The organism is Salinimicrobium sediminilitoris (genome assembly GCF_020866905.1).
In the GTDB taxonomy this organism is placed as follows: domain Bacteria; phylum Bacteroidota; class Bacteroidia; order Flavobacteriales; family Flavobacteriaceae; genus Salinimicrobium; species Salinimicrobium sediminilitoris.
The window spans coordinates 403,700-461,370 of record NZ_JAIVCC010000002.1 but is presented as its reverse complement, the minus strand read 5'-3'; the positions used below and the strand labels follow the sequence as shown (position 1 = coordinate 461,370).

Here is a 57,671-nt window from a genome sequence, read left to right as displayed (position 1 = left end):
CTAAAAATATTTTTGGCTGTTGTATTGAGTGTCAAAAAATGATATACATTTGACCCCTCAAACAATTAATAATTCATTAAAAATGAAAAAATCCTTTTTGACTTTTGCTGCTATCGCATTAGTATTCTCATTTACTTCTTGTAAAGAAACAACTACTGAAACAACTGAAGACACTACAGTAGAAGTTATCGAAACTCCTGAGGCTCCTGTTGAGGTTGAGGCTGTTGAGACTGAAGAAGTTGTTGTTGATACAACAAGCACTGGCGTTACTGTAGTAGAAGACATTACAAATACTCCTTCTGTAGAATAATTAATTCTAAAGAAATCCGGGCATCTAAAAATGTCCAAACAAGAATCCGTGGTGAGAGCCACGGATTTTTTTTGTTTAAACTTCTACCGTTACCGTATCTCCCAGGTGTGGAATCTCGGCATGCCAGCCGTAACGGTCTTTAATTTTAACCCTAAGAACATCTGAAGCTTTTTTCTCGCCGTGGATAAGGAAAATCCGATCCGGGTTATTGTCGAGGTCGACTAACCAGTCCAGTAATTCATGTTGATCTGCATGAGCAGAAAGGCTGTTTATATTCTTTACTGCGGCTTTTACCTCATAGTAATTTCCAAAGATCTTTACATCGGCCACCCCTTCCTGAAGTTGTCTTCCTCTTGTTCCTTCGGCCTGGAAACCAACCAAAAGAATGGTGGTATTGGGATCTTTAAGGTGAAATCTCAAATAAGTTAAAACCCTGCCTCCAGTGACCATCCCGCTACCCGCTATAACAACTTTGGGTTGAGGATCGTCAATTACCTTCCAGGTGTCCTTATATTGTGTAATGATCCTGAAGAATCTTTTCATTTTTTTAAATTCTTCGGTATTTAATTTGTGCCAGGACATAAAACTGCTAAAGACCTTAAGCACCTCATTGCCCATGGGACTGTCAATATAAACGGGAATTGTTAGGTTCTGGTTCTTTTGATAAAGTAGATAGATCCTGTACATCAAAGTTTGAAGACGCTCTACTGCAAAACTAGGGATAATTAAGGTTCCATTATTTTCAATAGTTTTTGTGATGCAGGAATCCAGGATCTCATCAACGTCTTCCTCCGGATGTATTCTATCCCCATAGGTGCTCTCCAGAAACAGGAAGTCTGCATGCCCCGGTTTGTGTGGGGCTTCCAGAAGCGTGTCTGAGTTTCGACCAATATCTCCTGAAAATACAAAGATCTTACCGTTTATATCCAATTCGATGAACGTAGCTCCCAGGATGTGCCCGTTCCGAAGGAAACGAAATTTAATCTTTTCTGAGACCTCCATCCATTCATCTGTCCTAACAGATTTGAATAATTTTACAGTTTCTTCAACATCTTCTTCGGTATAAAGTGGCAATGCCGGCTCATGTATTGAAAAATGTTCTTCATTAGCCCTTTTTGCATCTTCCTGCTGAATTTTAGCACTGTCTGTAAGGATGATTTCGGCTATAGCCAGCGTGGGGGAGGTGCCCAGAATTTCCCGGCTAAAGCCACCCTTGACTAACTTTGGCAGGTAACCGGTGTGGTCCAGGTGACCATGAGTGAGAAGTACCAGGTCAATTTTTTCAGGAGGAAAAGGAAAAGGTTTCCAATTGAGTTCTCTTAATTCCTTGAGCCCCTGAAATAATCCGCAATCAATGAGGATATTCATCCAGGGAGTCTCAAGCAGGAACTTTGAGCCTGTTACTGTACCTGCGGCACCTAGAAAACGGATATTTACTTTTTCAGCCATTTGCTTTTTTTAAGGGCACCACTAGTTCTTCCATTTCCCGAAGAATTCTTCTCTTTCTATTTTCTTTTATCTCCAGCTGGTCGAGAAAAAAGTCGTCTTTTATTAATTGTCTGCACAGCACTACATCCCTGCTTAGGAGAAATTGTTTCTCCCTGGCAGACAAAAGAGTGGAAACGGTAATGGGGTAAAGCCCTAATTTGTCTATTCTTTCTTTTAACGCATTCCCTTTAGGATAGTCCCAGCTTAAAAGTTTTAAACCTACACATTTACCATAGGTGATAGCATCCTGTGTAAACCTGGTATTTGTAACAACCCAACCCTCATGGCGAATTCCTCCATTTTTGTGCATTTTTAGATGAAAACTTTCCAGATCCAAAAAACGGGAGTTGATATAAAGCGGAACCTTTACATCGCATTTTTTTCCCTGTTCACTATGGAATTTACATTCCATGAACATCTTGAGGTCCTTTAGCCCGGCTACTACATCTACTTCATGACTAACACATGAACCCTGGAGAATTTTCCCAACTTCTACTTTATAACCGCTATTTTCAAAAATGGCAGCTACAAATTTCTCAAAAGGGAATCCTGTAGGCCCCAGTTCGTAAATTGCTTTTTTAAGTTTAAAACGGGAGGCAGTGAGGCCGTCCTGCTTTCGCAGGAGATCAAAAGCCTGTTTGTATATTTCTTTAGTGGAAATATCGGGATGTAATCGCCCGCGCAGGCTTTTTAGAATATCATCGATAACGGGCTCATGTGCACCGGCTCTTCTTAGGGAAGATGCCACTTTTGTTTCCGAAAACTCTGATCTTTCCCCCGAGGCGGTAATAACTTTCATGACATTTTCTTTAATCTGCCCTTGGAGGCTGGTGGAGTACCAAAACCGGTACTTTTGAATAGTGCGCCAAATTCTTATATAATGGGTTTAGGAGCAGGTTTTCTAAAAACGTATGTTTTTTATTGATAAATGCGACTAATCCACTTCCCCGGCTTTCTAAAAAGGAATAGATGCCCAGAGGTACACTAAGATATTCCAGGGAATGAAAGGAGTGCTTTACGTCCTCAAGCTTTTCACTAAGCAATTTCCTGTTATGATGCTGAGACCTGTTGAGGCCACCTTCTTCGGCTATGTGAAGGATCCTTAGAGCAGCTTTAAATTTTGTTGCCAGGGAAATCAGAAAATCAAGATCATCGGGCGTTAGTTCTGCTTTGAAGCTGTTGGCAAGAACAATTTCATTTGGAGGTTGAAATACCATATTGGAAGGGACCGATAATACCGGACAATTTTCAATCTCCTCCATAATATTTAGAGTATTTGTTCCATAGATAACTTCTTTTGCTCCTGTATGGCCCTGATTTCCTATAATGATCAACTCTATTTTCCTTTTTCGTAATTCTTTTAAAATGGCATCTGTAAGTAATAAATTGTGAGCTGCTATTTCAAAAGAATGGTCCTTTCCCGCAGTGATTTTTAATTCTTCGACTACCTTATTAAGCTTAGAATTTGCTTCCTGTCGGGCTTTTTCCAGTACAGCTTTACCCGGTGTAGCAGATAACTGACTTTTTTCATGGTAATCGAAAACCCTGTATGCATGAATTAAGATAAAATCCATTTTTTCTTCCTTGTACATATCCAGGGCATATCTTGCCGCATTCAGGGAATTGACAGAAAAATCTGTTGGCAAAAGCACTTTTTTCATTATTTCCTTTTTTTAGACGGAATGACCAGGAATGGTACTTTAACGTTAAAACCTATTTCGTTTACAACAGGTGTAAATAAAAGATTCTCAAAGAAAGAATGCTTATTATTTATCATCACCAGCATGTCAATTTCATTTTCTTCCTGAAAATCATAAATAGCCCTGGTGACACTTTTTTCGGTTATGCTGTAAAAGTGATGACCAATATCTTTAAATGCTCTTCCCAAAGCTTTTTTTCTACTGGTTTGGGTAGAGGAAAGGTTTACTCCAAAATAGACATGAAGAATATGCACCTTAGAGGAGTGACTTAATGCAATCTCCTTTAAAATGTTCAGGAGCTTAGGGATTTCCACTTCATAATCTGTTGGAAAAAGTATTTCTCTGGGAGCCTTGTAATCATAATGTGCCGGAATTGCCATTAATGGGCAGCGGGCTTTTTTTATTGCGTGCACCGTATGGGTGCCAAAAAGAATCTCTTGAGCTCCAGTAGCTCCTTTCGTTCCCATCACAATAAGATCTATTTCTTTCTCTAAAACCACGTCTTTTATTTCATCATTTAAAAGATTGAAGGAGGAAATCTTCTCAAAGTGATGTTTTTCATTCTTGAAATTTCGCTTGATCCTTCTTCGCACCCTTTCCAGTCCTTCCATGGATTTGTTTTGGTAGATCTCAGTCAGAGTGGGTTGAGTAGCACTGTAGACCAGGTACTCGTTGTCATAGAGCACCGGGGTGTAGGTGTTGAGTAAGTAAAAAGTACACTCCTCCCCATTGAAAAGCTGAACGGCGTATTTCGCTGCATTGTATGCATTTTCTGAAAAGTCGGTTGGCAACAGGATCTTTTTCATGGCCTAATAATTTAAAGACGATAAAAATTTTGGAGTACCAGAAAGGGGATTTTTGGATGAAGCCCAATTTTATCGATTGTTGAGGTATATAAAATGTTTTCAAGATAGCTGTGGCGGGAATTAACCAGGATAAGCAGGTCAATGTGGAGGTTATCAATCATTTTTTCAATGGCCTGTGTTTTTTCCATTTCCTTTTCATGATGATCATGCAACTTTAAATCATAGAATTGCTGCAATATGGCTTCTTTATTGTCTCTCTGTCTTAATGTCTCCTCGGCAAAGCGAGAAACATACAGCATGTGAATCTCTGAACAAAAAGAGCGTGCTATTCCACCCACTAATTTGAGTTCTCGGCGTTGATAGGGCAGAAGGTAATTTGTGGGAAACAAAATCCGTTTGGGATCTGAAAATTGGTAATTTTCGGGGATACTTAATACAGGACATTGCACATATTTAATGATTTGCAGGGTGTTGCTGCCAAAAGTTAGCTTCCGGTCATTGGTTGCCCCACGGGTGGAAGTAATAATTAGATCGGCATTTTCTTTTTCGGCAAGATCATTCACTTCATCTATTAAAAGTCCGAAAGCCGGGATGGGATGAAAGGAATGTTTGGGGTTGGAATACAATTCTTTTATCCGGGAGATAACGTTCTCCAGCTCCCGGCTACATTTTTCTTTTACGGTTGCTTTATATTCCTCCAGAAAATCCTGTGTAATTACTCCTTCAAAATTGTAAACTTCATCGGCATAAGCGTGCAGCACATAAAATTCGCTTCTCTCATATTTAAAGAGTTCTGCAGCATATCTTAATGCATTAAATGCATTTTCTGAAAAGTCGGTAGGAATAATTATCTTTCTCATTTCCTGGTGTTTTGATTAAAGTTAGAGAAAGTTTCCTAAAAGAAACATGACGGGTGTCATTTAAAGAAAAAGAGACTGTCCTAGTGATAAGTTCTCGTCAAACCAAACCTTGTTCGGTGAGCAATTTGCTTCTGTTTAGGATGCAAATTATTATAATGACGACTCTTTACCAGTATGGCAGTCTCTCCCCCAGGTTAGGAAACCTTAATGGTTTTTGGCTTTTTGGCTTCCGAACCTTCTCTTTTGTTCAATTTAAGCTTAAGAACTCCATCTTCGTAACGGGCAGAAACATCTTTATCCTCATCTACAGATTCCGGAATGCTTACAGATCTTGAGAAGGAATTATAACTAAACTCCCTGCTCACATAACCTTCTTTTTCTTCTTCTTTTTTTTCTTCTTTTTCAGCTGAAACAGTAAGAATACCGTTGTCAAGAGTGATCTTGAAATCATCTTTTTTAAGACCGGGTGCGGCAAGCTCTACTTCAAATTCTTTTTCTTTTTCTTTTACGTTCATTGCCGGACTAAAATCCAAATCTCCGTTTGTTTTAAGGAAGTTCTTCATCATTCCGCTACGGTCAAAGAAATTTGAAAAGAAAGGATCGTTGATAAAGGCATTACTCAACATTGGAGTCCTGCGCTTTTTTGTGGTTACTAATGACATAACTCTAGGTTTTTTGTTAGTAATTTTTCTTTCTAATTTACAGAGCATTAGCTCTAAATAGAATGAGAATTGTCATGTTTGGTAAAAAATAAAGTGCGAAAAATCCTAATGTATTTCTCTTAATTTTTCAAGCTGAAGGATCTTAATATTTCGTCCTATTATGTCGATTAATCCATCCCTTTTTAGACAGGACAAACTTCTTATAAAACTTTCTGTAGATATCCCGGCTACACTTGCCATGTCACTTCGGGAAACTTTGATTATTGGAGTGGCATCATTTTTTACTTTTTCAGCAAATTCCAGCAAAGTGCTGGCAGTCTTCTTAAGTACTGAACTATAAGCCATCTCCAGGAGATGTGTTTTTAGAACATCAAGATTGTGAGAAAGTACTTCGGCAAACTCCAGGGTCAATTCGTGATTTTTCTTTAGTAACTGGATGAATTCTTCAAGCGAAATCCTATAAAGAATACTCCTTTCCAGGGCATGGGCACTCTCGGGATACCGGGAGAATTTAAAACTGTAGAAGCCCAGAAAATCTCCTTTTTGAGGTATACTCGTTATAAGTTCTTTTCCATGTTCATCCAGCTTAAAGGTTTTTACCAGGCCGTGCTCAAGAAGTAATACGTTTGAAGCCATCCTGTTCTCCATATAGATTTCTTCATTTTTCTCTACCTGTATCTGTTCCCCGTAAGTTCGAATATATTCTTTAAATTCTTCCAGATGAAATTGTGGCTTCTTTCTTCTTTCTTCTTCTTCCTCCCTTAGTATTTGTGTTCGTTTAGCTATGCGCCTTTCCAGGGCAAGAATAAGGTCTTCTTCATTAAAAGGTTTCGTGATGTAGTCATCTGCCCCAAGATTCATACCCCGCCGAACATCAGCTGGATCTGCTTTAGCAGAGAGAAAGATGAAAGGAATATTCCTGGTGTAACGGTTTTGCTGAAGAGCCTGATATACTTCATAACCATTAACATTAGGCATCATGATATCTGAAATTATGACATCGGGAAGTTCTTTAAATGCCTTTATTAATCCAGATTTTCCTTCGTGAGCAAGCATAACCCGGTAACCGGAAAGCTCCAACAATTCCTGAATATTTTCAGCAAGCACAAGATCATCTTCTATAAGGAGGACCGAACTTTCCATTGGTGTTGATTTACAGTCTAATACAGGAGGAGTTTTGGTGAAAACACATCTCATTATCAGCTAGTTAATAACCTTAATAAAGATACATTAGAAAAGTTTATTTAGGAAATATTTAAGACCTTAAAATCTCTTTTTTTTGTTCACAGTTTTTATCTTTAAAGGAACCCTATTTTAACCTAACAAACTGAACAGTAGTTGTTTAAAAAAGTTGCTATGAAACCACTTATTTGTCAATCCTGCGGACTTCCTTTTTCAGAAAAGATGAGAGGTACAAACAGGGATCAAAGTAAAAATTCAGATTATTGCCTGGGGTGTTTTAAAAATGGAGAATATACAGATCATCACATCACTATACAGGATATGAAGAAAAGGCTACTGGATATGGCCAGACACCATGACGAAATGAGCATTGAAGAAGCCCATCAGGTAATTCAAATCCTCCCAGATCTTAAAAGGTGGAAAATGACTCACATTCTATAGTATCCTCACTTTAGACTTTCCTTAACTTAAGCTTTTTAGAAAAAATCGTTTAATTATCTACCTTTGACTATTATCTCAAGAAATGAGATGAAATTATGAACCAAAAAACGATTAGAATGAAAGATCTTATGAAATTTCTTGCGCTTTTTTTGACTATAGTTTTAGTAAGCTGTGGTGATGAAAAGAAAGAACAGGAAACAATAACTATTGGAGAAGAAGGTAGTTTAGAAGAAGTTGACATGCGTGAAAACACTGTAGAGACAACTTCCGAAGATGCTCAATCTGGAGAGGCTGTAGTACGCCAGGATGGGATAGTACAGGTGAACCTCACCGGTAACGACCAAATGCAGTACAACCTCAATGAAATCAAGGTGAAGGCAGGAGAGAAAGTACGTCTTACCCTTACTCATGTGGGACAACTGCCCGAAAATGCTATGGGACATAATTTTGTGCTACTAAAGCAAGGAACAGATGTAGTGGATTTTGCTCAAAAAGCTGCTACCGCTTCAGGTAATGATTATATTCCTGAAGGAACAGACGCAGTAATTGTCCATACAGAGATGATTGGCGGTGGAGAAGAGACTACTATTGAATTTACTGCTCCAGAGCCGGGAACTTATGAATATATCTGTAGCTTCCCTGGACATTATATCCAAATGCGCGGGAATTTTATTGTAGAATAAATATTACGTTCCTCAAAAATGTAAAAGGCTTTCCTCACAGGAAGCCTTTTTTTATTCATCAATTTTTGCTTCCTCCCTTTGCTTTATTCTCGCCTGCCTCTCAAAGTACCTTCTGAATAAAATATTGTGCTGCAGCGCTTCCATGCTTTCATCGAATTTTTTGGTAGCTTTTTCAATATTCTCCAGGGTGGAATCGAGTTTATCCACTGCCCCGGGATCATTGAGTAAATAATCGAGAGTGCCTTCACCTTTTCTTAAATCATAAGATATCTGTTCAAGATTAGTAGTCATGTTGCTTATTTGCAGAGCAGAAATTTCCAGGTTGGTAATGACCCCCTCAATTTGTTTAGCAGCTGTGGTATCGCTAAGTAATACCCCTGCAACACTTTCTTTGTAACTTACTTCATTAATGATAGCATTGATACGGTTGACCATCGCAGAAACATTTTGAGTGGATTGCCGCAGGCCTTCTATGCTCTTTTTAAAATTTCCCGCCATCTCCTCATCCTTAATTAAAGCCCCGAGGGTGCCTTCTCCTTTATTTATGCTATTGGTGATCTTTAGAAGATCAGCAGTTAGGAGCGCCGCATTTTCATTTGTAGTATTTAAAGTGGTGAGCATATCGGCAGTGGCAATTTTGCTTATAGAAGTAATAGTATCTCCAAACTCTACCGGAGGCGACGGGGCCGAATTATCTTCCCCCGGCAGGAGATTAACCACCATACTGCCCACTAATCCATCGGAACTAATGGTGGCAAGAGAATTTTTTCGAATGAGGTTCATAGTGCGTTCATCCACCCTCATACTCACTGCTATACTGGTATCATTGATTATTTCAATATCTTTTACTGTTCCTACATTGACTCCGGCAAACCGCACGTTGTTTCCACGTTGCAGGCCACTAACATCTTTAAAGACCGAAATGATGACACTATTATCTCCAAACAGGTTCTGGCGGTTCCCAATAAAATAAACCGCAGCAACAAAGATGGCGATTCCAAGGATCACAAAGATTCCTAATCTCAGGTTTTGTGTATTTGAATTTTTCATCTTTTTTCATTTAAAGAAGGCCTGAATTTTCGGGTCTTCAGAAGTTGATAGTTCCTTAAAAGTTCCTTCTGCGTAATTGGTTCCCTCCAGTAACAGGATCATTCGGTCTGAGATCACCCTGGCGCAGTCCACATCATGAGTAATGATCAAGGATGAAGTCTTGTATTTTTTCTGAATATCCATCATCAATTTAATAATTTCTTTTGCGGTTATAGGATCGAGCCCTGTTGTAGGCTCATCATATAAAATTATCCTGGGTTTAAGAATAAGGGCACGTGCCAGGGCGATCCTTCGTTGCATGCCGCCTGAAAGCTCTTCGGGCATGAGATCGATCGTCTTAGCCAATCCCACATTATTTAACGCTTCCAGTACAAGTTCCTCAGTATTTTCAATATTCATTCTCTTGGTATGACGTCTTAGCGGAAATTCCAGGTTTTCCCTCACGGTCATGGAATCATATAATGCGCTTCCCTGAAACAAAAATCCTATCTCCGCCCGTAACTCATCCATTTTAGTTTGGTCCAGCTTGCTAATATCCTCGTCCAGGACTTCTATTGTGCCGCTATCTGGTTCCATTAATCCTACAAGACATTTGATCATAACCGATTTTCCGGAACCTGATTTCCCCATAAGGACCAGGTTTTCGTTTTCATACATTTCAAGATTGAAGTTGTTCAAAACAACCTGATCTCCAAATTGCTTCTGCAGGTTATGAATTCGTATTACCGGCTTTCCTTTATTAGAGGAGGAATATGTATTTTCTTCCTTCATATCATCCGTATATAAGGTCTGTAAGAAAAACTGCTATAAAATCTATAATGAAAAGCAGCATACTTGTATATACCACAGCCGAATTGGAAGCCCGGCCCACGCCGGCTGTTCCTTTACTGCTGTTATAGCCTTTAAAACACCCTACCAATCCAATCGCAAAACCAAAAAAGAAAGATTTGGCAGTTGCCGGAAGGAGATCGCTGAAGGACAGCGCCTCAAACACCTGATTAAAGTACAGGATGAAAGAAACCTGCCCCTTTACATTTTCCACAATGGCCGAACCAATAAGTGCAACAAAATCTCCAAAAAGTATGAGCAGGGGCAGCATGAGTGTTGCTGCAAGAATACGTGTTACGACAAGAAATTTAAATGGATTGGTTCCCGAAACTTCCATGGCGTCAATTTGCTCGGTAACTTTCATAGACCCCAGTTCAGCACCTATACTTGAACCTATACGTCCTGCACAAATAAGAGCTATGATCACCGGTCCTATTTCCCGAACAATTGAAATACTTATCATGTTGGGAATCCAGGAAGAGGCTCCAAATTCTTCCAGAGTAGGCCTGGATTGCAGTGTAAAAACAAGTCCGAGTATGAAGCCTGTAACTGCAACCAATAGCAGGGACTTGTTGCCCATTTGGTAACACTGTCTCAAAAATTCCCGGAATTCGATGGGAGGACTAACCAATTCCCTGAAGAATCTTCCGGCAAAACGTGCCAGTGCTCCTGTTTCCGTAAAAAAGGAGGAAATGTTAGCGAACATGGGAAAATTTCGGGTCATACCGCAAAATTTCTATGTTAAAACTACTTCATATTTATTGAGTGAACTATGATATCTCTCAGGTTTCCCCGGAAACCCTATGGCCATAAAAGCTCCTTTTAAAAATTTTATGAACAATGTAATATACAAATATTCATTTTTGAAAACATAGGAAACTGATTATTGTCATTAATTAAACTCTTTTATATCAGTAAATTGTAGGGAAATATGAGCAGGCCGTTATGGAAACTATGGACAATAATGAATACACCTCTCTCGATCTTTCAACTGCTGTGTGGGATCGGATATTTATGGTTGCTCCTCTCATTGTAGTGGGAACCCGTGAAGGAACAGAATATGATATGGCACCCAAACACATGGCCTTTCCCGCAGGGTTTGATAATTACTTTGGTTTTGTCTGTACTCCCAAACACGGTACTTATCAAAATATTAAGACAACCAAGGAATTCACAGTGAGTTTTCCCTTGCCCGATGATGTGATTCCAGTAGCTCTTAGCGCCACATCAAGAGAAGAAATTATTTCAAAATATCACGAGGTGGTAAGCAATCTTCCTGTTGTACAGGCTGAAACAATGAATCTGCCGGTGCTTCGTGATTCTTACCTCATATTTGAATGTTCGGCATTTAAGGTCGTGGACGGCTTTGGAGAGAATAGTATCATCACCGGCGAGATCAAAGCTGCTTTTGTAAAAAAGGATTATAGAAGGGTTTCAGATAGTGATGCCCAAAACCAGTTGGTAGAACATAATCTTCTGGCATTTATAGCTCCCGACCGCTTTTCCCGGATAAGTGAAACCTATCAATTTCCCTATCCTAAAGATTTTAGAAAATGACGACTACCGCCCATACAGCAAAAGAGATCCGGGACCATCTGGAGTCGGAAGAAGGACCAATGAAAGAATTTCTTAGGGAGCTGGTAAGTATGGAATCACCCTCGCGGGATCTAAATGCATTGGAGAAAATAATGCATTTCCTCGAATCGGTTTTCAGTAAACTAGGTTATTACACGCTGCGGGTTCCGGGTAAGGAGACAGGAGGCTACCTGTATGCGAGGCCGAAAAACCGCGAAAAGCATGCTCCTATACAGTTGTTAGTAGGTCATTGTGATACTGTTTGGGAACTCGATAGTTTGAAGAAAATGCCGGTGCATGAAGAAAATGAAAAATTTATGGGGCCGGGAATTTACGATATGAAAGCCGGACTTACACAAATATATTTTGCCCTTCAATGCATAAGAGACCTTGGACTGGCCCATAAGGTAATGCCAGCGGTCCTTATCAATGCAGATGAGGAGATTGGGAGCCTGGAATCGACTGCTGCTATCGCCCGATTGGCTGCCATTGCGAATCGTGCATTTATTCTTGAGCCTCCCCTCGGGTTGCAAGGGAAATTAAAGACTGGAAGAAAAGGAATCGGGAAGTTTACCGTTAAAGTTCAGGGACGTGCAGCACATGCCGGTCTGGATCCTGAAAAAGGGATTAATGCCATTGTAGAACTCTCCAAACAAGTACAGAAGTTATATGCAATGAACGATCCCGAAAAAGGAATAACTATAAATGTAGGGAAGATCGAGGGAGGGACCTCAGCCAACGTAGTAGCTTCTGAAAGTAGTGCCGTCGTAGATGTACGGGTTTACAACCAGGAAGATGCCGATTATATATCCCGCAAGATTTTATCCCTTAAGCCTTCCCATAAGGAGGTTGTGATGAAGATCGAGGGAGGAATAAGACGTATACCTATGGAAAAGACCGAAAGAAACCGGGTTCTTTGGGATCGTGCAAAGGCGGGAGGAGAACTCCTCGATCTCAAACTAGAGGAGGCGACTGCCGGTGGAGGATCTGATGGAAACACAACCAGTCTCTATACTGCTACCCTTGACGGTTTGGGAACAACCGGGGATGGTGCGCATGCACAACATGAATTCATCTTTACTAAACAACTTCCCGAGCGAACCGCACTGCTTACATTGCTGTTGCTGGAGGAACCTTTAACCTGAAAAACTAAAAAAATGGATTATAAATATATTTATACCGCCCTTACCCGAACTTCAGATCTTGCAGATAATCCATTTGAGGTTAAAAAATTAGATAAAGAGAAATGGGCCACGGGCGACTATGTGGTCTGTAAGTTGACAGATGTAGGTACCAACGATGCGAAACTTGAACTCACCAATGGAAGGTTACGCGGAGTAATGGAAGGGGATGTATTGGTAGGGGCTTTGGGAATAAGACATGCGACCCTGGAGGCTACCGGAACCTGGAAAGAGGTGGGCGAGGACGGTATACTTCATGTTCTTAGCTGGGGAGGTCTATTGGGTAAACTCACCTCCAGGTCGATATTCATGCCTAGATTTATGGAAATACGATATTTGGGTCATGCATGCAGAGGAGGAAAAAATCTTACAATGGAGGATTTTGTAAAACCTGTAGAACACAAGAAGTTTGAAACTCCCGTTATATTGTTTATTGGTACTTCCATGTCCTCCGGCAAGACCACAAGTGCCCGTATAGTGACAGGTATCCTTAAAGCGGCAGGATTAAAAGTTGTAGGAGCAAAAATCACCGGCACTGGTAGACAAAAAGATATTCTTGCCGTTAAGGATGTAGGAGCCGATGCTGTTTTCGATTTCGTGGATGCTGGTCTGCCATCTTCGATTTGTCCTCCCGAAGAATATTCAAAAAAACTTGAGTATATGCTGGACAGGATAAGTGCAGAGGCTCCAGATGTCGCTGTGATCGAAATTGGCGCCTCTCCGCTGGAGCCTTATAATGGCGAACTGGCATATCAGGGAATAAAAGCCCAGGTGAAATGTGTTGTTCTCAGCGCGTCAGATCCCTATGCTGTTATGGGAATAATGGATGCATTTCATCTAAAACCAGATATAGTTACAGGGATCTCTTCAAATACACTTGGAGGAAGGGAGCTGGTAGAAAAACTTTGCGGAGTTCCGGCATTAAACCTGCTTGATGTGGAGAGTATCCCACGGGTAAAGAGCATTTTGAGACAACGCCTGGGTAAGGATATTTGATGAACGTTCTCTGGAGGGAGAACATTAATGGAATAAATACGGTTTCAATTTAACCAGATTCCTCTTCAGTTGAAAAGCAAAAGATCCCAAATTCCGGCCGAGTCAGGAACTTTCTTTGAAAAATTGGAAGCTATAAAAGCATCCTTTTGTTCTTATATAAGCCTTTTTAAAAAGACAGTAATTAGCATAATAGCTATACAGATGTAAAACTAATCAGTAAATTAGAGAGAATGTTTTATTAATTTATTTAACCAGCAATGATTATCACTCTAACTGTAAATCCTGCCCTTGATATTTATTCGACAACAGAGAAATTTGAGCCAAATGAAAAACTCCGTTGCGAAAAACCACTTATTGATCCGGGAGGAGGCGGAGTGAATGTTTCCCGGGTCATCAAAAGACTGGGAGGGGAATCAATAGCTGTTTATACTAAAGGTGGACATACAGGTAAGCTTTTCTCCGATCTGCTAAAAAAAGAGGGTGTAAATGAGGATCCCGTAAAGGTGAAGAATGACCTGAGACAGAACTTTGCCATTACCGAAACCTCCACCGGGAATCTTTACCGTTTCGGTTTTCCCGGAGCCGAACTGGAGAATTCTGAATATGAAGCTTTACTGGAAAAAGTAGATAAGTGCGAAAAAGGATCATTCCTTGTGGCCAGTGGAAGCCTTCCGCCCGGTGCACCATCTGATTTCTACGCCAGAGCAGCGGCAAGAGCAAATAACTGCGGACTTAATTTTGTGCTTGATACTTCCGGAAAATCTTATAAGGGCGTACTGGAGCAGGGAGCTTTCCTTTTAAAACCTAATAAAAAAGAACTTAAGGATATCACGGGGGAAGCAGCAGAGAGTTTAGAGCAACAAAAAAAAGCTTTACTGCACATTCTTACCGAATATCCTGTGGAGATCATTGTTCTCTCTTTGGGAGGAGAAGGAGCGCTTTTGGCTACAAAGGGTGAGGTGTGGCATTATCCTGCACCAAAAGTAGAGCATGTAAGTTCCATTGGGGCAGGGGACAGTATGGTTGCGGGGATGGTCTACAGCCTTGCGGAAGGACATCCCGTGGAAGCAGCTATTTTATACGGGTTAGCCTGTGGCAGTGCTACTATAAAATCCCCGGGTACCGAGTTACTTAAGAAAAAAGATGTGGAGGTTCTTCATGAGAAGCTGCTCAAAAAAACTATGGGAAAGGGTAAAAAGATCTGAAATGGAAAACTTTCCGCTTTGAGAATAAAATCAAAAAAATAAGGGATCATGGAAGAAAGTACAGACCGGAAACATAAAAGCGAAGACGCTTACCGCAAAACGAGGGATGAAGTGGCTGGCGACCTTTCATCACACCTTGAAAAAGGGATTACAGAAGAGGAAGCAGAAAAGCGGCTGAAAAATCATGGTCTGAACAAATTAAAGGAGGGTGAGGAGCGCAGTATTTGGGACCTTATTCTATCACAAATTAACAATCCGGTAATTTACCTGCTCTTTGCAGCCGCTGCCCTAGCACTTATTTTCGGTGATATTCCAGAGGGGATAGCAATTTTTATCGTGCTTCTGGTCAATACCATTATTGGATTCTGGATGGAATTTCAGGCACAAAAGTCCATGAAGGCGCTTAAGAAACTTGATAAGATAATGGCCACAGTCATTCGGAATTCTGAAGAAAAGGAAATCAATGCAGAAAAAATAGCGCCAGGGGATATTATTAAAATAGAAGCCGGGGATCTTATTCCCGCAGATGCCAGAATTCTTGAAGCTACAGAGCTTAAGGTAGACGAATCCCCATTAACCGGAGAATCTGTTCCTGTAGAGAAAAATCCGGAAGTAATTCAGGAGGAGCTGCAGGTAGCCGACCGCCTGAACATCCTTTATAAAGGTACCGCCGTAACAGCAGGAACTGCAATCGCCCTTGTCTTCGCTACCGGTATGGATACCGAAGTTGGAAACATCTGTTCCCTGGTAGAGGAGCAGGACAAGGAGGAGACCCCGCTTAACAGCAAACTAAACAAACTCACCAAAAAGCTTATTTGGGTAATCCTTGCTATGGCAGCCGCTTTTTTCTTCTTTGGCTGGCTCGCTGGAAAAGACCTGTATCAACTGGTACAAACTTCTATTGCCTGGTCTATTGCTGCCATTCCTGAAGGTTTACCCATAGTTGCAAGCATCGCCCTGGCCCGGGGAATGGTAAGACTTTCCAAAAAGAGCGTTTTGATAAAAAGCCTTGGTGCTGTTGAAACGCTGGGAGAGACTACGGTGATCTTCACCGATAAAACCGGAACTCTTACCAAGAATGAGCTCACCGTCCATAGCTTTTGCCTGCCTCAGGAACAGCTGTTAAAGGTTGACTGGCACGGGAGTAAACCGGAGCTGGATGGCGAGAAGCAACAAAGCAGCGAAGCCAATTTTAAGGAGATGCTAAAAATTGCTGTTCTGGCCAATGATGCCTCCCTAAAGGAACCGGAAAAAAATGCTTCGGAAAGGGCTGAAGGTAAAGAGAAGTCAGAGATGGATAGTAATCCTAAAGCCACCGAAGGTTCAGATGACAAATCTGAAGCGGAGGACGGGGAAATATCTGCCAAAGGAGATCCGCTGGAGATTGCCCTGCTTGATTTTGTCAGCAAATTTGATCCGGAAGTATATGGGGAACTGCAACAATTGCAGCGGGAACTACACGATCCTTTTGATTCAGAATCTATGGTCATGGGAACTATTTATGGAGATGACGGAGATTTATATGTCGCCGGAAAAGGGTCTACAGATGCTATTTTGGCCCGTTCCAAAAAGATCTTAAAAAATGGAAAATCCGAAGAATTGAATGAAGAGGAAAAAGAAACATGGAAGAACAGGAATAATGAAATGGCAGAAGATGGTCTACGGGTGCTGGGCTTTGCTTATAAAAAAATAAAAGATCTGCCCACCGGGGAAGAGGCTGAAGATTTTTTGCATGAACTAATATTTGTGGGGCTGCTGGGATTCCTGGATCCTCCCCGTAAAGAAGTTACCGCGGCCATAGAAACCTGTAAAGCTGCCGGCATAAAGGTGGTGATGGTAACCGGAGATCATCCCGGAACAGCCACAAACGTGGGGCGGGAGGTAAAGATCTTTTCAAAAGGAGAAGAAAAACAAGGGGAAGCCGTACTGCATGGAAAGGATCTGGATAAAGAATTTGAGCGGGAGAACCCTGAAAAACTGGTGAACACCCCTATATTTTCACGCGTGGATCCAGAGCAGAAGTTAAACCTTATAAGCCATTTTCAGGAACTGGGGGAAATAGTGGCCATGACGGGAGACGGAGTCAACGATGCCCCGGCTCTCAAAAAAGCCAATATCGGGATCGCTATGGGAAAACGGGGCACACAGGTGGCCCAGGAAGTGGCAGATGTGGTGCTAAAAGATGATTCGTTCAATTCTATTGTCACTGCTGTCGAACAGGGGCGCATCATTTTCGGAAATATAAGAAGGTTTGTTCTTTATCAACTTTCCTATCACCTGGCCGAGATCATCCTTATTGCCCTTGTAAGTTTCTCCTTATTTATTCTGCCTATCCTGCCTTTGCAGTTACTTTTCCTTAACCTGCTTTCAGATGTTTTTCCGGCCCTGGCACTGGGAATTGGGGAAGGTACACCTAATGTAATGAAGATGCCGCCCAAAGATCCCAAAGAACCTATTATCACCCGAAAGAACTGGCTGCAAATTGTAGTGTACGGGGTAATTATAGCAATAAGTGTAACAGGGGCTTATTTTTATTCCCACTTTTATTGGGATGAGACAGAAGGGATCAACAATAATATTGCTTTTTTAAGTCTGGCTTTTTCCCAGTTTCTGCACGTTTTGAATATGCGTGAGGGCTGGGAACCGGTTTTCAATAACCAGGTTACCCGTAACAAGTATGTGTGGATGGCGGTGATCTTTTGTATAGCTGCTGTGTTTGCAGCCTACTTCATTCCTGTAGTGGCCGAGGTTCTTAACTTACAACCTTTAGAGGCAAAACATTGGGGACTAATAGCCATTGCCAGTATTTTACCTACCCTGGTCATTCAAACAATCAAACTTATTAAAAAAGATTTTTAAATCATTCATATGAAATACTACCTAAAAGCTATAATCACAGATCTTGACGGCGTGATCACAAGTACCGCGCGGCAACATGAAAAAGCCTGGAGGAAAACATTTAATGATTATAATGAGCGGCGGAAAAAAGAGGGGAAAAAAGAATTTCTTTCTTTTTCTGAAAAAGATTATGCCCGGCACATAGATGGGATTCCGCGCTACGACGGAGTAAATAATTTTCTTGTTTCCAGAGGGCTGGAACTCCCTTTTGGCACCCCCGAAGATGCCGCGGGATCCCAAACTGTCTGTGGGCTTGGGAATCTTAAAAACCAAAACTTCAGGAAGGTGATCGATGAAGAAGGAGTTGATATTTATGAAAAAAACGTTCAGCAGTTAAGAGACTGGAAAAAACAGGGGCTTAAAATCGGACTCATTTCTTCCAGTAGGAACTGCAGGGAGATCCTAAAAATAGCGGGTCTTGAAAATGGCCTTTTTGACACTGTAGTAGATGGCATTACTTCCGCAGAAAGGAACATTCCGGAGAAACCGGCGCCCGATATTTTCCTTGAAGCAGTAAAAGAGTTGGGTATAAAACCCGATCTCGCCATGATCATTGAAGATGCACAGGCCGGAGTAGAAGCAGGTAGAAAAGGAAATTTCAGGTTGGTAATAGGAATTGAAAATGCTTCTTCCAAAGAGGAATTACTGGAACATGGGGCGCATTTGGCAGTGAAGAATCTTCAGGAATTAGATCTGGAGTTTAAGAAAGGTCGGGAACCAAAAAAACTACCCTCGGCAATTGAGAATTTTCCGGAGATAAAGCAACAATACCTGCAGAATAAACCTTTGCTGTTTCTCGACTTTGACGGAACTCTTGCACCTATAGTAGAACATCATGCAGACGCAGCTATTTCTGAAGAAATGAGGGAACTGGTGAGGGAATTGGCAGAAGTTTATCCGGTGGCGGTGATAAGCGGGCGGGGAATGGCCGATGTTAAGCAGCGGGTCAACCTTCAGGGGCTTTACTATGCCGGGAGTCATGGTTATGAGATCTCCGGCCCAGACGGTTTTTTTAAAGAAAATGAAGAAGCTCAAAAAGTCCTTCCGCTTTTTGACGAGATTGAACCTATCCTTAGGGAGCAGCTTCAGAATATTAAAGGAGTGGATTTTGAACGTAAGAAATTTACCCTTGCTATTCACTATCGCCAGGTAAAGCCCGAATTCGAGCAGGAAGTGCATGACAGGGTGAATGGGGTGCTGAAAGATTACCCCGGACTTACCGCAGCAGGGGGGAAAAAAGTGATTGAAATACGACCCAATATTGACTGGCACAAAGGAAAAGCAGTTGAATTCCTGAAGCGGGAACTTTCAAGTCAGGAGAATTCTTTTTCGATTTATGTGGGTGACGATGTCACAGATGAAGATGCTTTTAGAGAAGTGGATCATGGGCTGGGGATTCTTGTGGGAGAACACAGCCAGGCCACCTTCGCCGATTATTCTCTGCAGGACCTGGAGGAAGTAAAAACCTTTTTTAGAGAACTTATCAAAATCTGAGGTGTGAAAAATGAAAGACTGGATCTTAAAATATGATAATTATTCCCCCCAGGAGGAGTTGCTGCGCGAATCGCTTTGCACCCTCGGGAACGGTTATTTCGCTACCAGGGCAGCTGCAGAGGGTTCAGTAGCGGGAGAAAATCATTATCCCGGCACTTACCTCGCCGGGGGTTACAACCGTCTCGAAACCACCATAGCTGGCAGGGTCATTGAAAATGAGGACCTGGTGAACTGGCCCGACTGGACGCTGCTAAGGTTTAGGCTGGAAAATGGCGACTGGTTTAACATAGATGCTGTAGAGATCCTTGAGTTTGAACAGTCTCTTAACCTTCGGGAAGCGATCCTGGAGCGTAGAATGAAATTTCGGGACAAGGAGGGCAGGGAAACACAGCTTAGCAGTCGTAGGGTGGTAAGTATGTCAAAAATGCATCTGGCAGCAATCGAGTGGGAATTAAAACCTCTAAACTGGGAAGGTTCAATAACCATTCATTCAGCTTTGAACGGTAAAGTGTCAAATGCAGGTGTTGCAAGGTATAGAGACCTTAATGGACAACATCTTGTTCCGCTTGATACGGGTAGTTTTGATGAAGACGGTATGTATCTTAAGGTGAGAAGCAGCCAGTCTGAAATTGTGATGGTCCAGGCCTGTAAAACCGGGGTAAGTTTTGAACTTTATGAGCCTTCCGTGGAAAGGAGAAGTATCATCGAAAAGGATTACGTGGCCCAGGAACTCATTTTTGAAGCCCGGGAAAACAAGGCCATAACTGTTGAAAAGCTGGTAGCAGTGTATACTTCCAGGGACATGGCCATTGCCGATCCTCTGTGCGAGGCAAAGAAGCTGGTAACAAGAATCCCGGGATTTGGGGAGCTTCTGCGGTTTCACAAAATGGCCTGGGAAGAACTTTGGGGGCAGAGTGATATCCTTTTAAAAGCTGATGGGAATAATGACCAATTGTTGTTAAGGCTGCACATTTTTCACCTTTTTCAAACCTTCAGCTTGAAAACCATTGATGAAGATGTAGGTATACCCGCAAGAGGATGGCATGGGGAAGCCTATCGCGGACATATATTCTGGGATGAGCTTTTTATTTTTCCTTTTTACAATATTACTATTCCCGAACTCACCCGGGCCTTGCTTATGTACCGCTACAGGAGATTACCCGAAGCACGGTTTGCAGCCAGTAGCGAAGGCTACAAAGGGGCTATGTTTCCCTGGCAGAGTGGGAGCAACGGGAGGGAAGAAACTCAAATTATTCACCTTAACCCCGAATCAGGAAACTGGTTGCCAGATAATACTCATTTGCAGCGGCATGTTAATTCAGCTATAGCCTATAATGTGTGGCAGTATTTCCAGGTGAGCGGTGACCTGCAGTTCCTGGCCTTTTATGGTGCAGAACTGCTGCTCGATATTGCAAAATTCTGGGCCAGCAAAGTGAAGTACAATGAGGAGAGAGGAAAATATGAGATACATGAAGTGGTGGGCCCAGATGAGTATCATACCTCTTATCCCAATTCTTCAGAGCCCGGTCTTCGAAACAATGCGTATACAAATATCATGACGGTGTGGACGCTAAAGCACGCGCTCCTCGCCATTCAAAAACTTAATGATCGCAGAGCAAGTGACCTGTTGAGGTTAATGGAAATAAATGAGGAAGAACTTTCCCGCTGGCAGAACATTTGTGAAAACATGTTCATTCCTTTTCTGGAGGATGGAAAGATAATTGAACAATTTGAAGGTTTTGATAAGCTGAAGGAGTTAGACTGGAAACGGTACCACGAAAAATATGGGGAGACCATGAGACTGGACCGTATCCTTGAGAAGGAGGGCGATGATGTCAAAAATTACAAGGCGGTAAAACAACCTGATGTATTAATGCTTTTTTTTCTGTTTTCTTCCGAAGAGCTTAAAGAACTCTTTGATCTTATGAATTACCACTTTGACCCGAAAGAGCAAATTCCCGCAAATATTGATTATTACGAGGCGATCACCTCTCATGGTTCTACCTTAAGTAAAGTGGTTTACTCCTGGGTTTATGCCAGGTCTCACCGGGAACAATCCTGGCATGATTTCAAAAAAGCTCTTATTAGCGATTTTTCAGACGTGCAGGGAGGGACTACAGCCGAAGGTGTACATATGGGAGCCATGGCGGGCACTGTAGATCTCATTCACCGCTGCTACACGGGAATAGAATTTAAAAAAGAAGCCCTTTATTTTAATCCGGGATTACCTCAAAATGTTGAAGAAATAAGTTTTAGATGTAGATACCGGCGGCATTGGCTCGAGGTAAAACTCACACAGGATGTTCTATTCCTTAAAAGCCATGGTGGCTGGCAGGACCTTATAAAAATAGTGGTAAATGAAGAGGAGTTTGTCATGAGAAAAGGGGAGGAGAGAAGTTTTACCTACCGGAAGAAAGAAGCTCAGTAAATTACTGGTTCTTATGACCTGATGAATATCATTAACAGGACCGGGGTTTTCAGCTAAATTTGGTTAAAAGTATTACCCATGTTGAAATATTTTTTACCGGCTGTAGCTCTTTTTAGCCTTATTTCCTGTGACCAGCAGGAAGCTTCGGTATTTCCGGTGGAGACCTCGATCACCGAAGCTGTTTATGCTTCGGTCACTGTGCAGCCCGATAGTCTTTATCAGGCATTTGCAGTGGTAAATGGTCTTCTGGATGAGAACCTGGTGGAGGAGGGGGATGTGGTGCAAAAAGGCGATGTACTGGTACAGATTATTAAAACCAATCCCGAACTGGCTTCAAAAAACGCATTTTTGGCCCTGCAGCTGGCACGGGAAAATTTTGAGGGAGGCGCGGCAATCCTTTCGGGCCTGGAGGAAGAAATTAAAACTGCAAAACTTCAGTTTCTCAATGACTCCGTCAACTATAGAAGGCAGGAGCGGCTTTGGGAGCAGCAAATTGGTTCCCGGTCAACCCTGGAAAGCAGAAAACTGGGCTATGAAAAATCTGAAGCTGCCCTTGAGATACTTCAAAACAAATACCAACGCACTCAAAACGAGTTGGAAACCCAGCTAAAACAGGCAGAGAATACTTATAGATCCTCTTTAATCAATACTACCGATTTTTCTGTTACCAGTAAAATCAACGGAAAAGTATATGCCATTCATAAAGAGCCGGGGGAGATAGTCAATGCCTCCCAGCCACTGGTAACTTTAGGCAGTGCAGACAGGTTTCTTGTCGAGATGCTGGTGGATGAAGAGGATATCGTAAGAGTAAGGCCGGGATTAACAGTTTATTTAACCCTTGATGCCTATCCTAAAAAGATATTTAAGGCTGAAGTTTACAAGATATATCCAAAGAAGGATGAAAGGAATCAGACTTTTTTAGTGGAAGCTCTCTTTGAAGATGCACCCGAAGTACTTTTGCCGGGACTTTCTGGAGAAGGAAACATTGTGGTGGCACAACGGGAAAAAGCACTAGTTATTCCGCGGAAATTTTTAATTGGAAATAACCGTGTAAGAACAGAAGACGGGATTGTTGAGGTTGTCACCGGCCTGGAGAGTATTGACTCCGTTGAGGTTAAAGAAGGAATTACAGCAAACACCAAATTATTTCCACCAGAAGAATGAGAAACTACCGGGTAATATTGAGCATTGCAAAAACACACCTGGTGAGCAAAATGCGGCAAACCCTTATTGCTGCTCTCGGGGTTACTTTTGGGATAGGTTCATATATTACTCTTGTAAGCTTTATGACGGGCCTTAACCAGATGCTGGATGATCTCATCTTAAATCAAACTCCTCATGTTCATATCTTCAATGAGATCAAGCCTACCCGGGACCAGCCTGCAACACTTTATGAGGGTATGGATGAATCCTTAACGGTAATACATTCAGTTAGGCCCCAGCTTACTCAAAAGAAGATCCATAATGCACAACCATTAATGGAGTACCTTGAGGAGGATCCCAGGGTAAGAGGAGCTATTCCGCAGGTGAAGACACAGGTTTTTTACATTTCAGGTTCTATAGAGCTGGGAGGGAATCTTTTGGGGGTAGAGATCTTGAAAGAAGAAGAGCTTTTTAATCTTGGCGATTATATAGTAGAGGGAAGCGCCAGGGATCTTCATAACACCTCCAACGGAATTATCCTTGGGGCAGGGGTGGCAGATAAATTGTCTTTGGAAGTAGGAGATCGCGTGCAGGTAACCACTGTAAAAGGGGATGTTTTCCCATTAAAGATCGTGGGGATATATCAAAGCGGGATCGTAGAAATAGATAATGTTCAAAGCTTTACAAATCTTCACACAGTCCAACGTATCCTTGGAGAACCCGGGAGCTATATTACAGATATAAATGTAAAGCTGAATGATATTGAAGAGGCAGTTTCCATAGCAGAATTTGTTGAGGAGCAGTTCGATCTTACTGCAATTGACGTAAGAACAGCCAATGCCCAGTTTGAAACGGGAACCACTGTACGAAATCTTATTACATATGCCGTTTCAATTACGCTGCTGGTAGTGGCCGGTTTCGGGATCTACAACATTCTCAACATGTTGATCTATGAAAAGATGAACGATATCGCTATTTTGAAGGCAACTGGTTTTTCGGGCAGGGATGTACAGCTTATTTTTATGAGTCAGGCGTTAATTATAGGATTTTTAGGTGGTATCTTAGGACTTCTGCTTGGGTATGGCCTTTCGGTTTTAATTAGCCATACTCCCTTTAATACCGAGGCACTGCCAACAGTAGAAACCTATCCTGTGAATTTTGATATCCGCTTTTACATATTTGGGATTAGTTTCGCAATGCTTTTTACCTTTCTTGCGGGCTATCTCCCTTCGCGTAAAGCCAAAAAAATCGATCCTGTGAAGATCATAACAGGTATATAGTTATGAAGCCAATTCTCGAAGCCAGTCATATCGACAAACATTTTTGGAAACCTGTGGAATTTCATGTGCTTAAGGATATAAATTTCAGCGTAAATTCCGGAGAATTTGTTTCCATCATGGGAAAGTCGGGCTGCGGAAAATCTACTCTTCTCTATATCTTGTCAACAATGGACAGAGATTATGAGGGGAAGCTTTTCCTTAACGGCGATTTGCTTACAGGTCAACATCCCAATAAGCTGGCTTATGTAAGAAATAAGCATATTGGCTTTGTATTCCAGTTCCATTACCTCCTGCCCGAATTTACTGTGCTTGAAAACGTGATGCTACCTGCCCGCAAGCTTGGAGAACGATCTATTGAAGAGATTAGGAAAAATGCCCTCTACAAACTTGATATGCTCGGTATTGAAAATCTCGCGGATAAAAAAGCATCTAAAATTTCGGGTGGCGAGAAGCAGCGGGTTGCTATCGCCAGAGCTCTTATAAATGATCCTGCAATAATCATGGGGGATGAACCCACCGGGAATCTCGACAGTCATAATTCAGAAAATGTGCTTAGGATTTTCAGGCAATTAAGTGATGAACAGGGGCTATCTTTATTGGTAGTTACCCATGATAGTGATTTTGCAAAGCGTACAGATCGAATTATAAAAATGGAAGACGGTAGGATCATTGATCATAATGCAAAAAATTAAACTCTTTTAAATTGTGAAGATCGAATGCTTCAGTAAACATTTATGAAATTTATGCGTATGGAAAGGTCTTCAAGATATCAAACCGGGGATCTTTCAATGGGAAAAACCTTTGAAGCCCTTACCCAATAATTAAGTTAAAGCGGGAAAACTCACCGCCAGGATCAACAGGTTTATTATTGTGCCATATTTTGCATCTTCCCAATTAAGGGTAATCAAAAACTGTGAAAGCAAAGCTCCACTTATAGATAAAACAGGCCAGAAGGGGTAATCGTTGAGGAAATAAACATTAGCTAAAATGAGAAGTACAGCGCATGCGAACCAAAGAGCCCCTTCAGAAATGCTTATCTTTCTGGAAATTGTGGGAAGGAAGTCTGTGTAAAAAGCTTTGACGAGCCCCATAAGGTGTAGAATAGCGTGTAATAATAATAAGAGGGAGATTAAAATTTTCATTGAACTATAGCAGTTTTATTCCTGGTTCTTCCGGGGCTTCTCAATGGTATTTGCTGCTCTTGTGGGGTTCCCTGTAAAATCATTACCGGAATTTTACTGTCGGCGATTGCATTAGTTATTTGGGAAGTAGTTGGCCCGGCAGGAAAAATTGATTGAGAAAGAGGGACTATATGCAAATCATAATTGTCCTTCTGCATAGTTCTGCCTAAATAGCTGGCAACGTGACCTGTAATCAATGTACCAACTTTAGGATGATAAACTTCAAACAATTGATTTAGTTCATATTCATCTCTCGCTACCAGGGAATGATCAATTTTGCCCGAATACATTTTGATAATCTCCACATTTAGGTCATGGTTTCCAAAAAGCTTTTTAAAGGGAGTTAGAGTGGCCTGTCTTATTTCCACATGAGGTTCCAGTGTAATCAGGATCTTTTTGGGAAGGCTGAACTTCTGCTCCTTCGGAATAAAAAGTAGAGGTGATTTTAAATTTCGGAAGAAGTCATAAGGCAACTGCAATGTTTTTTTCAAAACGGCTGTACTTCCAATAATTAAGGAATCTGGATCTACCTGCTCTTCCAGGACTTTTCCCGGAAAAAGAAGTTGTATTTTGATCTTTTTAGAAGGGTAGACTTTTGTAATTTCTCTCTGAAGTTTTTGAAGTCTTTGAACGGCTTCATTCTGGATACAGTTGATCCATTCTTTATCCTCAAATTTTGTGGAGCTATAAGCGGCAGCTTCAGGAAGGTTTAACATGAAGAATGTGCATTCCTCTTCTCTCATCAAACCAAGTGCATAAAGGATCACCCGGGTAGATGATGATGAAAAATCCATTGGAATAATCACATTTTTCATGGCCCAATCTTTTCTCTGTTAAGTTACGAAAAAACCTCGTGGGAAAGATGAAAATTATGATTTGTTCAACACTTGAAACTGGAAACTTCCTGTACCTCTCCGGGCTGCATATTATTTAAAAACTCATCTCCAATTCTTACCCGCACTAACCTCAGGGTGGGGAATCCTACTGCAGCAGTCATTTTTTTAACCTGGCGGAATTTTCCTTCTGTGAGTGTCACCGAGATCCAACTCGTTGGTCCATGCCTGGCGTCCCTTATTGGTTTTGAACGTGGCGGAAAGGCTGGAGGAGCTAATAAGATTTCAGCCTCACAAGGTTGGGTGAGATATTTATTGCCATTTATTCCTATCTCCACTCCCTCTCTCATTCCTGCAATGGCACTACTGTCTATTTCCCCGTCCACCTGTACATAATATTCTTTTTCCACACTATTTCCGGTGATTTCTGCGCTAATCTTCCCATCTGTGGTTAGTAATAGAAGCCCTTCGGAATCTTCATCAAGGCGACCAATAGACATGGTATCCTCCGGAAAATCGTGGAGCTCACCAAGCATTCTTTTATTCCTGCGGGTTCGCTGATTGGTGATAAACTGACTTAGAAATCCGTAAGGCTTATATATCCTGAAGTGTCTGTGCATAAAATATTACAAAGATAAAACTTAAGTGCTCGGGGACGAAATTAAGTTTCGTCCCTTTTTTAATAGGATAAACTAAAAAATCCCCAGAAGTGGGTATTGGAGGAAGTAATATGAACGCTTATTTTTACCCTATGAAATTGTATTGCAATTAATTCTGGAATGAATTAGATACAATGAGTAAAAAATCGGGGAAGTAGGGGGCCCCGATTTTTTTGTTTTTATATGAGGTCATAGGCCCTGGCGTATTCTGTAAACTCAAAACTGGAAGAGATCTCCAGTTTTTTTTTGATGTTCTTGCGATGAGTATTTACAGTATCAATGGAGATACTGAGTTCCTCGGCTATTTCGGCTGAACTCTTTCCAAGTGCGACCAATCTTAAAACTTCTTTTGCCCTTTTTCCAAGGCAAAGGTATTTGGAGAGATTTTCTTTGAAGAACATATTTTCCTTTAAAAGGCGCTCTGCCTTATTTTCGATATGCTTCATCCTGTTAATGGGAATAGCGGCTGTGACAATGTGAGTAGGAGTGCCATCTGGCGCCTGGTGGAAAATTCGTACAGATGCAATGTGCCAAACCCAGTCTTTCCTATCTTTAAACCTCACTTGCTGGAAAAAGGTAAAAGTCTCATCAGGATCTTTTTTTTCAAGCAGTTTTCTCAATTTAACCATGAAGTCCTCCATGTCTTCATTATTGAAAAATCTTTCATGATATTCCGGACCCATACCTGAAAGTTCCTGCAAACTTAATCCCAATTGATCAAGACCTTGTGAACTCATAAAGACTACTTTAAAATCTTTTTTTCTCAGTTCATGAATTACCACAACACATGGCATAAACTCGGCACAAGCAGAAAACATTTCCAGCTTTTGTTCAAAAGTTTTTTCCAAATCCTTTGCTTATTTTCAATAAAACTAACCAAATCTAACATTTTTAGTGAAAATGGCTTTAATAAATCGATGAAAGGGCAAAAGTTTCGACCTTTATCGGGAGTTGGAGTAGTGGATTAAGATAAGAGCCGGAAACTTTCTAGTTCCCGGCTCTTATCCTCAATCGGTCTTTTGATCTTTTCTGAATGGAAATTTTTCCAATGTTAGCTCCATGAGGAATTAAGAACTATTCTAATAGTTTGATCAATTCCTTAGCTGTTTTTTCTGCCGAAGCGGGGTTTTGCCCGGTCACCAGTTTACCTGAAACTTTTACCCTGGAGGTAAATGGTAATGTAGCCGTACTGTATTTAGCACCCAAAGTCTTTAAGCGATCCTCAAGGCTAAAAGGAATATTGTCCCGGAGGCCTACCAGCTTTTCTTCATTATTGGAAAAGGCGGTAACTTCTCTTCCCTGTAAAAGTTCAGGTTCTTCGGTAGCAGCAGTAAGTAATGCTGCCGGGCCGTGGCACACCGCGGCAATAGGTTTGTTCTGTTTGTAAAATTCTATGACAAGGCGGGAAGTATCTTCGTCTGTGGCAAGATCCCCCATTGGTCCGTGACCACCAGGGAAAAATACCGCATCAAAATTATCGGCTGTAACCTCCGACAGCTTCTGAGTGAATTCAAAATCCTTTTGCGCCTTTTCATCTTTTTTGAAGCGGCGGTTGGAAGAAGTTACATTTTCTGTTAGCTGACTTCTGGGGTCTATGGGCGGTTTACCTCCTTTTGGACTTGCCAGGGTTACATCATAACCTTTATCAATGAATTCATAGTAAGGATCTGTGAATTCCCCAAGCCAAACTCCGGTATGGGAATCTGTCTTGAGCAGGTCACTGTTTGAGGTAAGGATAACGAGTATCTTTTTCATAAAACTTTATTTTTCTTTTAATGAAGTTTACCAAATCCTCCCGAAGCAGCCAAATCTTTATCTTTTAATTAATATTTCCCGCCAATAACCTAACCTTTTATTTCCAGTGAGCTGTATCCCTGTCCATTCCTGCTAAGCTGTATTTGAGTGGCGATCCTTTCTTTAAGGGAATCAACGTGACTAATTATTCCTATTGTTTTAGAAGATTCTGCCTGTAATTTTTCCAGGGTATCCAGAGTTTGGTCCAGGGTTTCAGGATCCAATGTTCCAAAGCCTTCATCAATGAAGAGGGAATTGATCTCCACATTTTTGGAAGCCAGGTCGCTTAATGCAAGGGCCATCGATAAACTTAGCAGGAAAGTTTCCCCTCCCGAAAGGGTTTTGACAGATCGTCGCTGCCCGCCCATATGTTCATCTATTGCCACCAGGCTGTCATCTTCCTCATCCAATGGTTTGTCTATGCGATAACGGTCACTAAGATCAATAAGTCGCCTGTTAGCCAGCACAAGAAGCTGAGACAGGCTTAGGTCCTGCGCAAAATCATTGAATTTTTTCCCCGTGGCATCGCCTATCAAATTGTTGAGTAACTCCCATCTTTTGATTCGGGCCTTTGTAGACTTTAGAAGAGCTTCAATATTTTTGATCTTTTCCCTGCGTTCTTTGTCATTTCGCTGCTTTCTTCTAAGCTCCTCACATTGTTCATTAAGCAGGCTGCGCTGTGAATTCACTTCCTTTAACCTATCTGCAAGTACTGCTGAAGTTTCCGGAACATCCTTTTGCTGTAGCTGCCCCAGCTGTTCCCTGAGAGTTCTTAAAGAGGCTTCAATTTTAGCCTTTTCCGAAGTTAATTCGTCCCGCTTCTTTCGAAGCTGTAAATATTCATTCTCCGAAAGTAGTCTTTGCAGCGCTTCTTTGATCTCACGGCAATTCGCTTCCGTGATTTTCGGTTGCAGGCTTTGTTCAAGCTTCTCAAGCGCGGTAGTTCTTTCGTCCATTTTTTGGTTGAGATCTTTTCCCTGCCGGGTCATAGATGCTTTCTCATGCTGCAGTTTTGTCCATGAATTTTGCAGCTCAAGACAGTCGGTTTCTATGTCATTACCGGTGTACAGGCTGTCCAGTTCTTCTTTTATCTGTCTCCCCTGTACAAGAACAGCTTTAATTTCAGAAATTATAGGAAGTCCCGCCAGGACAGCACTCAGTTTCCGTTTTTCCTGCTCAAACCTTTCAAGCAGATCAAGCTTTTCCTCCCTGCTGCTACAGAATTCTTCCCAGTTTTCACCCGTTGGATTGATCTCTAAGAATTCCTCTTCAAAATACCTTTTTTGAAGCTCCAGTTTCCTGTTGTTTTCCTTTATAAGCAATTGAAGTTCTGAAAGCCGTTTTTGGTGGTGGGCAAGGCTTGTCTCCCGGGTAGTGATCTGTCTTTCAAGTTCAGAAAGCTCTTTTTTTAGCTTTAAAGTTTTCTCCAGTAAATTGTCATTTTTGACAGGTAAGTCGCTCGCATATGGATGGTCTGTGCTGCCACAAAGAGGGCATGGCTGGCCGTCTTCAAGATTGTGCCGGTGTTCTTCCAGGCTTGCCTTGAGAAGTTCGTTTTCCCTTTTAAGTTGCAGGTTCTCGACCTCCTTTTGGAGGATTTGCATCTCTTTTTTTGCTGAAGATATCTCCTGCGGAAGTACTTCTACCTGCGGAAGCAATTCTTTCTCCTCTTTTGTTGCCTTTTCAACTTCTGCGGAAAGATTTGTGATCGCCACCCATTCCTGTTGTGCTTTTCGTCCCTGCTGAAGCATCTGCTTTAACCGTGCTTTTTCAGCTTCAGGTTTTTCAAGGTTTATCTGCTTCAGGTTTTGCTTTAGTTGCTCCAGGTTGTTCTCTCCTGCAGCTTTTAATTCCTTCAGTTTTAATTCTTCAGATTCCAGGCTGCCATTCAGCCTGAATGGTACTTCCCGCAATTCGGAATTGAACTGGTTCTCAAGATGGCGATACCGGGTGAGTTTTTCATCCCTTTGCTGCTGCAGCTTCCTTACATTTTTAGAAAAACTCTGTAAGTGAGTTTCGATTTCCCCGGTTTCGGGTTCAGATTTGAGGAAGGTCTTAATATTGTCCAGACAGGTGGAAATGCTTTGGGTATTTTCTTCTTCACCCCGCTTATGGGCGGCAAGTTCCTGTCTAAGTTCTGTGCAGGTTTTATCCAGGTTCTGCCAGGTACGAAGGTCTTCGGCAAAAACCTGAACCTCTTCATGCTGCTTTAATTTAAGGCCATTTCTTTCTTCAAAAAGAGAGATGTTTTCTACAGCAGCATTTTTTAGTTTTTCCTGGGTGAGGATCTGTGCCTCCTGTTCAGAAATATTCTTCTTGAGCTGAATAAGCCTGTCCAGCTGCTGAATTTCCTTTTCCAAAGGTTCACAGATCTTTGTTTTTTCTGCTAAAGTTGATTTTAGCTCCTTCAAAACTTCCTCCTCTAAAAGGTCATTTTTGAGCAGGTTTATTTCCCGTTGCCTTTCCTCAATTTCGGCATTTTCGCTTTTGAACTTTTGGTATGCCTTTATCCCTACCTGCCGGTAAATCCCGGTGCCTGTGATCTTTTCCAGGAGCTCCCCGCGTTCGTCCTTTTTGGCCTTTAAAAATTGGGCAAAATCTCCCTGGGCTAAAAGCACAGATTTTATGAACTGATTGTAATTAAGCCCGATGAGCTCCTCATTTTTGGAAGGCACATCAGATTTTTTATAGTCCAGCGGCTTTTCTGTAGCCATGTCGTAGATGAACATTTCATAATCGCGCAGGTTGTTGTTGCGGTTCGTAGAAATGCTCCATTCTGAAGCGAAAATTCCTTTTTTTGCCTGATAGGTTACCCTGGCACTTGCCTCTTTTTGATTGCGCGTAAGAAGAGCCCCTTTATTGATAATATCATTCTTACTAATCTTCCCAAGACGGGGGACCATATTAAAAAGGGCGAGGGAAATCACATCCAGGATCGTGCTCTTTCCGCTTCCTGTAGGACCGGTGATCGCAAAAAGGGAACTTACCGTAAAGGGGGCTTTTGAGAAGTCTATCTCGTGCTTTCCCTTTAAAGAATTTATATTTTCAAATTCAATTTTTAAGATCTTCATATTTCTGCATTTTCATCCCGGTGCAACTCTTCTAAAATTTCGTCAAAGGCTGCTAGTATTTCCTGCCTTGCTTCTTCGTCGTATTCATGTTTTGCGATGAGCTCCAGGAAAACATCTTTTGGCTGCAGGTCCTGCAACTGTTGGTCTCCCCCAAAGGCCTGGGCAGCGCCCTTGATTTGATTTTCAAAACTCGCACGATGCTTTACAATCCTGTAGCCCTGTTTTTGGAAATTGGATACTAATTCATCCAGTGCATAGATCTTTAAAGCATCATATTGCTCCTCTTTAAGCTCTACCTCAATAAGGCTTTCAAGTTGTTTTTTCTCCTGTAGTTCCTGTAATTTAAAGGTTAGCTCCTCAAGGTTACCGCTTATTTTTAACAAGGAGCGAAAGACAGGTACAGGAAGACTACGTGGTTCCCAGCCTGTATTGGTGTCAAGTAATAAAACCCTTTTTTCATCCTTTCGCTCACTAAAGGAAAGGGGCAGGGGAGAGCCGCTGTAAAATGCCGGAACAGCTGCTGCCACTCGCTGTGGTTTATGAATGTGGCCAAGGGCAATGTATTTGTAGTACTCTCCAAACCTCGAAGCTTCAAAAGCTGCCAGATTCCCTATTTGGATTTCTCTTTCACTTTCTGAAGTCTCAATTCCCGCGGTGAACAGGTGTCCAAGGGCAATGGCAGGAACACCTTTATATTTTGAAGCACAAATTTCTGAAGCCTCAAAAAAGGTGTTTTGGATACCATTTTTAAGGGCTTCAAGTCGGTCGTCGTAGGTGGTTCCATCTCCTGCTTTTCGAAGGTCGGCATCTCTTAAAAAGGGTATAGCAGTGATCACCAGGCAGGGATCACCGTTACCGTCATTAACGGGAATAATTAATTCTTCAAGATTAGATGGCATTCCACCAATGATGTCGATATCCAGCTCCTTCAGGATCTCTTTGGGAGCTTCAAGCATGGAAGGGGAATCGTGGTTTCCACCGGTGAGGATGATCTTGCAGTCAAAGCGGTTCATTTTAACCAGGGCGCGGTAATATTGGCGGCGTGCTTCAGATGATGGATTGGCAAGATCAAAAATATCCCCCGAAACCACCAATAGATCAATTTCTTCCTCTTCAATGGTCTTGCAAAGCCAGTCAATGAAAAGGTCGAAATCTTCGGCCAGTTCGGTTTTGTGCAGCTTCTTTCCTATATGCCAGTCGGCCGTATGCAGGATCTTCATTAGGTTCAGTTTTTCAGCTTCCGAAGGTAAAGGAAAGCTTAATGTCCTGCAAAGTTAATCACTCCTGCGACAAAACATGTCGCAAGAAAATCACCTGTCAAAAATGGCATTTTTCAGAAGTAGGTATTAGAAAACTGTTCTAATTATTCTCCAACTTGTCCCGAATTTTATCTATTGCACTTTCTATGGATTCATCGGGTTCAATGATATTGTTCTCTCCCCAGAAGGTAAGATCGGCAAAGCCCGTAACATCATCATTCATGATCACTCTTCGGCTTAAAAAGCTGTCATCTCTTTTGACCTTCTCCTTATTGATCTCCCAGTTTGTTACTGCAAGTTCACTATTAACTTTGTAGCGGGAATTAAAAAGTTTGCGTTTCCAGTTTACTACAAATTCCAGCTGAGTATGTCCATATCCAAAATACCAGCGACCGTCCTTTTGCCTGTAGGTAATGTCATAATTTACTTCAACAGGATAAACTCTTGTCCCACCCGGTTTTTTCTTCACAAAAAGATCTGTAGCGGCCGAGCGATTGTCGACGTTAAGATTGAAGGAGGCTTTCACCAGGGAGAAAGTGTTTGCATCAATAAACAGTTTCCCGTAATACCAGGGTGTTTGTTTGTTTAATTCTTCAAAGTCAACTACGTAAAGGTATTGATCATCAATCTTAGTAGGATCATCAAAGGTGAATTTGAAGTTGGATAGATCCATTTCATTAAAGATATGTGTAGGATTTTTCATGAGATCAATGCTCAAAGGGTTGTAAGGACCACCCCGGAGTTTTAAGGCCACAGTATCCAGCCGGTCATAATCGGCCGTTTTACGCGCTTTTACAAGAGCAATATCATCATCGGCGTTAGAATCATAGGATTGTTTGTGGATCTTTACCACGGCTTCAGAAAGAGAGACATTTTTACGTCCTCTTTTAATAGCTTCCCTGTAAAAGGCCGTCATGGTTGTACGATCTGTGAAATAATTACTACCCCGGTTATCCAGCATATTGCGCACCAGAGCTTTGGGATCTGTGTAGGTGAAAATACTTACCTCTTCCAGCTCTTCCAGAGATTCTTTGAGTTCAATGACCACATTGCCCTTTTGAAAAAACTCCAGGGGAAGTGTACGACTTTGAAACCCAAGGTAGGATACCAGAACATTCACATTTTCCAGGTCCTGCGGAATCTTAAGTGAGAATTCTCCATCGTTGTTTGTCACTGTCGAAATATTGGTGTTTTGAACAGAAAGGTAAGCCCCGGCCAGGGGATCCTGATTCCGGCTGTTCACTACCTGTCCTTTATATTCGGTAAACCTGTCTGTGGTTTGTTGAAGTGCGGCCAGTACTTCAGATGACAGGCTAAAAAATAGCAGGATTATAAGGGGCCTTGCGAAAAATGAAATTTGATTTCTCATGGCGCAAATTTTTAAAGAGATTATTCTTTCTAAGATACTGAATTTTAATTAATTGTTAAGATAGGGTTTGAAAATTTTAAGAGTAGAATTGGGGGAAATTCCCGAAGAATAATTTTTCATCTTTTTAATAAATGCTTTATATTTATTAGTCTAAAAATCAAATAATTACATATTCGTAGTTAGTTTTATAGGAAGAGAGCCAGGACTGGCAAACCTTATATAGGGGAAGAAGGTTTGTTAATCTCTCTCTTCCCTTTTTTGAATTTTATTCCTTCTTCAATCTTTCTCTTTTCTACATTCCGGATTTGTGCTTTAACAATTGATTAAATAGCCTAAAATCCTTGGAATAGTACGAAATGAGGTAACATTTGTTTTATCTCGAACAGTTACTTAACAGATCGTTAACATTAATAAAAGCTGTTTAGAAGTAATTTTACGCAGAATAATTTCAAGAATTGGCTATTTTAACTTCCTGCTCTCCATGAGTAGGCTTACCTGTGACTTTTTAAAAAGCGACAGGTTTTTTTAAGAGCCCCCTGTTACGCTATGAGTAAGAAGATAAACACCTCTCCGACTATACAACAACCCAATAAATCCAGCATTCCCGAAAAAGCAAGAATTGTTGCAGTCGGCACTAGTGCAGGAGGATTGGAAGCTCTTAAAGCTTTTTTTGAAAATGTTCCTGCAGATACAAATAGTACTTATGTAATTATTCAGCATCTTTCTCCAGATTACAAGAGTATGATGGGCGAACTCCTTTCCCGAAGTACCGGCTTACCTATTGTTGAAGTGCAGGATGGAATGGAGATTTTGCAGAGACATATTTACCTGATTCCGCCAGTTAGCAATCTTATAATCAAGAACAATCACTTATATCTCCTGGATAAACCTAAGACCCAGACGCTAAACCTGCCTATAGACATGTTTTTTGAGTCTTTGGCAAGGGAGCACAGGGAAATGGCTATTGGAGTTATTCTTAGTGGTACAGGCAGTGATGGAACCAGAGGTGCACGTGCGATAAAAGAGAATGATGGAATGATCATGGTACAGGAACCGGACGAGGCACAATTTGACGGAATGCCTAAGAGCGCCATAAATACCGGCCTGGTAGACTATGTTCTTCCGGTTAAGGAGATGGGGAACGAATTGAAAAATTTCCTTTCGGCTCCTTCCATTTTCCATTTCAAGGATGGAGATGTGGCTAATGACCAGTCAGAACTCATGAAGATCCTTAACTATGTCAATGAACAGGCTGGATTGGATTTTAGGGAGTACAAAAGAGCAACACTTGCCCGAAGGGTAGCCCGAAGGGTTAGCGTTTGTAAATGCCGTTCCCTGGCCGAATATTTCACCTATCTCACCTCTACAGAGAAAGAGGTTGATATTCTTTACCGGGAATTCCTCATTGGTGTCACAAAATTTTTTAGGGACAGTAAAGTATGGGACGAATTACGTAATAAGATCATTCCTGCCCTGGTTAGGGAACGAGAAGACGGGGATGTTATAAAACTTTGGGATGTGGCCTGTAGTACAGGAGAAGAAGCCTACTCTTTTGCTATGTGTTTCCTCGACGAAATTGAAAATCAGGGGAAGGATATAGAACTAAAGATCTTTGCTACAGACATTGCAGAAAAGCATCTTGAAATAGGAAGTAAGGGTATTTATCCCGAGAGTATTGCTGCAGATGTTCCTGCGGAGTTTCTTTTAAAATTTTTTGTGAGTAAACCTCAGCATTATGAAGTAGTTGAGAATTTAAGAAGGTCTGTGATCTTTTCTAAACATAACGTGATCAAGAATCCACCTTTTAGCAATATGGACCTGGTTTCCTGTCGCAACCTTCTTATTTATTTTCAACATGCAATACAAACCAAAGCTTTAAAAGTTCTTCATTACAGCCTTAAAAAGGATGGTATTTTGGTGTTGGGGACTAGTGAAAGCGTTTATACACAACAGGATAATTTTAAGGAAATTAGCCGCAAGTGGAAAATATATAAGAACATTAGGGCAAATAAGAGGCTGGAGCCCGGCTTATCTCACACTCCTACCTCTACCGGCAAACTGGTTGAAAATAAAAAGGTGAAAGAGAGGATATTGAACAGAGAACCCGTCACCTCAAACTTTACTAAGCTCACAAGTGATTTTAATGAAACCGTTCTGGATCATTTTAAAGCCGCAAGTGTTTATGTGGACCAAAATTACAACATCCTTGAAGCTATAGGCGAATTCAGGAAATATGCCAGCCTTCCGGTGAGTGGATTCTCTACCAATCTTCTGGATATGTTGGGGTCAGATCTTAAGTACCTGGTGCAGAATAGTCTAAAAAAGGCAAAAAAGCTTCAGCAAAAAGTTTACTACAAGGATGCTATTTTTGAGCTTCATGGAGAGAAAAAAGCTGTAGATGTATTTGTTAAACCTCTTTCTATGGAGGGCGTGGATTTGGGAAGTACTTTTATGATCACTTTTCTTGAAAAGGAACTAAATCTTGATAATGTAGAGACGGTAGATAATGTTACTCTCACCACCCGCACACAGGAATATGTATCTAATCTCGAAGAGGAGCTTAAGCAAACAAGGGAAGAACTCAATTCCTCTCTTGAGGAAATAGAGACCAGTAATGAAGAATTACAGGCAGCCAACGAGGAACTGCTGGCTTCAAATGAGGAACTGCAAAGCACCAATGAAGAATTACAGAGTGTAAATGAGGAGATCAACACGGTAAACGCAGAGAACCTTCAAAAAATGGATGATCTCGCAGCGCTTAATGCCGATGTTAACAACCTCCTGGAAAGCACCCAAATAGGTACAATATTTTTAGACTCAGAATTAAATATTCGGAAATTCACTCCTGCGATCCAGAAACACCTTAGCTTTTTAAATTCCGATATTGGAAGACCAATTAGTCATTTCACGGGAAATATTGGAAAAAGCAATCTGGTAGAGAGATGCAAAAAGGTTCTGAGAACGGGGACCACTCTTGAAAAATCTGTTGTTTCAAAAGATGGAATTCACTATCTAAGAAGGATCTCCCCATATATAAATTCTCATGATACGATTGATGGGGTTGTGATCACCTTTATTGATATTGAAAATCTTCAAAAATCCAAAGAAAAACTTCAGGCCAGCGAAAAGAGGTTTAAGAGTTTTTACGAAGAGGATCCTGTGATGCATGTAAGTGTTCATCCACAGTCCTTTAAGATCATTCACTGTAACAAAATGACAGTGAAGCAGCTAAAATACGATTCCAAGGAAGAGCTCATAGGTAAGTCTATTTACGACCTTTATAATGAAGAAGCTCAGGTTGAAGCGCTAAAATCGAGTAAAAATTTTGCCGAAAATGGCGTCTTGATTAACCAGGAGCAGAGTATTCTTACCAAAACAGGAGAAGCCCTGCCGGTGATCCTCAATGCAATTTCTGAAACAGATGAAGATGACAACATCCTCACTATTCGCTATACCTTCGTGGAAATTGCAGCTCTTAAAATGGCCGAAGATCAGCTACGGGAACAAAAGGCCGATCTTGAAAGGGCCAATCGTGATTTGGAGCAGTTCGTTTCCATTTGCTCTCATGACCTGCAGGAGCCACTTTCAACCATTAAGTTTGGTATTGATATCCTCGGAAAGATCTATGCTCCTAAACTGGATGAAAAAGGACAGAATTATGTCTCTTACATCAAACAGGCTTCCACACGTCTTTCGGAACAAATTCGTGCCCTGCTGGAACATTCCCGAATAGGCAGGAACGGAAAGAAGAAAATGGTCAATACCAAAGAAATTGTCGAGGTGGTAAAATATGACCTTGGCAAAAGGATCAAAGATACCAATGCAAAGGTACACAGTGGAGAGTTGCCAAAGATTATGGGCTATGAAGTTGAATTAAGACTTCTTTTCCAGAACCTTATCTCCAATGCCATTAAGTATACACCAAAAGATCGGTCTCCCGAAGTAAGGATCTCTGCTTACCGGGAAGGGAAATACTGGGTATTCTCAATAGTTGATAATGGAATAGGAATTTCCAAAGAGGATCAGGCTCATATTTTCACTATCTTTAACAGAGTGAAAAATCAGGATAATGAAGGGACAGGCGTTGGTCTGGCCCATGTGGAAAAGATTGTGCTTCTTCATAATGGAACTATCTGGGTGGATTCACAGGAAGGAGTAGGAAGTTCTTTCTACTTTAAATTAAAAGCGTAAATATGACCCACATCTCTGAGTATCCAGGCAAGTTAAATTTAGACAACTGTGCCCGGGAGCCAATTCATATTATTGGCAAAACTCAGGCGCATGGAGTACTTCTATCCGTTGATCCTGAAAATTTTAAGATCATACAGGTAGGGGAGAATGCAACTCAGTTTTTTGGGAAGACATTTGACAGTTTGTTGGAAAAAGATCTCACTTCTCTCCTGGGGGAAGAACAAATGACAGGATTTGTGGAGTTGCTAAACTCTGAAGAAATTTCAGTTCCACGTGAGGTGTTCATCAACAACACTAAATTTTTGATGCTGGCCCATAATTCAGGACCTAACTTGATTCTGAATTTTGAACCCTTGCAGGAGGTGGATAGCTCCTATCATTTTCAAAGACAGCTTACACGGGTACTCAATAAATTTAAAGCTGCAAAATCTGTTGATCAATTATGCAATGCCGCAACTATTCTTACCAAAGAAATGTTTGGGTACGACAGGGTTATGATCTATAGATTTGATGAGGAATGGAATGGGGAAGTAATTGCCGAAATTAAAGAGGAAGATATGGGTTCATGGCTTGGTTTACATTATCCCGCTACAGATATCCCTGCGCAATCCCGGGAGCTTTTTTTGAAACATCAGGTACGGGTTATTACCGATGTTCATTATACTCCGGTTCCAATTACGCCCGAAATATCTCCTCTTAATGAAGAGCCTCTTGATATTTCCCGGTCCGGTCTTAGAGCAGTATCACCAATTCATATTGAATACCTAAAAAATATGAAAGTTGGCGCTTCTCTTTCGGCTGCGATCATTATAAAGGGGAAGCTCTGGGGATTGATCGCCTGTCATCATAAGACCGCGAAATACCTGGATTTTTATCAGCGGGAGAGTTGTAGGTTTTTAGTGCAAATGTTCTCTACAGAGCTTACTTTACAGGAAAACACAGCGTTGATTACTCAGGCAAAACTTTCTGAAAGTATTCGGCGGCAACTGGTGGTGCAAATGCAGGAGGAAAATGATGTGGTAAAGGCTCTTTCTGAAGGGAATGTAAAGTTTACCCAGATTATTTCCTGCGGTGGCGGTGCCATTTTTATGAAAGATCAATGGAAACCTGTAGGAAATACTCCTGAAACAGAGCAACTGGAAAGCCTGCTCAACTTTATAAAAAAGCAGCCAAAAAACCTTTTTTCTACACGCAATCTTTCTGCATTATTGCCTGAAGCAGATGCTTATAAAGAAGTTGCATCGGGGGTTTTATGTATAAAGATCGCGGAGTATAAATATATCTTCTGGTTCAAACCTGAACAGGTCCAGGAGGTGAATTGGGGAGGTAACCCTAAGGATAAGGCTTTTTATAATGAAAAAGAGGACCGGCTTAGTCCCCGTAAGTCATTTGAAAAATGGTCTGAAAAACTTACAGGGATTTCTGAAGCCTGGCAGGAAAATGACAGGGATGTGGCGCGGGCTTTAAGAGAGAGTATCAGCTACATTTTACTGGCACAACAGCAAAAGGAGATCGAGGCTTTAAATACTCAGTTAATGGAGGCCAATGAAGAATTGAAATTATTCAGCTATGGACTTTCACATGATCTAAGAGCACCGGTGAGAGGTATGGAAGGAATTCTCACTATTCTGGATGAAGATCACAGGAAAGAGCTAAGTGAAGAAGGCCGGGAGTTGCTCCAAATGAGCAGGGATCTCAATGAAAAAATGAATGATCTCATTGATAATATACTTGAATATTCACGGCTAAATCATTCCGATGGTCTGGAAGTAGAAACTGTAAATACTTCAGAATTGATAGGGGAGGTGCTCAAATTTGTGAATGTACAGGGCAGTTACCCAAAAACAACCGTAAAAATTCAGGCGCAGTTACCCGATTTAAAGGGCGATCGTAGTATGCTTTTTCAGCTATGGTCTAACCTAATAAACAATGCTTTGAAATATTCTTCAGAAGAAGAAAATCCATTTGTGGAAGTAGGTGCAGAGCAGCTAAAAGGTCGGAAGGTTTTCTATGTTAAGGATAATGGAATTGGGGTTCCTAAGAAAATGAAGAAGAAAATTTTTGAAACTTTTCAAAGAGGAGTCGGGAGCAGGTTCAAAGGCACCGGAATAGGACTGGCAATCGTCAAAAGGATTATTGAAAAACACCAGGGGGATGTTTGGCTTGAAAGCGAGGAGGGGAAGGGTTCAATATTTTATTTTTATATTGAGATTTAATTTAAGAGCATCTAATGATTACAATTCCTTTGAGAATTTTGCTGGTGGAGGATAATGAAGCCGATGTGCTGGTAACCCGGCGTACCATACAAAAACTGGTGGAAAGTCCTGAAATTGAAGTGGTCGAAGATCTATCTTCCTGCAGAGATAAACTGAATAGTTTTATCCCCGATGTGGTGATCTCCGATTATAATCTTCCTACTTGCACGGGATTTGAGATATTACAGTTGGTGCATGAAAAAAATCCTGCCCTGCCTTTTATTTTCCTCACAGGGACTATGCATAATGAGGAGCTCGCTGCAAACACCATTTTAGCCGGAGCTTCGGGCTTTATCCTTAAGAAACATATGAATAACCTGGAGGAAAAACTGGAACCACTGCTTAAAAAAGTAGTTTTCAAGCTTTCTGAAAGAGAAGGAGTAAGGGAGCGGCTTAGGAACAACAAAATTGCGGTTAACCAGATCTACGACTACCTGGACAACCTTAATGCCGATAATCGCGAACAAAAGGAAAATATTGGCAAAATAAAAGAGACTATTAGGAAAAATAATTTGTGGAGTAATGAAGATGATAGAAAAGCTTAAGAAAGAAACACGGGAATTGCACGAGCAAATCGAAGAAAAGAACCTCGCAAAGCATATCCTTGATCACAATATAGACCTGGAGACGTACAAGCTGTTGTTGCTTCAGAATTATCGCGCATACAGCACCACCGAATCTGAAATCAAGAAGTTCCTGCCGCTTTACTCCGGAAAAAAACACCTGGAATTGCAAAAAGACCTGGAACAGTTAGGTGTACCTGTAGAAAGTTCTTTCAAAAATGACACTTTTAGATGTCATTCTCCAGCCGAAGCTCTTGGAGCAGCATATGTAGTGGAAGGATCTGCACTGGGCGGAATGGTCCTGGCAAAGAACCTGGAAAAATGTACTGCACTAAAGGAAATTGACCGGCATTATTTTTTTAGTGGTGATAAGGAAAATCTTCTGGACTGGAAGAATTTTAAGCAAGAGCTGGAGCAATTTGATTTTTCAGAAACCCAAGAACAGGAGGCTATTGATAAAGCAAAAGATACGTTCAGATTCTTTTCGGCGGTTTTCGAAAAGGAATATCAGGTAAGTTAGATTCCACTTTCGAAGACCAAAGATAGTAGGCGGGGCACGTTTTTAGAGTCATCATCATCGAAGTGCTCATTAAGATCCAGTAAATTGAATTTATTTTCTTTGGCAGCATTAAGGAAGTCGGAGAGATGGTGGGTAAAGGCAGGTGGAGATTGCATTCCCTGCCCGGTTTCAAATCTGGCTCTGCTACCCGCGTACTGTTTCCCGGGATGAAGCTCACATATATAAAATTTCCCATTTCTTTTTAATGCTCTTGCTGCTTCGGCAAACATAAAATTAAGGTCCTCGACATGTTCGAGCACAAGGCTACAGGTGATAAGGTTTGCCCAACCCGGTTTTACGGGCCAGTCTTGGGTGATGTCGGCTTCAATAAATTCTACATTTTCTGCCTTTATCTTTTCCTTGGCTTTGGCGATCATTTTAGGTGAAAGATCCAGTGCCTTGACAAAATCGGCTTTTTTTGAAAGCCAGCCGGTATTCTTTCCTGTGCCACAACCCAGCTCCAGAATGTTACCGTAGTGCGGATTCAAAAAAGTATTGCGCAGTACATCTCCCTCCAGGTCTCGGGTTTTATTTTCCATAGAGTCATATGATGCTGCCCAGGCGTTATAAGAGTCGCCGGTGATTATTCTTCTATCTTCTTGATCCAATTTTTAGCCTCGTCTTTTTCTGTTAAACTAAAATATTTGATGGTAGCCTTTGTAAATGGTTTCATTAATTGAGTTAGTTCTTTTTCCCATTTTTCATCCCCTACCATGGCAATACGTTCCAGGTTCTCCAGGTTATTAAAATCAAACTTTATATCCCGCCACATAGCACTAAGACTCCAGCCTTCAAATTCTTTCATTTCAAAGTACCATCTTATGGTTCCGAAGCTTCTTACTTTCTCCTGCAACAACGGGATAAGACGTTCGTAATCTTCATTGGTTAATTTTCCCTCTGCAACTGTGTAAACAATATTATGTTCAATTTGAATGGAGATCATACCGGAGTTTTTGACAATTTCCAAAGAAAAGTAGATTTAGCCAACTGCTGAAGGTGCGCCGGTGGTTAAGTTATTGTTAATCTGCTCTTAAAGATTCTTAAGAAGCCTTTTGACCCGGGAGTTTAGCAATCCATTATTTTTATTCAATCTAATCTCCCCATTTCCAACTCTTTATTTTCCATAGATCATTTTAATTTATTTGAAATTCCTGCTAACAACTTCCTTAATGCCAATTTCATAGGAAGTAGGTTTTATATTAAAGCTCTTTTCAAACTTGCTGCTGTCAAAAACATAGTTCCGGTCATATTGATAGATCATTTCCACAGTTTCTTTCATAATGGGCATAAACCAGCCCATGATCCATACCATCCATTTTGGCACCACCCGGCATTTTGGTTTTACATTCAACTCTGTGGCGATCATGGCTACCCATTCTTTTCCTGCGGGAGGGTTGGCGGCAGTGGGCAAATGCCATATCTGCCCATAGGCCTCATTAGAATTCCCAAGCAAGGCAGTGGCTTTGGCGGCATCGGGTATGTAGGTGAAGGAGTGAGGTTTGTCGGCTTTTCCCAGCCAGTTTGCTTTCTTGCCTTTTGAGAGAGGTTTAAAAACTGTTTCCATTAATATACTATTATCGGCACTCTCAGGGCCATAAAAATCGGCCGAGCGGGCAATCAAGGCTTTCAGCTTACCGGTTTGCACTCGCTGCATCAATTTTGCTGCAATCTCTGCACGTACCTTTCCTTTTCTGGAAGGAGGATCTACCTGTGATTCTTCTGTCATGTGCGGGATCTCCTTTTTGTCATACATGTAAACATTGTCGAAAAACACCAGTTTTGCATCATATTTTCCGCAGGCATTGATCACATTTTTCATAATTACCGGCCAGTCTCTTCGCCATATCTTATGATCATAGAGCAGACCGGCGGTGAGAAAAACAACATCAGAGCCTTCGACGGCCTTCATGACTTCTCCCGGTTTTAATAAATTGGCCTTCACCAAATCATCATCTGGATTGACTTTTTTCGGACTTCGGCTTACCAGCCGAATCTCTGCTGAATAATTTTTTAATTGCCGGGCCAGGGCATTCGCCACCGGACCTCCGGCTCCTAAAATAGTTTGCATAATGAAGAGGTTGATTAATATAAATTTATTCTAATTCGGGAAGATATTCCGAAAGCCGAAGTATTTTATTTTTAGAGGGAGCAGAAGTTTTAGATATCTATTATTTGTAGGTAGGTGACCTTTTAAGCTTGATATATTTCCGGTTTCGCATTTAGCTTCAGGTTAATAAAGAAGTGAAAGAACAAATATTCTTCAGAAATAGCTTTTAAAAATGCCATTTTTGACAGATATTTAATAGTCAGGAAGTTAAGAGGGGTTGAGAAATTTGTGTTCCCGGTTTATCTGAATAAAAGAAGGTTGATGGCAGCAAACGAAAAATACAAAGTACCTGAGAAAACAAGAATTGGCCACGTCCACTTAAAGGTTTCAGATCTTGAAAGAGCTTTGTCATTCTACAACGGTATACTGGGATTTGAGGTAACACAAAGATTAGGCGGTTCGGCAGCTTTTTTATCGGCCGGTGGGTATCACCATCACATAGGACTTAATACCTGGCACAGCAAAGGAGCTCCCGAAGCTGTTAAGAGTGGCGTGGGGCTCTATCACACAGCTATTGTTTACGAAGCACGAAAAGAGTTGGCAGAGGTCCTGCAGCGGCTTCTTAATGCCGAATATCCATTAACGGGTGCTGCAGATCATGGGGTGTCGGAAGCACTTTACCTCAATGATCCCGATGGGAATGGAGTAGAACTTTATTATGACCGCCCTCAAGGAGAATGGCCCCGTAAAAGGGACGGCTCCCTAGAAATGTTTTCCAGAGCCCTGCACCTCGATAAACTACTTGCAGAGCTTGAATAGTTAATTGGCAACCGGATAACCTTTGTCTATCCAGTCAACCTTTATATTATCCCGCAGGTTGAGCAGTTGATGATTGGTGAAGTGCATTTCGTTAAGTAGAGCAAAAGCCGGGCGTACATTGGGACAAATATCAAAAGGACAACAGCCACAATAGATCACAATATCGGAATCCTTCGGAAGTTTTTCCAGTTCCTTCTTCAGGTTGTTAAGGCTCTGTTCTTCTCCGGAAGGACCGGTGTCCTTCGACCCCGGAATTATACCGCCCGCACCAAGGCTAAAGATCACCAGGCTGTCCTGGGAGTTCCCGACGATTTGTGCAAGATCCCTTGGTTCCAGTAGTTGTTGCCCGGTCCATGGTTCCTGTTGAGCATTTGTTTTTATTGTCTTCTCCTGTTTTTCAACAACCTCTTCTGTGGAAACAGAAGACTTATCGGCTTCATTTTTACACCCTCCTACAATGAAAAAGAGAATGCACGCAACTGAATAGAAGAATTTACTCATCATATTAATTTTTGCAAAAATAAGGTTTTATAGAAAATGTACTTCCACAGGAATCACCAAAGATTCTTTACTTCCTTTTTAATATAAGATAGACCGGTTTCGCTGGGTGGCTGTTGATCAATGAGAGAGCTCACAATTTGCTGTCTTAGCTCGTTTGCAGTAGTAATTTCCTCGCGAGCCGAAGTTTTCCTAATGTTGGTGATCGTGGCATTCTTAGATGCTTTTATCACGTTCCAACACTCATCACTTATATAGATTTGTTGAGCCAGGTTGTGTTCAAATTCCTGTTCAATAGCTTTGATAAGAAGGTTTGAATAGGCTTCTTTATCACTTCCCGAAGGTTTAATCCTCACGAGGAGATTACCCGGGGCGATGCGCTCAAGAAAAAGAGCCATTCTTTCATAGGCCTGCAACCTTAAAGGTAACGCATGTTTTTGAGTTTCTTTGTGAAGCAGGAAACGCCTGCGCTGTTCCTCATTGCGCGTGTGGAGGTTGAAAAAATAGAAAGCGATAACGCCAACAACAACTGCCGGTAAAAGATAGAACAGCAATTGTAATATTGAATCTTCTGTCATAGGTCTACTATTGATCTGCTACCGAGGTGTCTTCAGTTTCTACTTCCTTCACATCGGTTTCTTTGCCTTTTCGGTATGAGCCGCCTAAGTTAGGACATCCTGCCAAAGTAGCAACAGAATCAAACGGAACTTTTGTCTTGTTATACATGAAAGTTTCAGCAAGTGTTTTGGCAATGAACCTGTCGCCCAGATTGATCTCCACATCATCCATAGTAAATTCACACGGGTGTTCATATCCGCAGGCGTGGGTGATCTCGAGTAATTCTTTTCTAAAATTATTGAAATAGTAATTAACCCGTTCTGCTTTGTCCTTGACATTTATACCCGCCTGTAACCAACGGTTCTGCGTTGCCACTCCAGTAGGACAGGTGTTGGTGTGACAGGATTGGGCCTGTATACAGCCAACGCTCAACATTGCTTCCCGGGCCACATTGATACAATCGGCTCCCATGGCAAAGGCCATGGCTGCTTTTGCGGGAAAACCGAGTTTGCCACTACCTATAAAAACTATGTGGTTGGTAAGATCCCTTGCCTGGAAGATCTTGTAAACATCTGTAAATCCATAGATCCAGGGCAGGGCAACATGATCTGCAAAACTGGGAGGGGCAGCCCCGGTTCCTCCTTCCCCTCCATCAATGGAAATGAAATCTGGTCCCCGGTTCGTTTCGGCCATAATGCTTGCCAGTTCCCGCCATTCATCAAGTTTTCCAATCGCTGCTTTTATGCCTACGGGTAAGCCTGTATGTTCGGCAATTTCTTCAATCCAGTCCACCAATCCCTTCATATCATTAAAGGTGCTGTGTGCAGGTGGTGAAAGCACATCTTTCCCCATGGGTACATGCCTAATTTCTGAAATTTCCTGAGTGATCTTCGAAGCAGGAAGTACTCCGCCTTTTCCCGGTTTCGCCCCCTGGGAAAGTTTAATTTCAATAGCCCTCACGCTGGGGTATTCCTCTACCATTTCTACAAGTTTTTCCATTGAAAAACTGCCGTCTTCATTGCGAATACCAAAATAACCTGTTCCAATCTGGAAAACCACATCTGCTCCTTTTTTGTGGTAAGGTGACAGCCCGCCCTCACCAGTGTTGTGAAAAGCATATGATTTTTTGCAGCCTCTGTTTAAAGATTCTATTGCCCGGGCCGAGAGAGAACCAAAACTCATCGCCGAGACATTGATGATCGAGGCAGGCCGAAAAGGTCTACGTCGCTTGTGGAATTCTCCCATTACTTTTGCGCATGCTACGAAGTATGGATCTTCCCTGTTAATGTGTTTTTCGGGCATGTAATAAGGGATGACCGCATTATTAATGAAGATGTAATTTACATCGTAGATATCCTGATCTGTCCCAAATCCTTCATAGTTATTCTCATTTTTGGAAGATGCATAAACCCAGCTTCGTTCTATACGGTTAAAGGGCAGTTCCTCCCGGTTTCCGGCCACGATGTACTGCCTTAATTCGGGTCCAATGCTTTCGAGCATATAACGAAAATGACCAACCAGAGGGAAGTTATGGAGGATGGTGTGTTTCTTGTTTACAAAGATGTCATAAATAACAACTAGCCCGATAAAAATAAGAAGCCACATCCACCAGGAGATATCTCCCAAAAATTTCAAAACATTATCCATAAACCACATTTTTGACGAAAAATAAAAGTTACTCCATATAGCTGCACCTCCAAAATATATTTATTTAAAAAAAATGTAAAATGGGAAAATCAATCGATGAGAAATCTTAAAAAGATATGAGTTGACGGCTTAATTTTTGCCTCATTTTAATTATTTTCACCCCTTAAAAGAAGTTAGTATTGGAAAAATATTTAGCCGAGTTAAATGATGCTCAGCGAGCCCCTGTTTTGCAGAAAGATGGGGCTATGATCGTGATTGCGGGTGCGGGATCGGGGAAGACCAGGGTGCTTACTTACAGGATTGCATACCTCATGAGCAAGGGGGTGGATGCTTTTAATATTCTTGCCTTAACATTTACTAACAAGGCGGCACGGGAAATGAAAACCCGAATCGCTAAAATTGTAGGTAACAGTGAGGCGAAAAACCTTTGGATGGGAACATTTCACTCCATCTTTGCAAAGATGTTAAGGTTTGAAGCCGATAAATTGGGTTACCCTTCCAATTTTACCATATATGATACTCAGGATTCCCAGCGCCTTATCTCCGCAATTATTAAGGAAATGGGACTGGATAAAGATGTTTATAAATATAAACAGGTTTATTCCCGTATCTCCTCTTATAAGAACAGCCTGATCACTGTAAAGGCATATTTTCAAAATCCCGAATTAATGGAAGCCGATGCCATGTCAAAAAAGCCAAGGCTGGGGGAAATTTACAGAGAATATGTGGACAGGTGTTTTAAGGCAGGAGCTATGGATTTTGATGACCTGCTATTGAAAACCAATGAATTACTTAACAGGTTTCCCGATGTGCTTCATAAATACCAGAACCGCTTCAGATATATTCTGGTAGATGAGTACCAGGATACCAACCATTCTCAATATCTTATCGTAAAAGCACTTTCAGATAAATTTCAGAATATATGTGTGGTGGGTGACGATGCACAAAGTATCTATGCCTTTCGTGGGGCGAACATCAACAACATTCTCAACTTTCAGAAGGATTATGATGACGTACAAATGTATCGTCTTGAGCAGAACTACCGTTCCTCAAAAAATATAGTTGAAGCCGCCAATTCCATTATTGAAAAGAATAAGACCAGGCTTGAAAAGGTTGTATGGACAGCCAATGATGACGGTCCAAAGATCGTGGTGAACCGTTTGCTTACAGATGGGGAAGAGGGAAGGTTTGTTGCAGGATCCATTTTTGAAACCCGAATGGAGAACCAGATGAACAATGGGGATTTTGCCATTCTTTATCGTACCAATGCCCAAAGTAGGGCCATGGAAGACGCTCTGCGGAAAAAAGATATTCCATACCGAATTTATGGTGGTCTCTCCTTTTATCAACGGAAAGAGATAAAGGATGTGCTTTCTTATTTAAGGCTGGTGATCAATCCCAAAGATGAGGAAGCCCTAAAACGGGTAATAAATTTTCCTGCCCGCGGAATTGGGCAGACAACTGTCGACAGACTTACCATTGCGGCAAACCATTATAAAAGGTCTATTTATGAAGTGATTGAGAACCTCGATAAAATTGACCTGAAGATCAATAAAGGCACGAAAAATAAACTGGAGAACTTTATCAATATGGTAAAAAGCTTCCAGATCATGAATGAAACTGCCGATGCTTTTACTCTTGCTGAAACTGTTGCAAAAAAGACCGGGCTGCTTCAGGAATTAAAGAAGGATGGAACGCCCGAAGGTATTGCGAAGATTGAGAACATAGAGGAATTGCTTAACGGGATACGGGATTTTGTGGAAGGCCAGAAAGAGTTAGCCGATGCTACAGGCTCCCTTACCGAATTCCTGGAAGATGTGGCTTTGGCTACAGATATGGATAAGGACTCCGGTGATGATGACCGTGTTGCTCTTATGACCATACATCTCGCTAAAGGCCTGGAGTTTCCTTATGTGTATATCGTGGGAATGGAGGAGGATCTTTTCCCTTCGGCTATGAGTATGAATACAAGATCGGAACTTGAAGAGGAACGTCGTTTGTTTTATGTGGCTCTCACCCGGGCCGAGAAAAAAGCTTTTCTCACCTATACACAATCGAGATATCGATGGGGAAAACTGGTGGATGCCGAGCCCAGTCGTTTTATTGAGGAAATTGATGAAAAGTTCCTCGATTTTATGATTCCGCAGGATGACTACAAGTACAAGCCGCTTATCGATACCGACATATTTGGAGAGGTAGACAAGAGTAAGTTCCGCCAGAACAAACCTGTCAAAGGAACTCCGCCGCCGTCGCATAAACCTACAGATGAGCAGCTGCGAAAGTTAAGAAAGCTGCGTCCTGCCACCACGCCGGAGACTTCGGCTCCTTCTGCAGAGGTCATAAAACTGGAAGCCGGCAATGAAGTGGAGCATATGCGCTTTGGTAAAGGAAAGGTTTTAAGTATTGAAGGCGTAGGCCAGGATAAAAAGGCAGAAATCGACTTTGAGACAGGCGGAATCAAGAAACTGCTCCTCAAGTTTGCGAAATTAAAAATGTTGTCCTGAGGTTAAGTAATTGTTATTCTTTAGGTTAGATGCTTTTGTGTTTTTATATTTAAAATAAAAATGATTAGAGAAGGCACAGCAGTTAAATGGAAGTGGGGTAAAGGAATTGCGCATGGAAAGGTAAAGAACACTTTTGATCATGAAATTACTCACACCATAAAAGGAACAAAGGTTACCCGCAAAGGAAAACCAGACAATAAGGCTTTGTTCATTCAGCAGGAAAATGGCAATGAAGTTCTTAAACTTGAGAGTGAGGTGGAGAGGAATGATTAATTTTCTGTGAAACCATTATTAAATGGTATTGAATTTTCGTAATTTTTGGAGGCATTTAAACTAAACTAATTATGGCAGAATTAATCAGGATCTATGAAGAGAACCCAAATCCAAGAGAAATAAAAAGAGTTGTAGAGGCTTTGAAAGATGGTGCCCTTATCATTTACCCTACAGATACGATCTACGGTCTTGGCTGTGATATAACCAATACTGCGGCTTTAGAACGCATAGCACAGGTTAGGGGGGTGAAACTTGAAAAAGCAAATTTCTCTTTTATCTGTGAAAATTTGAGTAATCTTTCCGATTATGTGAGGCAAATAGATAATCGAACCTTTAAGATCCTGAAAAGGAACCTGCCTGGGCCGTATACATTTATTCTTCCCGGAAATAGCAATTTACCAGCAGTTTTTAGAAAGAAGAAAACAGTAGGAATTCGTATCCCCGATAATAATATTTGCCGGGCACTTGTAAGCGGACTCGGTAATCCAATTGTTTCCACTTCCATTCGAGATGATGATGAGGTGTTAGAATACACCACAGATCCCGAACTCATTCTTGAAAAATGGGATAATCTAGTAGAAATCGTCATTGATGGCGGTTATGGAGACAATATTCCCTCTACAGTTATTGATCTTACCACCCCCGAACCTGAAGTTATACGGGAAGGGAAAGGTAGTATTGAAATCCTTTAGGTCCTTTATCAATTAGGATATAATGTGCTTTGAGAAAAACTTTATTACTGCAAAATAGCAGGCACCTTTTCCAGAACAAGCTAATGGATTATAAGCTGAAGGAAGTGTTGAATTAGAAAACAAAACAAAAGCCCGGCAACTGCCGGGCTTTAATACTGTATAAGTAAAAATATTATTCTGTAACAAATTCCGGTCCTACTTCTGGAGCTACAACAGCATCAATAACTTCGGAAACAAAAATTTCATGTAATTCCTGTTCGGTTAAAATATGTCCTTGCTTTTGAGCATCGTTAGCCAATTCATATCCTAAACGCGCGGCTTCCATTCTTTGCTGTGGTGTCCCGTGGTGACCGTTGGCGTCGAATCCGCAATCTCCAATATTGAAAAACAATTCATAAAACTGCACCACTCTTTTCCAGTTATAAGTCGCTCCTCTTTTATGAGTCATGTAGTAAGCGGCCATAAAGTCTGCTTCTAATTCCGTATATCGGGTAGCTTCGGGTTGATTATCTGCAGCTCCTTCAGGATACCATACTGAATAGTTGTCGAATTGTATTTGGTGAGCCCATTCATGAGCAAGAATACCAGTCCAAACAATACCCTCATCGATTCCGGTTCTGGAAAGAACAGATGTTATACCATCACCTATTACAATAAGATTTCCTGCTGTGGCAAATCCGTCCATAGCAAAATATGGCGATTCCGGAAGTACAGGTGAGGCCTCGTTAACTGAGAGAAGAAAATCTGCATTAGCATAGGCCACTTCAGACGAAAGACCTACGAAAATATAGACACTAGCCAATTTATCACGATCGTTCAAACTTGCAGTGTGCTGGCCATTAACACGAATCTCATTAGGCATATCCCAAAATCTTTCAAGATCACGGACTCTTTTTGCCATGAAATTTGTGTACTCACCATTTTCGCCGAAATATTGCTCAGAAGTATCGAGGTAAGATATGTAAAAATTTAAATCAAGATATAAATCAAAATAAGTTAGAGCTAAAGGGTCTGAGAAGAACGGTTGGATAACTTTGTTGATTTCGCTGTTAAACGCCGTTGGGCTACAATCAGTAGGTTCTACAGCATTCTTTTTAAAAACATCATTTCTAAGATTGTGACCATCATAGGTAACGGGATTAACAGCCAGATCAGGGTTGATTGCGGCTTTCGCATCTACATTTAATATAGAATGAGATGCATTCATAACAGGAGATCCAGAAACCATCACTTCTTCCACTTCTGTATCTTTTTCACAGGAAACACTAATGATGCCTACGCACAAAGAGAACAGAGCAATTTTGTTGAAACTTTTTAACATAATAAACTTTAGTTGATTAATAAAGTGTCGAATCTAACTAAAAAAATCTTAAAAAATGGAATCGCCTGAAAATTAATATGTTAAAAAAAAAAGCCCGGCAACTGCCGGGCTTTTATAAAGTATATAATGATTTCTGCTTACTTCGCAGTCTGCATACCTTCTTCAATAAGATTGTAGAACTGGTCAAGTTTAGGAAGGATCACAATACGTGTTCTTCTGTTTGCAGCTCTACCCTCTGCAGTTTCATTAGTTGCAACAGGTACGTAGTAACTTCTTCCTGCAGCAGTCATTCTTTGTGGCTGTACTCCAAAGTCTTCCTGCAATACACGAACTACAGAAGTTGCTCTCTTCACAGAAAGATCCCAGTTGTCCTGAAGCACTGCGTTTCTAATTGGCTTGTCATCTGTATGACCTTCTACCATAAACTCGATATCTGGACGGTTCTTCACAACGGTAGCAACTTTACCAAGTACTTCTTTAGCACGGTCGGATACATTGTATTTTCCGCTTTCGAAAAGAAGTTTGTCAGAAATAGATACATAAACAACACCTTTTTCTACGTTGATCTGGATGTCCTCATCACTCATGTTTCCAAGCACCCCTTTTAGGCTGGTTACCAAAGCAAGTGTTACTGAATCCTTCTTAGTAATAGCATCCTGCATACGCTGGATCTTCATATCTTTTTCCTTGATGCTTTCTAAAGAACGTTCAAGATTTTCAGCTTCTTTTTTAGATAGAGTAGCAAGATCTCCAACGTTGTTCAATAAAGCAGTATTTTGATTACTCAATTGTCCAATTTGTTGGTTTAGACGTTCTTTTTCGTCTAAACAGGAATTAAGTTTAACGGTGGCAGTGTTTAGCTTGTCCTGAGTCTCCTGTTGTTGAGCTTCGAGCTCGGCATACTTCTTCGATGAAACACATGAAGAAAAAAGGAGGGCAGCAGTTGCCGATAAAAGCATGAATTTTTTCATAATTCTTAATTGTTGTGATTAAATGTTAAACGTGTCAAAAATACAAATTCTGTTGGCACGGCGAAATTTAAAGAGTACTTAATTCAAATATTTTCAATTTCTTTAAAAGTCTTCTTACCCTGCAGATAATATGCAAGTACAACGGAGGAAGTGTGGTAATATTTTATGTTTTTGGAAGAAGAAATTCTTTTATTCCACATTTTTCGTAAATGCCTGTAAAAGTCCAAATGTGCTTTAAGCACGGCAATAGTATGAGCGGGTTGGAGGGCGATTAAAAATTTTATTCCGGCAAGGCCATCGAGTATTAATCGAAGGAAAAGCAGCATAAAAATCTTTTTTTTGGGAGCATTTTTAAGAACCGTAAAAAGGCTGTTCCTGAAATTTAGAAAAGTCTTTCGGGGGTGCATAGAATTTAAAGTACCGCCACCAAGATGGAAGACCCGGGATGCACCCACTGCTTTTACTTTTTGGCCCTGGTTAAAAAGTCTCCAGCAAAGGTCTATTTCCTCCTGGTGAGCAAAGAAATCTTCATCAAACCCACCTGCCCCAAAAAAGGCATTTCTTCTTATCATCATACAGGCCCCGGTGGCCCAGAAGATCTCCCGAGTATCGTCGTATTGACCTAGATCTTTTTCAAGGGTTTCAAAGATCCTGCCACGGCAGTATGGATATCCCAAAGCATCAATAAAACCTCCCGCGGCACCTGCATATTCAAAGAAGTCTTTTTTACGGTAGTTAAGGATCTTTGGCTGGAGCGCCGCAACGGCGGGATCATTTTCCATTTCGGCAATTAATGGCGGGAGCCATCCCGGGGTGACTTCCACATCGCTGTTAAGGAGTACGAAGAGATCTTCCTTAAGATCCCGTAGGGCGTCGTTATAACCTTTGGCAAATCCACCGTTGACCTTATTGAGAATGATCTTTACCTGCGGAAAATTCTTCTTCAGGAACGGGACAGAATCATCTGTTGAAGCATTGTCGGCTACATAGACAGTGGCTTCAGGAGAATTATTAACTACCGATGGGAGGAACTGCTCAAGCAATGCTCTTCCGTTCCAGTTAAGAATGACTACTGCTATTTTCACTGCTGCAAATTAAAGCAAAAATGAGAGATTTTAAGCTCTTCCATTACCGGGTGTCAAAAATGGGTTTTTTTAACTCCATTCTGGAAGATCGGGGAGGAAGTGATATTTTTCGGCCTCATAATCCAGCTGGCAAAAGTAGTGCTGCAGTCCGTTTGTAACCATAAGGTAAGTTGCCTGCAGTGCGAGATTGTACCGGGCGATCTGGTCAAAAGTTTCCTGGGTTACGGGAACAGAAGCTGCTTTACACTCCACTATCAGGTGAATGCTGCCATCGGGCCGGTAAGCCAGGACGTCGTACCTTTTAATGAGATCGTGGACCTTAAGTTGTTTCTCAACATTGAGCAGGCTTTTTGGAAAATTCTTTTCCTGTATAAGAAATTGCACCACGTGTTGTCGCACCCATTCTTCGGGCGTAAGGAAAACAAATTTTTTCCGAAGCTCATCAAAAACAGCTACTTTATTTTCGCTATTTTTGAACCGAAATGAGTACCGGGGGAAGTTAAGTGTATGCATGCTCAAAAGTAGAACTTTTCAGAAGAAAATTCTTTATATCCCCTCCCGAAAACCAGCTGTAAATGGATGACGTAAAAAGTATAGTGACTGCCATTAAAAAAGGAGATATCAAACCTATCTATTTTTTAATGGGAGAGGAGCCGTATTTTATTGATAAAATTTCAGATTATATTGAAGATCACCTGTTGCAGGAAGAAGAAAAAGGTTTTAACCAGATGGTGCTTTACGGGCGCGATGTGACCGTAGATGAAATTGTGGGTAACGCCAAACGCTTTCCTATGATGGCCGAACGCCAGGTAATTATTGTAAAAGAAGCCCAGGATCTTTCCCGTACCATTGAACAACTGGTTGCTTATGCAGAAAACCCGCAGCCCACGACTGTTTTGGTCTTTAATTATAAGTACAAAAAGCTGGATAAGCGCAAGAAACTGCACAAGGCCATTGCTAAAACGGGGGTTGTTTACGAAAACAAGAGGCTTTATGAGAACCAGGTAGTAGACTGGATACAGAAGGAGATGCATGCCCGCGGATATCAAATGGCACCCAAGGCTGCACAAATGCTCCTGGAGTTCTTAGGAAACCAACTTGACAAGATAGATAATGAGCTAAAGAAGCTTCAGCTTATTGCTCCTAAGGGAACTGCAATTACCCCCGAACTTATTGAGGAAAATATTGGTATAAGCAAAGATTTTAATGTTTTTGAGCTGCGCAAGGCGATTGGAAGCAAGGATAGTTTTAAAGCCCACCGCATCATAAACTATTTTTCTCAAAATGAAAAAGACCATCCTATGGTGATGACTGTGGGAATGCTGTTTAGTTTCTTTGTTCAATTGCAGCAGTACCATGCTCTTAATGATAAATCTGAAGCCAATGTTGCTAAGGCCCTTAAGGTCAACCGTTTCTTTGTAAAAGACTACGTTTCTGCCGCGCGGAATTACAATATGAAAAAGGTGAGTAGTATTATTTCCTTTTTGAGGGAAGCCGATATGAAGGGAAAAGGAGTAGGGGCGGCTAATGTGCCACAGGGAGACCTTTTAAAAGAGCTGCTTGTAAAAATTTTTAGTTAGTATGGCAACAATAGATACCTGGGTAAGTGCTGCGAGATTAAGAACGCTTCCGCTTTCAGTTTCAGGAATTTTAGTGGGAAGTTCTATAGCCGTAGCCCACGATGTATTTAATACGGTGATCTTTGCTCTGGCTCTGGCCACCACGCTCGGACTACAAATCCTCTCCAATTTCGCCAACGACTATGGAGATTTTGTAAAAGGTACAGACAATGAAGACAGGGTAGGACCACAACGGGCACTCCAAAGCGGGATGATCACCAGGAAAGAAATGTTCTGGGGTATGCTGGGTACAGGGATAATCACGTTTTTCTTTGCCGTTACCCTTATTTACATAGCATTTGGTACACGAAGCCTTTTTTACGGGATTGTATTCTTATTATTAGGAATAGCTGCCATAGCTGCAGCGGTTAAGTACACTGTAGGGGATTCGGCTTACGGTTACAGGGGGCTGGGAGATGTTTTTGTCTTTCTGTTTTTTGGAATTGTAGCGGTCTACGGCAGCTACTTCCTCTATGCTCTCGAATGGGACTGGCGGGTATTTTTACCGGCTGCTACTTTTGGATTCCTTAGCTCGGGGGTGCTTAACCTTAATAATATGCGGGACAGGGCTGCCGATGCTAAAGCCGGCAAGAATACGCTCGTAGTAAAAATGGGGGCCGCTCGTGCAAAGCAATATCATTACTTTCTCCTGCTGGCGGCTTTCTCCTGTATCATTCTTTATTCAGCCTTTTCCTTTACAGGAATGGATGATCTTTTGTATCTCATTGCCTTTGTTCCATTACTGCTTCACTTGAAAAGGGTTATGGAAAATTCCAATCCCGTGCTGCTAGATCCCGAACTTAAGACCCTGGCTTTAGGAACTTTCTTATTGGCTGTTCTGTTTGGGATTGGCCAAATATTATAGGTTCCAAAAATGGCTTTTTCGGAAGGTCTTTCCGTCAGGATTTTGTAATTTGTTTGGAAAACATCACATCATGAAAATCACTCACTACGCGCACAGCACATTTTCAATTGAAGTCAAGGGAATTCATCTTTTGGTCGACCCATTTATTTCGGGGAATGAGAAGGTAAAAGACAAGATAAATATTAATGATCTTAAGGCAGATTATATTCTGCTAACGCACGCACATCAAGATCATACACTCGATGCCGAAGCCATTGCCAAAAGAACGGGAGCCGTAATCATTAGTAATTTTGAGATCGCCACCCATTATGAAAATAAAGGCCTGGAAGTACATCCACTTAACCACGGCGGAAAATGGAGCTTTGAATTTGGCACAGTAAAGTATGTAAATGCGATTCACACCAGCTCCTTTCCCGATGGCAGTTACGGTGGCCAACCCGGCGGCTTTGTAATAGAAGGGGAACATAAGAATATTTATATCGCCGGTGATACCGCCCTCACTATGGATATGAAGCTTATCCCAATGCATACCAAACTAGATCTGGCAATACTTCCAATTGGCGATAACTTCACGATGGGAATAGAAGATGCAATTATAGCGAGTGATTTTGTGCAGTGCGATAAAGTACTGGGATGCCACTATGATACCTTTGGGTATATAGAAATTGATCATGAGGAGGCAAAAAGAAAGTTTTACGAAAAAGGAAAAGACCTCATGTTGCTGGAGACTGGGGAAAGTATTGAGCTCTAAAAGAAATCTGTGCAAGCAAATTATCATAAATACATTCTTAATTTTAAACGCCCCAGTGGTACTTCCCGGGGCGTCCT

At 41.3% G+C, this 57,671-nt stretch carries 53 protein-coding genes (1 of these 53 cut by a window edge); 25 read left to right on the top strand and 28 right to left on the bottom strand.

Going from position 1 to position 57,671, the window contains the following annotated elements:
• Nucleotides 1–82: 82 nt before the first annotated feature.
• Nucleotides 83–310, top strand: a complete 228-nt coding sequence (locus tag LA313_RS03815) for a hypothetical protein (RefSeq protein ID WP_228913324.1) — start codon at nucleotides 83–85, stop codon at nucleotides 308–310.
• 75 nt (nucleotides 311–385) lie between these two features.
• On the opposite strand, the gene LA313_RS03810 is transcribed toward LA313_RS03815, so the two are convergent.
• The 7 genes from LA313_RS03810 to LA313_RS03780 form a co-directional block, all read right to left on the bottom strand.
• Nucleotides 386–1,759 (bottom strand): MBL fold metallo-hydrolase RNA specificity domain-containing protein, encoded by a 1,374-nt coding sequence (locus tag LA313_RS03810; RefSeq protein ID WP_228913323.1) that lies wholly within the window; start codon nucleotides 1,757–1,759, stop codon nucleotides 386–388.
• On the bottom strand, nucleotides 1,752–2,597 hold the full coding sequence (locus tag LA313_RS03805; protein ID WP_228913321.1) for a restriction endonuclease: 846 nt from the start codon (nucleotides 2,595–2,597) through the stop codon (nucleotides 1,752–1,754). Before LA313_RS03805 ends, LA313_RS03810 begins: the two co-directional genes overlap by 8 nt.
• Before the next feature lie 10 nt (nucleotides 2,598–2,607).
• On the bottom strand, nucleotides 2,608–3,459 hold the full coding sequence (locus tag LA313_RS03800) for a universal stress protein (protein WP_228913318.1): 852 nt from the start codon (nucleotides 3,457–3,459) through the stop codon (nucleotides 2,608–2,610).
• The gene (locus LA313_RS03795) at nucleotides 3,459–4,304 is read right to left on the bottom strand and encodes a universal stress protein (RefSeq protein ID WP_228913317.1); all 846 of its coding nucleotides are present in this window, start codon (nucleotides 4,302–4,304) and stop codon (nucleotides 3,459–3,461) included. Before LA313_RS03795 ends, LA313_RS03800 begins: the two co-directional genes overlap by 1 nt.
• Before the next feature lie 11 nt (nucleotides 4,305–4,315).
• Nucleotides 4,316–5,164, bottom strand: coding sequence for a universal stress protein (locus LA313_RS03790; protein ID WP_228913316.1), 849 nt, complete (start codon nucleotides 5,162–5,164; stop codon nucleotides 4,316–4,318).
• A 194-nt stretch (nucleotides 5,165–5,358) separates the two neighbouring features.
• On the bottom strand, nucleotides 5,359–5,826 hold the full coding sequence (locus LA313_RS03785) for an Hsp20/alpha crystallin family protein (RefSeq protein ID WP_228913314.1): 468 nt from the start codon (nucleotides 5,824–5,826) through the stop codon (nucleotides 5,359–5,361).
• Nucleotides 5,827–5,931: 105 nt separating this feature from the next.
• Nucleotides 5,932–6,969, bottom strand: a complete 1,038-nt coding sequence (locus tag LA313_RS03780) for a response regulator (RefSeq protein ID WP_228913312.1) — start codon at nucleotides 6,967–6,969, stop codon at nucleotides 5,932–5,934.
• A gap of 213 nt (nucleotides 6,970–7,182) precedes the next feature.
• On the opposite strand from LA313_RS03780, the gene LA313_RS03775 reads away from it, so the two are divergent.
• Both LA313_RS03775 and azu read left to right on the top strand, forming a co-directional pair.
• On the top strand, nucleotides 7,183–7,449 hold the full coding sequence (locus tag LA313_RS03775) for a zinc ribbon domain-containing protein (RefSeq protein WP_228913311.1): 267 nt from the start codon (nucleotides 7,183–7,185) through the stop codon (nucleotides 7,447–7,449).
• Between the two features lie 116 nt (nucleotides 7,450–7,565).
• A complete protein-coding gene (gene azu / locus LA313_RS03770; protein ID WP_228913309.1) occupies nucleotides 7,566–8,132 on the top strand; it encodes an azurin in 567 nt (188 codons plus the stop codon).
• A gap of 51 nt (nucleotides 8,133–8,183) precedes the next feature.
• Here azu and LA313_RS03765 read toward each other — a convergent pair whose 3' ends face one another.
• From LA313_RS03765 to LA313_RS03755, 3 genes are read right to left on the bottom strand one after another with little or no spacing between them, the layout of a single operon-like run.
• On the bottom strand, nucleotides 8,184–9,182 hold the full coding sequence (locus LA313_RS03765; protein WP_228913308.1) for an MlaD family protein: 999 nt from the start codon (nucleotides 9,180–9,182) through the stop codon (nucleotides 8,184–8,186).
• A 6-nt stretch (nucleotides 9,183–9,188) separates the two neighbouring features.
• Nucleotides 9,189–9,953, bottom strand: a complete 765-nt coding sequence (locus LA313_RS03760; RefSeq protein WP_228913306.1) for an ABC transporter ATP-binding protein — start codon at nucleotides 9,951–9,953, stop codon at nucleotides 9,189–9,191.
• A 1-nt stretch (nucleotide 9,954) separates the two neighbouring features.
• Nucleotides 9,955–10,734, bottom strand: coding sequence for an MlaE family ABC transporter permease (locus LA313_RS03755; RefSeq protein WP_228913305.1), 780 nt, complete (start codon nucleotides 10,732–10,734; stop codon nucleotides 9,955–9,957).
• Between the two features lie 221 nt (nucleotides 10,735–10,955).
• Here LA313_RS03755 and LA313_RS03750 point away from each other — a divergent pair, with 221 nt between their 5' ends.
• The 10 genes from LA313_RS03750 to LA313_RS03705 all read left to right on the top strand — a co-directional run bounded on the left by LA313_RS03750 (nucleotide 10,956) and on the right by LA313_RS03705 (nucleotide 24,902).
• On the top strand, nucleotides 10,956–11,567 hold the full coding sequence (locus LA313_RS03750; RefSeq protein WP_228913304.1) for a flavin reductase: 612 nt from the start codon (nucleotides 10,956–10,958) through the stop codon (nucleotides 11,565–11,567).
• Complete coding sequence (locus tag LA313_RS03745) at nucleotides 11,564–12,730, top strand: M20 family metallopeptidase (RefSeq protein WP_228913303.1); 1,167 nt, start codon at nucleotides 11,564–11,566, stop codon at nucleotides 12,728–12,730. The genes LA313_RS03750 and LA313_RS03745 overlap by 4 nt, the downstream gene beginning before the upstream one ends.
• A gap of 12 nt (nucleotides 12,731–12,742) precedes the next feature.
• Entirely contained in the window at nucleotides 12,743–13,762 is a 1,020-nt protein-coding gene (locus LA313_RS03740) for a DUF1611 domain-containing protein (RefSeq protein WP_228913301.1), read from the top strand.
• Between the two features lie 257 nt (nucleotides 13,763–14,019).
• Entirely contained in the window at nucleotides 14,020–14,967 is a 948-nt protein-coding gene (locus tag LA313_RS03735; RefSeq protein WP_228913300.1) for a 1-phosphofructokinase family hexose kinase, read from the top strand.
• 48 nt (nucleotides 14,968–15,015) lie between these two features.
• Complete coding sequence (locus LA313_RS03730; protein WP_228913298.1) at nucleotides 15,016–17,826, top strand: cation-translocating P-type ATPase; 2,811 nt, start codon at nucleotides 15,016–15,018, stop codon at nucleotides 17,824–17,826.
• A 9-nt stretch (nucleotides 17,827–17,835) separates the two neighbouring features.
• Nucleotides 17,836–19,359 carry a trehalose-phosphatase gene (otsB, locus tag LA313_RS03725; protein WP_228913296.1) on the top strand — a complete coding sequence of 508 codons (1,524 nt, stop codon included), beginning with the start codon at nucleotides 17,836–17,838 and terminating at the stop codon, nucleotides 19,357–19,359.
• Nucleotides 19,360–19,369: 10 nt separating this feature from the next.
• On the top strand, nucleotides 19,370–21,787 hold the full coding sequence (locus tag LA313_RS03720; protein ID WP_228913295.1) for a glycoside hydrolase family 65 protein: 2,418 nt from the start codon (nucleotides 19,370–19,372) through the stop codon (nucleotides 21,785–21,787).
• Between the two features lie 78 nt (nucleotides 21,788–21,865).
• Nucleotides 21,866–22,951 carry an efflux RND transporter periplasmic adaptor subunit gene (locus LA313_RS03715; RefSeq protein ID WP_228913294.1) on the top strand — a complete coding sequence of 362 codons (1,086 nt, stop codon included), beginning with the start codon at nucleotides 21,866–21,868 and terminating at the stop codon, nucleotides 22,949–22,951.
• A complete protein-coding gene (locus LA313_RS03710) occupies nucleotides 22,948–24,210 on the top strand; it encodes an ABC transporter permease (protein WP_228913293.1) in 1,263 nt (420 codons plus the stop codon). Before LA313_RS03715 ends, LA313_RS03710 begins: the two co-directional genes overlap by 4 nt.
• 2 nt (nucleotides 24,211–24,212) lie before the next feature.
• Nucleotides 24,213–24,902, top strand: coding sequence for an ABC transporter ATP-binding protein (locus tag LA313_RS03705; protein ID WP_228913292.1), 690 nt, complete (start codon nucleotides 24,213–24,215; stop codon nucleotides 24,900–24,902).
• Nucleotides 24,903–25,031: 129 nt separating this feature from the next.
• Here LA313_RS03705 and LA313_RS03700 read toward each other — a convergent pair whose 3' ends face one another.
• From LA313_RS03700 to LA313_RS03665, 8 genes are all read right to left on the bottom strand, one after another.
• A complete protein-coding gene (locus LA313_RS03700) occupies nucleotides 25,032–25,352 on the bottom strand; it encodes a hypothetical protein (protein ID WP_228913291.1) in 321 nt (106 codons plus the stop codon).
• Nucleotides 25,349–26,206 (bottom strand): adenine nucleotide alpha hydrolase family protein, encoded by an 858-nt coding sequence (locus tag LA313_RS03695; protein WP_228913290.1) that lies wholly within the window; start codon nucleotides 26,204–26,206, stop codon nucleotides 25,349–25,351. Before LA313_RS03695 ends, LA313_RS03700 begins: the two co-directional genes overlap by 4 nt.
• A gap of 65 nt (nucleotides 26,207–26,271) precedes the next feature.
• The gene (locus tag LA313_RS03690; RefSeq protein WP_228913289.1) at nucleotides 26,272–26,844 is read right to left on the bottom strand and encodes a pseudouridine synthase; all 573 of its coding nucleotides are present in this window, start codon (nucleotides 26,842–26,844) and stop codon (nucleotides 26,272–26,274) included.
• A 218-nt stretch (nucleotides 26,845–27,062) separates the two neighbouring features.
• The gene (locus LA313_RS03685) at nucleotides 27,063–27,731 is read right to left on the bottom strand and encodes a response regulator transcription factor (RefSeq protein WP_228913288.1); all 669 of its coding nucleotides are present in this window, start codon (nucleotides 27,729–27,731) and stop codon (nucleotides 27,063–27,065) included.
• Nucleotides 27,732–27,957: 226 nt separating this feature from the next.
• Nucleotides 27,958–28,638 carry a type 1 glutamine amidotransferase domain-containing protein gene (locus LA313_RS03680; protein WP_228913287.1) on the bottom strand — a complete coding sequence of 227 codons (681 nt, stop codon included), beginning with the start codon at nucleotides 28,636–28,638 and terminating at the stop codon, nucleotides 27,958–27,960.
• Nucleotides 28,639–28,727: 89 nt separating this feature from the next.
• Entirely contained in the window at nucleotides 28,728–31,748 is a 3,021-nt protein-coding gene (locus LA313_RS03675) for an SbcC/MukB-like Walker B domain-containing protein (RefSeq protein ID WP_228913285.1), read from the bottom strand.
• Complete coding sequence (locus tag LA313_RS03670) at nucleotides 31,745–32,968, bottom strand: exonuclease SbcCD subunit D C-terminal domain-containing protein (protein ID WP_228913284.1); 1,224 nt, start codon at nucleotides 32,966–32,968, stop codon at nucleotides 31,745–31,747. Before LA313_RS03670 ends, LA313_RS03675 begins: the two co-directional genes overlap by 4 nt.
• Nucleotides 32,969–33,107: 139 nt before the next feature.
• Nucleotides 33,108–34,376 carry a carboxypeptidase-like regulatory domain-containing protein gene (locus tag LA313_RS03665; RefSeq protein ID WP_228913282.1) on the bottom strand — a complete coding sequence of 423 codons (1,269 nt, stop codon included), beginning with the start codon at nucleotides 34,374–34,376 and terminating at the stop codon, nucleotides 33,108–33,110.
• 546 nt (nucleotides 34,377–34,922) lie between these two features.
• Between LA313_RS03665 and LA313_RS03660 the strand changes: the two genes are divergently transcribed.
• The 4 genes from LA313_RS03660 to LA313_RS03645 are packed head-to-tail and all read left to right on the top strand — an operon-like array spanning nucleotide 34,923 to nucleotide 41,905.
• Entirely contained in the window at nucleotides 34,923–38,567 is a 3,645-nt protein-coding gene (locus LA313_RS03660; RefSeq protein ID WP_228913280.1) for a chemotaxis protein CheB, read from the top strand.
• A 2-nt stretch (nucleotides 38,568–38,569) separates the two neighbouring features.
• The gene (locus LA313_RS03655; protein WP_228913279.1) at nucleotides 38,570–40,783 is read left to right on the top strand and encodes an ATP-binding protein; all 2,214 of its coding nucleotides are present in this window, start codon (nucleotides 38,570–38,572) and stop codon (nucleotides 40,781–40,783) included.
• Between the two features lie 14 nt (nucleotides 40,784–40,797).
• Complete coding sequence (locus tag LA313_RS03650) at nucleotides 40,798–41,367, top strand: response regulator (RefSeq protein WP_228913277.1); 570 nt, start codon at nucleotides 40,798–40,800, stop codon at nucleotides 41,365–41,367.
• Nucleotides 41,345–41,905 carry a biliverdin-producing heme oxygenase gene (locus tag LA313_RS03645; protein WP_228913276.1) on the top strand — a complete coding sequence of 187 codons (561 nt, stop codon included), beginning with the start codon at nucleotides 41,345–41,347 and terminating at the stop codon, nucleotides 41,903–41,905. Before LA313_RS03650 ends, LA313_RS03645 begins: the two co-directional genes overlap by 23 nt.
• Here LA313_RS03645 and LA313_RS03640 read toward each other — a convergent pair.
• The 3 genes from LA313_RS03640 to LA313_RS03630 form a co-directional block, all read right to left on the bottom strand.
• Entirely contained in the window at nucleotides 41,902–42,552 is a 651-nt protein-coding gene (locus LA313_RS03640) for a class I SAM-dependent DNA methyltransferase (RefSeq protein ID WP_228913275.1), read from the bottom strand. The two genes, LA313_RS03645 and LA313_RS03640, sit on opposite strands and share 4 nt — an antisense overlap.
• Nucleotides 42,528–42,887, bottom strand: coding sequence for a SpoIIAA family protein (locus tag LA313_RS03635; protein WP_228913274.1), 360 nt, complete (start codon nucleotides 42,885–42,887; stop codon nucleotides 42,528–42,530). The genes LA313_RS03640 and LA313_RS03635 overlap by 25 nt, the downstream gene beginning before the upstream one ends.
• A gap of 195 nt (nucleotides 42,888–43,082) precedes the next feature.
• Nucleotides 43,083–44,012: an NAD-dependent epimerase/dehydratase family protein gene (locus LA313_RS03630; protein WP_228913273.1), complete on the bottom strand. Its 930-nt coding sequence runs from the start codon at nucleotides 44,010–44,012 to the stop codon at nucleotides 43,083–43,085.
• 300 nt (nucleotides 44,013–44,312) lie between these two features.
• Here LA313_RS03630 and LA313_RS03625 point away from each other — a divergent pair, with 300 nt between their 5' ends.
• Complete coding sequence (locus LA313_RS03625; RefSeq protein WP_228913272.1) at nucleotides 44,313–44,810, top strand: VOC family protein; 498 nt, start codon at nucleotides 44,313–44,315, stop codon at nucleotides 44,808–44,810.
• Here the strand turns inward: LA313_RS03625 and LA313_RS03620 are convergent, their stop codons facing one another.
• From LA313_RS03620 to LA313_RS03610, 3 genes are read right to left on the bottom strand one after another with little or no spacing between them, the layout of a single operon-like run.
• Complete coding sequence (locus LA313_RS03620) at nucleotides 44,811–45,311, bottom strand: rhodanese-like domain-containing protein (RefSeq protein ID WP_228913271.1); 501 nt, start codon at nucleotides 45,309–45,311, stop codon at nucleotides 44,811–44,813.
• A gap of 53 nt (nucleotides 45,312–45,364) precedes the next feature.
• Entirely contained in the window at nucleotides 45,365–45,886 is a 522-nt protein-coding gene (locus LA313_RS03615; RefSeq protein WP_228913270.1) for a DUF7935 family protein, read from the bottom strand.
• Nucleotides 45,887–45,893: 7 nt separating this feature from the next.
• Complete coding sequence (locus LA313_RS03610) at nucleotides 45,894–47,513, bottom strand: FMN-binding glutamate synthase family protein (protein ID WP_228913269.1); 1,620 nt, start codon at nucleotides 47,511–47,513, stop codon at nucleotides 45,894–45,896.
• Nucleotides 47,514–47,692: 179 nt separating this feature from the next.
• Between LA313_RS03610 and LA313_RS03605 the strand changes: the two genes are divergently transcribed.
• From LA313_RS03605 to LA313_RS03595, 3 genes are all read left to right on the top strand, one after another.
• The gene (locus LA313_RS03605) at nucleotides 47,693–50,017 is read left to right on the top strand and encodes an ATP-dependent helicase (RefSeq protein ID WP_228913268.1); all 2,325 of its coding nucleotides are present in this window, start codon (nucleotides 47,693–47,695) and stop codon (nucleotides 50,015–50,017) included.
• 60 nt (nucleotides 50,018–50,077) lie between these two features.
• Nucleotides 50,078–50,290 (top strand): hypervirulence associated TUDOR domain-containing protein, encoded by a 213-nt coding sequence (locus LA313_RS03600; protein WP_228913267.1) that lies wholly within the window; start codon nucleotides 50,078–50,080, stop codon nucleotides 50,288–50,290.
• 71 nt (nucleotides 50,291–50,361) lie between these two features.
• Nucleotides 50,362–50,982 (top strand): L-threonylcarbamoyladenylate synthase, encoded by a 621-nt coding sequence (locus LA313_RS03595; protein WP_228913266.1) that lies wholly within the window; start codon nucleotides 50,362–50,364, stop codon nucleotides 50,980–50,982.
• Between the two features lie 172 nt (nucleotides 50,983–51,154).
• Here the strand turns inward: LA313_RS03595 and LA313_RS03590 are convergent, their stop codons facing one another.
• From LA313_RS03590 to LA313_RS03575, 4 genes are all read right to left on the bottom strand, one after another.
• Nucleotides 51,155–52,303, bottom strand: a complete 1,149-nt coding sequence (locus LA313_RS03590) for a hypothetical protein (protein WP_228913265.1) — start codon at nucleotides 52,301–52,303, stop codon at nucleotides 51,155–51,157.
• 137 nt (nucleotides 52,304–52,440) lie between these two features.
• Entirely contained in the window at nucleotides 52,441–53,274 is an 834-nt protein-coding gene (locus LA313_RS03585; protein ID WP_228913263.1) for an OmpA family protein, read from the bottom strand.
• A gap of 83 nt (nucleotides 53,275–53,357) precedes the next feature.
• Nucleotides 53,358–54,359, bottom strand: a complete 1,002-nt coding sequence (locus LA313_RS03580) for a glycosyltransferase (RefSeq protein WP_228913261.1) — start codon at nucleotides 54,357–54,359, stop codon at nucleotides 53,358–53,360.
• A 69-nt stretch (nucleotides 54,360–54,428) separates the two neighbouring features.
• On the bottom strand, nucleotides 54,429–54,872 hold the full coding sequence (locus LA313_RS03575) for a type I restriction enzyme HsdR N-terminal domain-containing protein (RefSeq protein WP_228913259.1): 444 nt from the start codon (nucleotides 54,870–54,872) through the stop codon (nucleotides 54,429–54,431).
• Nucleotides 54,873–54,934: 62 nt separating this feature from the next.
• On the opposite strand from LA313_RS03575, the gene holA reads away from it, so the two are divergent.
• The 4 genes from holA to LA313_RS03555 form a co-directional block, all read left to right on the top strand.
• Complete coding sequence (gene holA, locus LA313_RS03570) at nucleotides 54,935–55,939, top strand: DNA polymerase III subunit delta (protein ID WP_228913257.1); 1,005 nt, start codon at nucleotides 54,935–54,937, stop codon at nucleotides 55,937–55,939.
• 1 nt (nucleotide 55,940) lies between these two features.
• Nucleotides 55,941–56,843, top strand: a complete 903-nt coding sequence (menA, locus tag LA313_RS03565; RefSeq protein WP_228913255.1) for a 1,4-dihydroxy-2-naphthoate octaprenyltransferase — start codon at nucleotides 55,941–55,943, stop codon at nucleotides 56,841–56,843.
• Between the two features lie 70 nt (nucleotides 56,844–56,913).
• A complete protein-coding gene (locus tag LA313_RS03560) occupies nucleotides 56,914–57,594 on the top strand; it encodes a metal-dependent hydrolase (protein ID WP_228913253.1) in 681 nt (226 codons plus the stop codon).
• Between the two features lie 9 nt (nucleotides 57,595–57,603).
• Nucleotides 57,604–57,671: the start of an o-succinylbenzoate synthase gene (locus LA313_RS03555; RefSeq protein ID WP_228913251.1), read on the top strand. 967 nt of this gene lie beyond the right edge of the window; the window shows 68 of its 1,035 coding nt (coding positions 1–68); its start codon is at nucleotides 57,604–57,606; its stop codon lies beyond the right edge, outside the window.

Coding starts and splice junctions, on each gene's coding strand:
- LA313_RS03815 (WP_228913324.1), top strand. CDS start 83: ATGAAAAAATCCTTTTTGACTTTTGCTGCTATCGCATTAGTATTCTCA.
- LA313_RS03810 (WP_228913323.1), bottom strand. CDS start 1,759: ATGGCTGAAAAAGTAAATATCCGTTTTCTAGGTGCCGCAGGTACAGTA.
- LA313_RS03805 (WP_228913321.1), bottom strand. CDS start 2,597: ATGAAAGTTATTACCGCCTCGGGGGAAAGATCAGAGTTTTCGGAAACA.
- LA313_RS03800 (WP_228913318.1), bottom strand. CDS start 3,459: ATGAAAAAAGTGCTTTTGCCAACAGATTTTTCTGTCAATTCCCTGAAT.
- LA313_RS03795 (WP_228913317.1), bottom strand. CDS start 4,304: ATGAAAAAGATCCTGTTGCCAACCGACTTTTCAGAAAATGCATACAAT.
- LA313_RS03790 (WP_228913316.1), bottom strand. CDS start 5,164: ATGAGAAAGATAATTATTCCTACCGACTTTTCAGAAAATGCATTTAAT.
- LA313_RS03785 (WP_228913314.1), bottom strand. CDS start 5,826: ATGTCATTAGTAACCACAAAAAAGCGCAGGACTCCAATGTTGAGTAAT.
- LA313_RS03780 (WP_228913312.1), bottom strand. CDS start 6,969: ATGGAAAGTTCGGTCCTCCTTATAGAAGATGATCTTGTGCTTGCTGAA.
- LA313_RS03775 (WP_228913311.1), top strand. CDS start 7,183: ATGAAACCACTTATTTGTCAATCCTGCGGACTTCCTTTTTCAGAAAAG.
- azu (WP_228913309.1), top strand. CDS start 7,566: ATGAAAGATCTTATGAAATTTCTTGCGCTTTTTTTGACTATAGTTTTA.
- LA313_RS03765 (WP_228913308.1), bottom strand. CDS start 9,182: ATGAAAAATTCAAATACACAAAACCTGAGATTAGGAATCTTTGTGATC.
- LA313_RS03760 (WP_228913306.1), bottom strand. CDS start 9,953: ATGAAGGAAGAAAATACATATTCCTCCTCTAATAAAGGAAAGCCGGTA.
- LA313_RS03755 (WP_228913305.1), bottom strand. CDS start 10,734: ATGACCCGAAATTTTCCCATGTTCGCTAACATTTCCTCCTTTTTTACG.
- LA313_RS03750 (WP_228913304.1), top strand. CDS start 10,956: ATGGAAACTATGGACAATAATGAATACACCTCTCTCGATCTTTCAACT.
- LA313_RS03745 (WP_228913303.1), top strand. CDS start 11,564: ATGACGACTACCGCCCATACAGCAAAAGAGATCCGGGACCATCTGGAG.
- LA313_RS03740 (WP_228913301.1), top strand. CDS start 12,743: ATGGATTATAAATATATTTATACCGCCCTTACCCGAACTTCAGATCTT.
- LA313_RS03735 (WP_228913300.1), top strand. CDS start 14,020: ATGATTATCACTCTAACTGTAAATCCTGCCCTTGATATTTATTCGACA.
- LA313_RS03730 (WP_228913298.1), top strand. CDS start 15,016: ATGGAAGAAAGTACAGACCGGAAACATAAAAGCGAAGACGCTTACCGC.
- otsB (WP_228913296.1), top strand. CDS start 17,836: ATGAAATACTACCTAAAAGCTATAATCACAGATCTTGACGGCGTGATC.
- LA313_RS03720 (WP_228913295.1), top strand. CDS start 19,370: ATGAAAGACTGGATCTTAAAATATGATAATTATTCCCCCCAGGAGGAG.
- LA313_RS03715 (WP_228913294.1), top strand. CDS start 21,866: ATGTTGAAATATTTTTTACCGGCTGTAGCTCTTTTTAGCCTTATTTCC.
- LA313_RS03710 (WP_228913293.1), top strand. CDS start 22,948: ATGAGAAACTACCGGGTAATATTGAGCATTGCAAAAACACACCTGGTG.
- LA313_RS03705 (WP_228913292.1), top strand. CDS start 24,213: ATGAAGCCAATTCTCGAAGCCAGTCATATCGACAAACATTTTTGGAAA.
- LA313_RS03700 (WP_228913291.1), bottom strand. CDS start 25,352: ATGAAAATTTTAATCTCCCTCTTATTATTATTACACGCTATTCTACAC.
- LA313_RS03695 (WP_228913290.1), bottom strand. CDS start 26,206: ATGAAAAATGTGATTATTCCAATGGATTTTTCATCATCATCTACCCGG.
- LA313_RS03690 (WP_228913289.1), bottom strand. CDS start 26,844: ATGCACAGACACTTCAGGATATATAAGCCTTACGGATTTCTAAGTCAG.
- LA313_RS03680 (WP_228913287.1), bottom strand. CDS start 28,638: ATGAAAAAGATACTCGTTATCCTTACCTCAAACAGTGACCTGCTCAAG.
- LA313_RS03675 (WP_228913285.1), bottom strand. CDS start 31,748: ATGAAGATCTTAAAAATTGAATTTGAAAATATAAATTCTTTAAAGGGA.
- LA313_RS03670 (WP_228913284.1), bottom strand. CDS start 32,968: ATGAAGATCCTGCATACGGCCGACTGGCATATAGGAAAGAAGCTGCAC.
- LA313_RS03665 (WP_228913282.1), bottom strand. CDS start 34,376: ATGAGAAATCAAATTTCATTTTTCGCAAGGCCCCTTATAATCCTGCTA.
- LA313_RS03660 (WP_228913280.1), top strand. CDS start 34,923: ATGAGTAAGAAGATAAACACCTCTCCGACTATACAACAACCCAATAAA.
- LA313_RS03655 (WP_228913279.1), top strand. CDS start 38,570: ATGACCCACATCTCTGAGTATCCAGGCAAGTTAAATTTAGACAACTGT.
- LA313_RS03650 (WP_228913277.1), top strand. CDS start 40,798: ATGATTACAATTCCTTTGAGAATTTTGCTGGTGGAGGATAATGAAGCC.
- LA313_RS03645 (WP_228913276.1), top strand. CDS start 41,345: ATGAAGATGATAGAAAAGCTTAAGAAAGAAACACGGGAATTGCACGAG.
- LA313_RS03635 (WP_228913274.1), bottom strand. CDS start 42,887: ATGATCTCCATTCAAATTGAACATAATATTGTTTACACAGTTGCAGAG.
- LA313_RS03630 (WP_228913273.1), bottom strand. CDS start 44,012: ATGCAAACTATTTTAGGAGCCGGAGGTCCGGTGGCGAATGCCCTGGCC.
- LA313_RS03625 (WP_228913272.1), top strand. CDS start 44,313: ATGGCAGCAAACGAAAAATACAAAGTACCTGAGAAAACAAGAATTGGC.
- LA313_RS03620 (WP_228913271.1), bottom strand. CDS start 45,311: ATGAGTAAATTCTTCTATTCAGTTGCGTGCATTCTCTTTTTCATTGTA.
- LA313_RS03615 (WP_228913270.1), bottom strand. CDS start 45,886: ATGACAGAAGATTCAATATTACAATTGCTGTTCTATCTTTTACCGGCA.
- LA313_RS03610 (WP_228913269.1), bottom strand. CDS start 47,513: ATGGATAATGTTTTGAAATTTTTGGGAGATATCTCCTGGTGGATGTGG.
- LA313_RS03600 (WP_228913267.1), top strand. CDS start 50,078: ATGATTAGAGAAGGCACAGCAGTTAAATGGAAGTGGGGTAAAGGAATT.
- LA313_RS03595 (WP_228913266.1), top strand. CDS start 50,362: ATGGCAGAATTAATCAGGATCTATGAAGAGAACCCAAATCCAAGAGAA.
- LA313_RS03590 (WP_228913265.1), bottom strand. CDS start 52,303: ATGTTAAAAAGTTTCAACAAAATTGCTCTGTTCTCTTTGTGCGTAGGC.
- LA313_RS03585 (WP_228913263.1), bottom strand. CDS start 53,274: ATGAAAAAATTCATGCTTTTATCGGCAACTGCTGCCCTCCTTTTTTCT.
- LA313_RS03575 (WP_228913259.1), bottom strand. CDS start 54,872: ATGCATACACTTAACTTCCCCCGGTACTCATTTCGGTTCAAAAATAGC.
- holA (WP_228913257.1), top strand. CDS start 54,935: ATGGATGACGTAAAAAGTATAGTGACTGCCATTAAAAAAGGAGATATC.
- menA (WP_228913255.1), top strand. CDS start 55,941: ATGGCAACAATAGATACCTGGGTAAGTGCTGCGAGATTAAGAACGCTT.
- LA313_RS03560 (WP_228913253.1), top strand. CDS start 56,914: ATGAAAATCACTCACTACGCGCACAGCACATTTTCAATTGAAGTCAAG.